General features: G+C 35.8%; 59 protein-coding genes, 2 pseudogenes and 1 riboswitch (2 of these 62 only partly in view). Of the genes and pseudogenes, 51 read left to right on the top strand and 10 right to left on the bottom strand.

The features are described from left to right. Positions 1-728, top strand: the 3' portion of a protein-coding gene (locus MHH44_RS12190) for an S-layer homology domain-containing protein (protein WP_340798723.1). The gene continues 526 nt to the left of window position 1, outside the view; 728 of the gene's 1,254 nt are visible here — the last part of the coding sequence; its start codon lies off the left edge, out of view; its stop codon occupies positions 726-728. Positions 729-771: 43 nt separating this feature from the next. Here MHH44_RS12190 and pdxT read toward each other — a convergent pair whose 3' ends face one another. Further along, positions 772-1,359, bottom strand: coding sequence for a pyridoxal 5'-phosphate synthase glutaminase subunit PdxT (pdxT, locus tag MHH44_RS12185; RefSeq protein WP_340798722.1), 588 nt, complete (start codon positions 1,357-1,359; stop codon positions 772-774). A 1-nt stretch (position 1,360) separates the two neighbouring features. Further along, positions 1,361-2,245 (bottom strand): pyridoxal 5'-phosphate synthase lyase subunit PdxS, encoded by an 885-nt coding sequence (pdxS, locus tag MHH44_RS12180; RefSeq protein WP_008404019.1) that lies wholly within the window; start codon positions 2,243-2,245, stop codon positions 1,361-1,363. 212 nt (positions 2,246-2,457) lie between these two features. Here pdxS and MHH44_RS12175 point away from each other — a divergent pair, with 212 nt between their 5' ends. The 18 genes from MHH44_RS12175 (at position 2,458) to MHH44_RS12090 (ending at position 20,567) form a co-directional block, all read left to right on the top strand. Beyond that, entirely contained in the window at positions 2,458-2,940 is a 483-nt protein-coding gene (locus tag MHH44_RS12175) for a nucleoside deaminase (RefSeq protein ID WP_340798721.1), read from the top strand. Between the two features lie 229 nt (positions 2,941-3,169). Next, positions 3,170-3,463 carry a hypothetical protein gene (locus MHH44_RS12170; RefSeq protein WP_340798720.1) on the top strand — a complete coding sequence of 98 codons (294 nt, stop codon included), beginning with the start codon at positions 3,170-3,172 and terminating at the stop codon, positions 3,461-3,463. Positions 3,464-3,571: 108 nt separating this feature from the next. Next, positions 3,572-4,138, top strand: coding sequence for an RNA 2',3'-cyclic phosphodiesterase (gene thpR / locus MHH44_RS12165; protein WP_340798719.1), 567 nt, complete (start codon positions 3,572-3,574; stop codon positions 4,136-4,138). A gap of 180 nt (positions 4,139-4,318) precedes the next feature. Next, complete coding sequence (locus MHH44_RS12160; protein ID WP_340735201.1) at positions 4,319-4,708, top strand: DUF2500 domain-containing protein; 390 nt, start codon at positions 4,319-4,321, stop codon at positions 4,706-4,708. A gap of 157 nt (positions 4,709-4,865) precedes the next feature. Further along, the gene (locus tag MHH44_RS12155; RefSeq protein ID WP_340798718.1) at positions 4,866-5,636 is read left to right on the top strand and encodes a hypothetical protein; all 771 of its coding nucleotides are present in this window, start codon (positions 4,866-4,868) and stop codon (positions 5,634-5,636) included. Positions 5,637-5,907: 271 nt separating this feature from the next. Continuing rightward, positions 5,908-7,074, top strand: coding sequence for an acyl-CoA dehydrogenase family protein (locus tag MHH44_RS12150; protein ID WP_008404007.1), 1,167 nt, complete (start codon positions 5,908-5,910; stop codon positions 7,072-7,074). A 321-nt stretch (positions 7,075-7,395) separates the two neighbouring features. Beyond that, positions 7,396-8,610, top strand: coding sequence for an MFS transporter (locus MHH44_RS12145; protein ID WP_340798717.1), 1,215 nt, complete (start codon positions 7,396-7,398; stop codon positions 8,608-8,610). 80 nt (positions 8,611-8,690) lie between these two features. Further along, the gene (locus tag MHH44_RS12140) at positions 8,691-10,238 is read left to right on the top strand and encodes a class I adenylate-forming enzyme family protein (RefSeq protein ID WP_340798716.1); all 1,548 of its coding nucleotides are present in this window, start codon (positions 8,691-8,693) and stop codon (positions 10,236-10,238) included. A 37-nt stretch (positions 10,239-10,275) separates the two neighbouring features. Then, positions 10,276-12,315 carry an ABC transporter ATP-binding protein gene (locus MHH44_RS12135; RefSeq protein WP_340798715.1) on the top strand — a complete coding sequence of 680 codons (2,040 nt, stop codon included), beginning with the start codon at positions 10,276-10,278 and terminating at the stop codon, positions 12,313-12,315. Beyond that, on the top strand, positions 12,312-13,259 hold the full coding sequence (locus MHH44_RS12130) for an ABC transporter permease (protein WP_340798714.1): 948 nt from the start codon (positions 12,312-12,314) through the stop codon (positions 13,257-13,259). The genes MHH44_RS12135 and MHH44_RS12130 overlap by 4 nt, the downstream gene beginning before the upstream one ends. A 110-nt stretch (positions 13,260-13,369) precedes the next feature. After that, positions 13,370-14,209: an ABC transporter permease gene (locus tag MHH44_RS12125; RefSeq protein WP_082990822.1), complete on the top strand. Its 840-nt coding sequence runs from the start codon at positions 13,370-13,372 to the stop codon at positions 14,207-14,209. Between the two features lie 37 nt (positions 14,210-14,246). After that, a complete protein-coding gene (locus MHH44_RS12120) occupies positions 14,247-15,866 on the top strand; it encodes an ABC transporter substrate-binding protein (protein WP_340798713.1) in 1,620 nt (539 codons plus the stop codon). Between the two features lie 65 nt (positions 15,867-15,931). Continuing rightward, a complete protein-coding gene (locus MHH44_RS12115) occupies positions 15,932-16,933 on the top strand; it encodes an MBL fold metallo-hydrolase (RefSeq protein WP_340798712.1) in 1,002 nt (333 codons plus the stop codon). 100 nt (positions 16,934-17,033) lie between these two features. Then, positions 17,034-17,798, top strand: coding sequence for a beta-ketoacyl-ACP reductase (locus MHH44_RS12110; protein WP_340798711.1), 765 nt, complete (start codon positions 17,034-17,036; stop codon positions 17,796-17,798). Positions 17,799-17,815: 17 nt separating this feature from the next. Then, positions 17,816-18,265 carry a MaoC family dehydratase N-terminal domain-containing protein gene (locus MHH44_RS12105; protein ID WP_008403997.1) on the top strand — a complete coding sequence of 150 codons (450 nt, stop codon included), beginning with the start codon at positions 17,816-17,818 and terminating at the stop codon, positions 18,263-18,265. Beyond that, positions 18,262-18,660, top strand: a complete 399-nt coding sequence (locus tag MHH44_RS12100) for a MaoC/PaaZ C-terminal domain-containing protein (protein ID WP_340798710.1) — start codon at positions 18,262-18,264, stop codon at positions 18,658-18,660. The genes MHH44_RS12105 and MHH44_RS12100 overlap by 4 nt, the downstream gene beginning before the upstream one ends. A gap of 78 nt (positions 18,661-18,738) precedes the next feature. After that, complete coding sequence (locus MHH44_RS12095) at positions 18,739-19,908, top strand: thiolase family protein (protein ID WP_340798709.1); 1,170 nt, start codon at positions 18,739-18,741, stop codon at positions 19,906-19,908. A gap of 41 nt (positions 19,909-19,949) precedes the next feature. Continuing rightward, entirely contained in the window at positions 19,950-20,567 is a 618-nt protein-coding gene (locus MHH44_RS12090; protein ID WP_339262114.1) for a TetR/AcrR family transcriptional regulator, read from the top strand. A 144-nt stretch (positions 20,568-20,711) separates the two neighbouring features. Here MHH44_RS12090 and MHH44_RS12085 read toward each other — a convergent pair. Continuing rightward, positions 20,712-22,285 (bottom strand): IS3 family transposase gene (locus MHH44_RS12085; protein ID WP_340797534.1). Its coding sequence is split into 2 segments (ribosomal slippage): positions 20,712-21,646 and positions 21,646-22,285, totalling 1,575 coding nucleotides; the frame shifts between segments, so codons are not numbered across the junction. A 275-nt stretch (positions 22,286-22,560) separates the two neighbouring features. Between MHH44_RS12085 and MHH44_RS12080 the strand changes: the two genes are divergently transcribed. Then, the gene (locus tag MHH44_RS12080) at positions 22,561-24,360 is read left to right on the top strand and encodes a S9 family peptidase (RefSeq protein WP_340798708.1); all 1,800 of its coding nucleotides are present in this window, start codon (positions 22,561-22,563) and stop codon (positions 24,358-24,360) included. An 80-nt stretch (positions 24,361-24,440) separates the two neighbouring features. On the opposite strand, the gene MHH44_RS12075 is transcribed toward MHH44_RS12080, so the two are convergent. After that, positions 24,441-24,932 carry a histone acetyltransferase gene (locus MHH44_RS12075; RefSeq protein WP_340798707.1) on the bottom strand — a complete coding sequence of 164 codons (492 nt, stop codon included), beginning with the start codon at positions 24,930-24,932 and terminating at the stop codon, positions 24,441-24,443. After that, positions 24,932-25,336: a nuclear transport factor 2 family protein gene (locus MHH44_RS12070; protein WP_340798706.1), complete on the bottom strand. Its 405-nt coding sequence runs from the start codon at positions 25,334-25,336 to the stop codon at positions 24,932-24,934. Before MHH44_RS12070 ends, MHH44_RS12075 begins: the two co-directional genes overlap by 1 nt. 176 nt (positions 25,337-25,512) lie before the next feature. Between MHH44_RS12070 and MHH44_RS12065 the strand changes: the two genes are divergently transcribed. The 3 genes from MHH44_RS12065 (at position 25,513) to MHH44_RS12055 (ending at position 26,618) form a co-directional block, all read left to right on the top strand. Then, positions 25,513-25,638 (top strand): hypothetical protein, encoded by a 126-nt coding sequence (locus MHH44_RS12065; protein ID WP_340798705.1) that lies wholly within the window; start codon positions 25,513-25,515, stop codon positions 25,636-25,638. Between the two features lie 57 nt (positions 25,639-25,695). Beyond that, positions 25,696-25,896: a hypothetical protein gene (locus MHH44_RS12060; protein WP_014823605.1), complete on the top strand. Its 201-nt coding sequence runs from the start codon at positions 25,696-25,698 to the stop codon at positions 25,894-25,896. Positions 25,897-25,985: 89 nt separating this feature from the next. Beyond that, positions 25,986-26,618, top strand: coding sequence for an aminoglycoside 6-adenylyltransferase (locus tag MHH44_RS12055; RefSeq protein WP_340798704.1), 633 nt, complete (start codon positions 25,986-25,988; stop codon positions 26,616-26,618). A 280-nt stretch (positions 26,619-26,898) separates the two neighbouring features. Here the strand turns inward: MHH44_RS12055 and MHH44_RS12050 are convergent, their stop codons facing one another. Both MHH44_RS12050 and MHH44_RS12045 read right to left on the bottom strand, forming a co-directional pair. Beyond that, positions 26,899-27,171, bottom strand: a complete 273-nt coding sequence (locus MHH44_RS12050; protein ID WP_014823606.1) for a YesK family protein — start codon at positions 27,169-27,171, stop codon at positions 26,899-26,901. A gap of 125 nt (positions 27,172-27,296) precedes the next feature. Next, positions 27,297-27,767, bottom strand: a complete 471-nt coding sequence (locus tag MHH44_RS12045; RefSeq protein WP_008403977.1) for a DinB family protein — start codon at positions 27,765-27,767, stop codon at positions 27,297-27,299. A gap of 100 nt (positions 27,768-27,867) precedes the next feature. On the opposite strand from MHH44_RS12045, the gene MHH44_RS12040 reads away from it, so the two are divergent. The 7 genes from MHH44_RS12040 to MHH44_RS12010 all read left to right on the top strand — a co-directional run bounded on the left by MHH44_RS12040 (position 27,868) and on the right by MHH44_RS12010 (position 32,559). Then, positions 27,868-28,407, top strand: coding sequence for an AAA family ATPase (locus MHH44_RS12040; RefSeq protein ID WP_008403976.1), 540 nt, complete (start codon positions 27,868-27,870; stop codon positions 28,405-28,407). 46 nt (positions 28,408-28,453) lie between these two features. Continuing rightward, complete coding sequence (locus MHH44_RS12035) at positions 28,454-29,008, top strand: GNAT family N-acetyltransferase (RefSeq protein WP_008403975.1); 555 nt, start codon at positions 28,454-28,456, stop codon at positions 29,006-29,008. A 48-nt stretch (positions 29,009-29,056) separates the two neighbouring features. Beyond that, positions 29,057-29,611, top strand: a complete 555-nt coding sequence (locus tag MHH44_RS12030) for a GNAT family N-acetyltransferase (protein WP_008403974.1) — start codon at positions 29,057-29,059, stop codon at positions 29,609-29,611. A 25-nt stretch (positions 29,612-29,636) separates the two neighbouring features. Further along, positions 29,637-30,059 carry a DUF4181 domain-containing protein gene (locus MHH44_RS12025; RefSeq protein WP_008403973.1) on the top strand — a complete coding sequence of 141 codons (423 nt, stop codon included), beginning with the start codon at positions 29,637-29,639 and terminating at the stop codon, positions 30,057-30,059. Between the two features lie 77 nt (positions 30,060-30,136). Then, positions 30,137-30,826 carry a polysaccharide deacetylase family protein gene (locus MHH44_RS12020; RefSeq protein ID WP_340798703.1) on the top strand — a complete coding sequence of 230 codons (690 nt, stop codon included), beginning with the start codon at positions 30,137-30,139 and terminating at the stop codon, positions 30,824-30,826. Positions 30,827-31,016: 190 nt separating this feature from the next. Continuing rightward, positions 31,017-31,544: a sigma-70 family RNA polymerase sigma factor gene (locus MHH44_RS12015; protein WP_340798702.1), complete on the top strand. Its 528-nt coding sequence runs from the start codon at positions 31,017-31,019 to the stop codon at positions 31,542-31,544. Then, complete coding sequence (locus tag MHH44_RS12010; RefSeq protein ID WP_008403970.1) at positions 31,534-32,559, top strand: LCP family protein; 1,026 nt, start codon at positions 31,534-31,536, stop codon at positions 32,557-32,559. The genes MHH44_RS12015 and MHH44_RS12010 overlap by 11 nt, the downstream gene beginning before the upstream one ends. Positions 32,560-32,629: 70 nt before the next feature. Here MHH44_RS12010 and MHH44_RS12005 read toward each other — a convergent pair whose 3' ends face one another. Further along, positions 32,630-33,367 (bottom strand): MerR family transcriptional regulator, encoded by a 738-nt coding sequence (locus MHH44_RS12005; protein ID WP_340798701.1) that lies wholly within the window; start codon positions 33,365-33,367, stop codon positions 32,630-32,632. 86 nt (positions 33,368-33,453) lie between these two features. On the opposite strand from MHH44_RS12005, the gene MHH44_RS12000 reads away from it, so the two are divergent. From MHH44_RS12000 to MHH44_RS11915, 18 genes and pseudogenes are all read left to right on the top strand, one after another. Further along, entirely contained in the window at positions 33,454-34,158 is a 705-nt protein-coding gene (locus MHH44_RS12000; RefSeq protein ID WP_008403968.1) for a CPBP family intramembrane glutamic endopeptidase, read from the top strand. Positions 34,159-34,269: 111 nt separating this feature from the next. Next, a riboswitch (purine riboswitch) is annotated at positions 34,270-34,369 on the top strand. A gap of 110 nt (positions 34,370-34,479) precedes the next feature. Next, the gene (locus tag MHH44_RS11995) at positions 34,480-35,775 is read left to right on the top strand and encodes an NCS2 family permease (RefSeq protein ID WP_340798700.1); all 1,296 of its coding nucleotides are present in this window, start codon (positions 34,480-34,482) and stop codon (positions 35,773-35,775) included. A 247-nt stretch (positions 35,776-36,022) separates the two neighbouring features. Next, positions 36,023-36,583 (top strand): NUDIX hydrolase, encoded by a 561-nt coding sequence (locus MHH44_RS11990; RefSeq protein WP_340798699.1) that lies wholly within the window; start codon positions 36,023-36,025, stop codon positions 36,581-36,583. Positions 36,584-36,610: 27 nt separating this feature from the next. After that, positions 36,611-37,084, top strand: coding sequence for an NUDIX domain-containing protein (locus MHH44_RS11985; protein WP_340798698.1), 474 nt, complete (start codon positions 36,611-36,613; stop codon positions 37,082-37,084). 69 nt (positions 37,085-37,153) lie between these two features. Further along, positions 37,154-37,576, top strand: coding sequence for a DUF4279 domain-containing protein (locus tag MHH44_RS11980; RefSeq protein WP_340799513.1), 423 nt, complete (start codon positions 37,154-37,156; stop codon positions 37,574-37,576). A 121-nt stretch (positions 37,577-37,697) separates the two neighbouring features. Next, positions 37,698-37,901 (top strand): zinc ribbon domain-containing protein, encoded by a 204-nt coding sequence (locus MHH44_RS11975; RefSeq protein WP_008403962.1) that lies wholly within the window; start codon positions 37,698-37,700, stop codon positions 37,899-37,901. 212 nt (positions 37,902-38,113) lie between these two features. Continuing rightward, complete coding sequence (locus MHH44_RS11970) at positions 38,114-39,757, top strand: glycerol-3-phosphate dehydrogenase/oxidase (RefSeq protein ID WP_340798697.1); 1,644 nt, start codon at positions 38,114-38,116, stop codon at positions 39,755-39,757. 113 nt (positions 39,758-39,870) lie between these two features. Beyond that, positions 39,871-40,437 (top strand): glycerol-3-phosphate responsive antiterminator, encoded by a 567-nt coding sequence (locus tag MHH44_RS11965; protein ID WP_014823621.1) that lies wholly within the window; start codon positions 39,871-39,873, stop codon positions 40,435-40,437. Between the two features lie 170 nt (positions 40,438-40,607). Then, the gene (locus MHH44_RS11960; RefSeq protein ID WP_008403959.1) at positions 40,608-41,405 is read left to right on the top strand and encodes an MIP/aquaporin family protein; all 798 of its coding nucleotides are present in this window, start codon (positions 40,608-40,610) and stop codon (positions 41,403-41,405) included. A gap of 12 nt (positions 41,406-41,417) precedes the next feature. Beyond that, entirely contained in the window at positions 41,418-42,911 is a 1,494-nt protein-coding gene (gene glpK / locus MHH44_RS11955) for a glycerol kinase GlpK (protein ID WP_340798696.1), read from the top strand. Between the two features lie 208 nt (positions 42,912-43,119). After that, positions 43,120-43,593 carry an IS200/IS605 family transposase gene (gene tnpA, locus MHH44_RS11950; RefSeq protein WP_340798070.1) on the top strand — a complete coding sequence of 158 codons (474 nt, stop codon included), beginning with the start codon at positions 43,120-43,122 and terminating at the stop codon, positions 43,591-43,593. Positions 43,594-43,904: 311 nt separating this feature from the next. Continuing rightward, positions 43,905-44,501 (top strand): CAP domain-containing protein, encoded by a 597-nt coding sequence (locus tag MHH44_RS11945; protein WP_340798695.1) that lies wholly within the window; start codon positions 43,905-43,907, stop codon positions 44,499-44,501. Between the two features lie 257 nt (positions 44,502-44,758). Next, a pseudogene (locus MHH44_RS11940) lies at positions 44,759-45,484 on the top strand (DNA/RNA non-specific endonuclease); the annotation flags it as partial. A gap of 157 nt (positions 45,485-45,641) precedes the next feature. Beyond that, a complete protein-coding gene (locus tag MHH44_RS11935; protein WP_340798694.1) occupies positions 45,642-46,940 on the top strand; it encodes a site-specific integrase in 1,299 nt (432 codons plus the stop codon). Then, on the top strand, positions 46,937-49,666 hold the full coding sequence (locus MHH44_RS11930) for a hypothetical protein (RefSeq protein WP_340798693.1): 2,730 nt from the start codon (positions 46,937-46,939) through the stop codon (positions 49,664-49,666). Before MHH44_RS11935 ends, MHH44_RS11930 begins: the two co-directional genes overlap by 4 nt. 14 nt (positions 49,667-49,680) lie before the next feature. Then, the gene (locus MHH44_RS11925; RefSeq protein WP_340798692.1) at positions 49,681-51,396 is read left to right on the top strand and encodes a site-specific integrase; all 1,716 of its coding nucleotides are present in this window, start codon (positions 49,681-49,683) and stop codon (positions 51,394-51,396) included. Further along, positions 51,389-52,147: a hypothetical protein gene (locus tag MHH44_RS11920; RefSeq protein WP_340798691.1), complete on the top strand. Its 759-nt coding sequence runs from the start codon at positions 51,389-51,391 to the stop codon at positions 52,145-52,147. Before MHH44_RS11925 ends, MHH44_RS11920 begins: the two co-directional genes overlap by 8 nt. A 270-nt stretch (positions 52,148-52,417) precedes the next feature. Beyond that, entirely contained in the window at positions 52,418-53,371 is a 954-nt protein-coding gene (locus tag MHH44_RS11915) for a calcium/sodium antiporter (protein ID WP_340798690.1), read from the top strand. Between the two features lie 707 nt (positions 53,372-54,078). Here the strand turns inward: MHH44_RS11915 and MHH44_RS11910 are convergent. Both MHH44_RS11910 and MHH44_RS11905 read right to left on the bottom strand, forming a co-directional pair. Beyond that, a complete protein-coding gene (locus MHH44_RS11910; protein ID WP_340798689.1) occupies positions 54,079-54,519 on the bottom strand; it encodes a hypothetical protein in 441 nt (146 codons plus the stop codon). Positions 54,520-54,914: 395 nt separating this feature from the next. Then, entirely contained in the window at positions 54,915-55,682 is a 768-nt protein-coding gene (locus MHH44_RS11905; RefSeq protein WP_340798688.1) for a TerC family protein, read from the bottom strand. A 328-nt stretch (positions 55,683-56,010) separates the two neighbouring features. On the opposite strand from MHH44_RS11905, the gene MHH44_RS11900 reads away from it, so the two are divergent. The 3 genes and pseudogenes from MHH44_RS11900 to MHH44_RS11890 all read left to right on the top strand — a co-directional run. Then, the gene (locus tag MHH44_RS11900) at positions 56,011-56,415 is read left to right on the top strand and encodes a hypothetical protein (RefSeq protein WP_340798687.1); all 405 of its coding nucleotides are present in this window, start codon (positions 56,011-56,013) and stop codon (positions 56,413-56,415) included. Between the two features lie 397 nt (positions 56,416-56,812). Then, positions 56,813-56,947, top strand: a pseudogene (locus tag MHH44_RS11895) (phosphatase PAP2 family protein); the annotation flags it as partial. Between the two features lie 215 nt (positions 56,948-57,162). Next, on the top strand, positions 57,163-57,671 hold the 5' portion of the coding sequence (locus MHH44_RS11890) for a DedA family protein (protein ID WP_340798686.1). The gene runs 109 nt beyond the window's last position; 509 of the gene's 618 nt are visible here — the first part of the coding sequence; the start codon lies at positions 57,163-57,165; its stop codon lies beyond the right edge, outside the window.

Raw genomic sequence — 57,671 nt, 5'->3', positions numbered from 1 at the left:
ACGAAAGGTATCGTTTCGCAAAAACCAATTATGAAGAAAGAATGAAAAAGGGATGGAGTTATGAGCGAGCTTCCAAAGAATATCTATACGATATTGCCAATGCCGGTTATATTCATTTGGGTGGGGAATACTATCGAAATAAAGTAGGCTCCATCATGGACGAATATGATTTATATCAATATGATGATAGGAAATTAAAAGACATAGAAGGTCATTGGGCCGAAGAACAGATTCTTTTCTTAACTGAAAAAGGTTGGATCTCTGGCTATCCTGATGGTACATATAAACCGAATCATTCGATAACAAGAGCTCAAGCAGCTGCTATTATAAGTAACTTTTTAGCATTGACGTCAACAAATAAAAACATCTACTTTAGTGATGTGGTTAAGAGCTTTTGGGCTTCAGAATCTATTCTTTTAGTAGCACAACATAAAATAATTAATGGTATCGGTGATGAACGTTTTTCACCAAATACTTTTTTAACTAGAGCGCAAATGGCTCAAATCTTTTATAACGTCGGATTTTATAGTCAATCTGTAAATAATCGTGTAAATTCATTTAAAGATGTGGAACAAAATTTTTGGGCATATGTTGCGATTGAAACGATGAAACAAGAAGGAATTATGGCCGGCTATAATGCAAGCCGATTTGGTCCGAATAATCCTACAACTAGAGCACAAATGGCAGCTATGATTTATCGAATACATGAAAAAGGCTTAAACAAATAATCCAACATACAAAAGAAGCACTGAATTGTGCTTCTTTTTTGATTTATCTAGGAACGTTTGTAAATTCATTTACCATACCAATAAAATATTGAAGTATTCGAACATCATCCGTCAGTTCGGGATGAAAAGAGCAGCCTAAAAATTGTCCATCTCTAGCTAATACAATCCGTTCTTCATATGTAGCAAGTATTTCGACCTGTTCACCGATGGTTACAATATGCGGAGCTCGAATAAAAACTGCTGTTATGTCATCACCAATTGATGGAATTGCTATTGCAACTTCAAAACTGTCTACTTGACGGCCGAAAGAATTTCTTTCTACCTCAACATCCATTAAACAAAGGTGAGGGGTAATGGAACCCTTAACCTTTTTTGCCAATAGTATGAGACCTGCACATGTCCCGAACATGGGAATCCCTTGCTGTGCCAATGCTTGTATAGGTGCTAATAAGTCATTGCGTTCTATAAGCTTACCGATAGCTGTACTTTCTCCACCAGGCAAAATAAGACCATCAATACCACATAAATCATTGCTTGTTTTTACTTCCACAGCTTCATGATCAAGAAGTTTAATCTGATTCATATGCTCACCTACTGCACCTTGTAATGCAAGTACTCCTATTTTTGACATACTACCAGCCACGCTCCTGCATCCGTTCATTAACATTAAGTGTAGCTATTTCAATTCCTTTCATCGGTGTTCCAAGCTCCTTCGAGATTTCAGCAATCAGTTTGTAGTCTTTATAATGAGTTGTTGCTTCCACAATGGCACGCGCGAATTTTTCAGGATTCTCGGATTTGAAAATACCAGAGCCAACAAATACGCCATCCGCACCAAGTTCCATCATTAACGCGGCATCTGCAGGTGTAGCCACGCCACCCGCAGCAAAGTTCACAACTGGTAAACGTCCTAAACGTTTAATTTCCAACAGTAACTCGAATGGGGCTCCTAAATTTTTTGCCTCTGTCATTAATTCATCCACATTCATTCCTATAACACGACGTACTTGAGCATTGACTTTGCGAAGATGACGAACTGCTTCTACAATGTTGCCTGTCCCTGGTTCACCTTTAGTACGGAGCATAGAAGCCCCTTCGCCAATACGTCGAGCTGCTTCTCCTAAGTCACGGCAACCACAAACGAATGGCACTGTATAATCACTTTTTAGTAAATGGTATTCTTCATCAGCCGGTGTTAAAACTTCACTTTCATCGATATAGTCGACACCCATTGACTCTAAAACCCGTGCTTCTACAATGTGACCAATTCGTGCTTTTGCCATAACAGGGATAGTAACAGCATTCATCACTTCTTCCACAATTCGAGGATCCGCCATACGGGCAACACCGCCAGCTTTCCGAATATCAGAGGGCACACGTTCCAGCGCCATTACAGCTACTGCTCCTGCAGCTTCAGCAATTTTTGCCTGTTCAGCGTTAATGACATCCATAATAACGCCGCCCTTTTGCATTTCTGCCATTCCACGTTTTATTCGATCAGTTCCAACTTGTACCATGTAAATAACCTCCATTCCTGTAATGATACTTAGTATAATGAAAATTGACCGTATTAAAATAGCCAATTATTCATTAATCGATAAGGTCAGTAGAATTTTGTCTGAAAACATAAGGTTCAGAGTACGAATGAATATTCACTTAAGGAGTCGGATAATTCTGTTATAATTATGATTGTAAAAGTTTCTACTTACTGGATAAGGAGGATACGAATATGATAAATAGTCTAGATTTGAAGCACTTACAACGTTGTGTTGAATTAGCAAAAATTGCGCTTGAAAAAGGTGACGAGCCATTTGGTTCAGTACTTGTTTCCGCCGATGGAGAGGTCCTTTTTGAAGACCATAATCACGTGGCAGGTGGTGACCATACCCAACATCCGGAATTTGCAATAGCACGATGGGCAGCAAATAATATGAAACCTGAAGAAAGAATCAAAGCGACAGTATATACTTCCGGGGAACATTGTCCGATGTGCGCTGCAGCACACGGTTGGGTTGGTTTAGGCCGGATTGTTTATGCAAGTTCATCTAAACAATTGGTAGAATGGCTAGCGGAATTGGGCCAAGCTCCTTCACGTGTACGGAATCTTTCCATTCAAGAGGTTATTAACGATATTACTGTCGATGGTCCTGTTCCAGAGCTAGCGGAGGAAGTTCATCAACTCCATCGTCAGTTTCACGAAAAGAGAAGTTGACTATAAATCCATTTTAAAATAGAAATGGATAGGTTGAGATGGTTGAAAGAAAGCGCGATTCTGTAGTAAGGATCAGCGCTTATTTTCATTAAAAGTCTATAAATCTGAAGGAGAAAAATATATAGTAGGAATTTTTTATTTAACAATCAACAGGAGTAGTTCATTAATAAGGAATGCGTCTTCTTTATAAAGACTGACAAAATAGTGAAATATAAAAGGGGTGTATGAAATGTGGCAGCAAAATCATAAAAGTGTAAAAATCTATTTTAAAATATATTTAATATTGGCAGTCTTTTTATTAGTAGGCTGTTCATCTATTCAAAATGTCATATCTGAAGATGAAGCAAAACAAATGGTCTTGGATCATCATTTTAACCATAATAGTAAAACTGAAATACGATCTGTTGAATTGAAAAATAATAAATACTTCATTGCGTGGGAAATAAAAGATAACTGCGAACTTGGGAAAGATAGTGTTAATAAAAAAGGCGAAATCGAGATGATTGAAGCCAGTATTTGTTAGTTAAAATATGCCTTTCAGAAGGAATCTAAGGGAAATACGGTCGATAAGATATTTTTGTATTAGTTTTAATAATAATGTCCATTCTTTTATAGAAAGAGGTGAAAGAATATGGAGAGAGTGGCGCACTATTTTTGGGCGGTTCGGATTCCGGATGGAATTAAACAAACTATTCACGAGGAACTCACACGAAGTAAACCAATATTCCAGTTTAAGCGTTGGGTAGATTTAAATGATTATCATATAACGCTTGCCTTTCTCGGTGCTGTAAATCCGCAGCAACTTTCATCCGTAATTAAATCAGTTGGGAACGCCATACAAAATCAAAAAGCATTTATGTTAGACATTAAAGGCCTGGGTGTGTTTGGGGCTCAAAGTTCACCTCGTATATTTTGGGGAGCGGTGAGTGAAGCAGCCCCTTTGTATAAACTTCAGGAAATTGTGCATCAAACTTGTCTAGATGAAGGGTTTACACTAGAAACACGGCCTTATCATCCACATATTACATTGGCACGAAAATGGGGAGGCAATGAAGATTTCAATGTGGACAACTTAGTCACGCATAACCCATTTAAAGCAAAGCCTTTATCTTTTCAAATCACTGAAATCGTCCTTTATAAATCGAATGTTGAAAACACACCGAAATATGAACCAATTGCGACGTTTTCATTAGTATGATTATCTTCATTTTAATATTGTATAAGTAGGCGGGGGCGATTCTGTAAGGTGAATCAGCGCTCGTTTTTTAATCTGTAGTTATAGGGCTATAGAAGTTATTTGGTAAATATATGTCATCAATCTGAAACTTTCTTCCAGTTTATCCGTATAATTTAGTTATCAGAGCAAGGGGGGAATATCATGTATGACATGCCAGGAAGTGGGGATTGGTTATTTAACTTCGGACCAATATTTATAGCTCTTATTTTTATTATCATAGTTATTTTAATAATAGGCAATATATTCAGTGGATTAAGACAATGGAAGGAAAATGAGAACTCGCCTCGCCTGTCTGTTCCGGCCATCGTAAAAGTTAAACGAACAAGTGTAACGAGACATAATCATCACCATCATGATAACAACCACCACTCACACAGTACCTCTACAAAGTACTTTATAACATTTGAATTCGAGAGTGGTGACCGGTCTGAGTTTCATGTTTCAGGCAAGGAATATGGTATGCTCGCAGAAGGGGATATCGGCACGTTAACTTTCCAAGGAACAAGATATATTGATTTCACTAGAACGTAGCTTACGTAACCCAACTAAGCTCGTTGATATAAAAACCGCGCGATTCTTTTATTAGGATCAGCGCTTTTTTGTACGAGTGAAGTGCTATCCATCATTTGTACATGTATTTTGAAACATGTATGATAATTTATACAAGCCAAACTTGAGGAGTGAGAACTTGAAAAAATATGTCCCATTTGTCTTAAGTGTTCTTCTTCTAACAGCGTGTAACGAGACGAATAATAACACGACAGCCGATCAGGATTCCGGAGCAGATACAAAGTCTAATGAAGTAGAAACAACAAATTCTCCAAATAATGAGGAGACAGTTTCTAATCAACCGGCAGGCAATACTGCTACTGCAGAAGATTTTCAAAGTATTATTCCGAGTAATTGGGATGTCAACATGCCAACTGACTTTCCTGTTTCAAAGGACAGCTATTTAACTGCGATTACAACGACAAATAATAATGTCATAACATTTAATTTCTATGAAACTCCATCTAAACTGGCAATAAATGATAACGCTATAAAGCAAAGCGGCACGTATACAGGTCAATTAACAATTACCAAATATGATTCAAAGGAATTGGCGAGTAAAGAAATTGATCAAACTCTTTACGATAGTGGACAAGCTGTTGATTTAGGGCACGGAATTACAGGCTACCAGGATGGCGGGGCAGGCTCTCTATTTACAAGCTGGAATGAAGGGCGTTGGGCAATTATTGCCCGGTCATTGACGGAAAAGGCTGAGGAAAGCTTGAACACAGCAAAGGAAACAGTCGAATTTTTAGAAACGAACATTCTTCCGATACCAAAAGATTATGGTTCTTTACATGTCGATGCTGAGCAAACTGGAACAATGGCGAAGTGGCAAAAGGAAAATTATTTATACACGATGACTGATTTTGGTGAAGAAACATTACCTTGGATTGTGAAGTTTAAATAAATATTTACACGTATTGAAAGAACAAATTTCCAAAGATTTGAACAAAAATAATTTGATACGAAAGCTGTTAAGAAACCTGAATGTTTTCATTCTTTTGGGTTTCTTTTTTTTATTAAAAGACCATTCTTTATAAAATGAAAGCGCTTCAAAATTTTTCGCATATATAAACTGTTAGATTCATAACGTGTTGTAACTGAGTATTCTATAAAATTGTGAATATTATTTAACAATTTCGTACTCAAATAATTTCATTTACAAGGAGATGTTATTAATGGATTTTACGCTAAATGATGAACAAAAAATGATTCAAAAAACAGTTAGAGATTTTGTGAATAAAGAACTGAAGCCTTTGGAGCAAGAAGTATTAAAAAATGAAAGGGAAGGCAGACCTGGTATCTCTAATGAAAAAATAAAAGAATTAAGAGAAAAGGCAAAGGCAATTGGATTTTGGGGCATTAATACGCCTGAGGAATACGGTGGAGCAAATTTAGGACCAATTATGTCAGTGTTAATTGCAATGGAATTAGGAAGAACTTTTGTACCGTTCAACTTTGGTGGTTCTGCTGATAATATCCTTTATTTAGGTAACGAGGAACAGAAACAGAAATATTTAATCCCTACTATTAATGGTGAAAGACGTTCTTGCTTTGCTTTAACCGAGCCTGATGCGGGATCAGATGCAAGAGGTATTCAAATGAGAGCGGTTAAAGATGGCGACCATTGGGTGTTAAATGGTGAGAAAGTATTTATTACAAATGGAAATGAAGCAGACTTTGCCATGGTATTTGCAGTGACAGATAAAGAAAAAGGCGCGAATGGCGGAGTAACTTGTTTCCTTGTAGATAAAGAAATGGGTTGGAAGTCGGAATATATTTACACAATGGGCGAATGGGGACCAGCAACATTAGTATTTGATAACGTTCGTGTTCCTGAAGAAAATATTTTAGGAGAACTGGGTCAAGGTTTTAATTTAGGCATGCAGTGGATAGGTCAAGGAAGGTATATGATTCCTGCTGGTGCAATCGGTGCTGCAGAACGCTTATTACAAATGGCCATCGACTATTCAAAAACACGAGTTACTTTTGGTAAACCTATAGCAGAACGTCAAGCAATCCAATGGATGATTGCAGATTCAGCAGTTGAAATTGAAGCAGCAAAATGGATCGTATTTAGAGCTGCATGGATGGCTGAAAATGGTATGGATCCACGTCATCAATCGTCTATGGCAAAACTAAATGGCGCAATTATGGCAAATCAAGTGGTCGATCGTGTTCTTCAGATCCATGGTGGAATGGGATATACAAAGGAATTACCGATTGAACGATGGTATAGAGAATTAAGATTATACCGAATTTTCGAAGGAACAGATGAAATTCAGCGCAGAACGATTGCAAGAAATTTATTAAAAGGTCATGCAAAAGTTGGAGAGTTACTTTAATTAAGGCAGCTTCTACTCATTTATTTCTTTAACATACTAACTAGTCAGTTATTATGCGGTAGTAATACTAACCGGTTAGTTAATAAGTGTGGCTCTAGATGAATAGTTAGTTTGCCAAATCAAAAATTTAATCCGAAATAGTGTGGGTAGAACATCAATTATCTTTACTATATTTTCAAATTATAGTAAATGCCAGCACCGCCATGCGCTTAGGCTCTTCCGATGGAGGCAAAACCGCCTCCATGTCAGAGTCTCCAACTTGTGTCAGGGCTAAGCGAGCGTTCCCCGCTTTTCTATTAAATTGAAAGAAGATGAATATAGATGATGGAAAGGAAGGCGTTCTTTCTACTAGGATTCATAATGTTTTTAACGATGACAGGTTATGGAATAGTACTTCCTACATTACCATTCTTAGCAGATGATTTGGGGCTTTCATCAGTTCAAATGTCATCGTTAATCATAATTTGGGCAGTTTCCCAGTTAATTACTGCACCGATATGGGGTCGTTTAGCTGACAAAATAGGGAGAAAACCCGTTCTAATGATTGGCGTATTTGGCTTTGGTGTAGCTTTCCTTTTACTAATTTTGGCTCAAAATTATTGGCAATTGCTTTTAGTTCGATTAATTGGTGCAGCAATATCATCTGGTACTCAAACTGCAGCTTTTTCGATGGTAGCTGATCACACTAGAAAAGAGTTTAGAAATCAAACCATCGCGAAAATGGGGGCAGTGAATGGACTTGGCTTTTTGTGTGGTCCAGCTATTGGAGGGTTATTTTCTCCATTTGGAGTCGTAGTACCTTTTATTATTGCAGGATCTCTAGCATTAATAACTCTACCTTTTGCCCATTTTTACATCCGAGATTCGATAAATAATGATAATAAAGAAACTCAGAATACGTTTGCTGGAAATAATGAAACAGTTTCTTTTTGGAAATCCATTACAATGGTTACGAAAACCGGATATTGGAATCATTATATGATCATACTTGGATTGTCCATTGCAGCTTCGAGTTTCTTCGGTCTACTTGGATATTATCTAATAGCAAAATTTGAAGCTACCCCAATCTTTGTAAGTATGGCCTTTAGCGCACAAGCTGGAACTTCTGTCTTGGTACAATTCTTTTTACTAAAAAAATGTTATGAAGTATGGAATGAAGATACGATTACAAAAATTGGCTTATCCTTTACGGCAATTGGCTATTGTTTAATTAGTTTTGCGCCATTAATATGGGTAGCAATTTTAGGATGTGTTTTTACTGGTTTTGGGCAATCATTGGTTAGGCCGACTACTATAGCGATGTTATCAAAACGCACTGAGATGGGGCGAGGTATTACATTAGGCCTCCAAGAATCAATGGATAGTTTAGGGAGAATACTTGGACCTCTTTGGGGGGGCTGGGTATTCATATATCTCGTATCGGCTCCATTTATAACTTCTGCTGTTATAACAGTAATTCTATTAGGTGTTGCATTTTTAATAACTTACCAACAGAAAATTGAAATATCTCTACACAAAGATACTAGTAACTCATAATCGGAACGATTGGCCTTAAAATGTAAGCGCTTTAATGCAGAAATACTATGAAAATAGTAAATAAAAGTTAGGAGGGTAACATGTTACTAACTGAATTATTGGGTGGAAATATTGAGAATTTTGGTGAGTATAACCTTCTGTATTTCTATGATAAAACTTATACAAATAGTGAAACGGAAATTATTTGTAAGAAAGTTTCTAGTCTTGTCCATTCGCTGGGAGTAGAAAAAGGAGATCGGGTGTTAATTTGTATGCCAAATTGTCCCGAAGTTATTTTCTCTTACCAAGGAGTATTAGGAGTTGGTGGCATCATTGTACCAGCTATGTATCTTTTACATGAAAATGAAATCAACTTTATTTTAAAAAATTCTGAAGCAAAAGTTATTATTACATCATCTGTTCTATTGCAAAAATTAAAAAATGCATCCAGTGATTTATCTGTTAAACCGAAGATTATTTGCATAGATCAACCAAGAGAGGAAGATATACAAGAAGAGTTCGAAATCATTGAATGGGAAAAGGCTCTTTCTAATATATCAATTTATGAAAATGCTCCTTTAGAGTTAAAAGAATCAGATGTAGCCGTCATCCTGTATACATCCGGCACTACGGGTATACCGAAGGGAGTTATGTTAACGCATAAAAATCTTTACTCAAATTCAATGTCAGGATTAAAACTTAGAGCGGAGGACGAAATAAGAAGTACTACTCTAGGTGTTCTTCCTCTAGCTCATATTTATGGTTTTGGCATTATGAACAGTATGTTTTTGCTAGGAAGCTCAGTTGTTATTTTTGATAAATTCGATGCCGAAGAGGTATTTAAGGTTATTGAAAAATTTAAAGTAAAATCCTTTGCTGCTGTCCCGGCTATGGTGCATGCGATGTATTATCATCCGAATGCCTATAAATATGACTTATCTAGTTTAGAAACAGTTGGATCGGGGGCTGCTGCACTAGCGATTAGCTTACGTCATAAGTTTAAAGAAAAATTTGGGGCTGAGGTACGAGATGCGTATGGACTTTCTGAAGCATCGCCAGGAGTAGCTACACAACGTAATGATATGCCGATTAAAGAAGGTTCTGTAGGAGTACCAATGCCAGGTGTAAACATTAAAATTGTGGATGAAGGTGGATATGAGGTACCAGTTGGGGATGTCGGTGAATTATTAGTACAAGGCGATAATGTAACGCCTGGTTATTTTAAAAATGAAGAAGAAACAAAAAAGGCACTACAAAATGGATGGCTTCATACAGGGGATATGGCAAAAGTGGATGATGAAGGCTATCTGTACATTGTAGATCGTAAAAAGGATTTAATTATTCGAGGTGGATTTAATATTTATCCAAGAGATTTAGAGGAATTGCTAGTTAAACATGAAGCTGTTTTGGAAGCTGCGGTGATTGGTGTTCCTTCCGAAAAAATGAGTGAAGAAATTGTTGCTTGTATTGTGAAAAAGCCGGATGCAGAAGTAAGTGCAAGTGAATTAATCGGATACTGCCAACAAAATTTAGCTAAATATAAGACACCTCGTCATATTGAATTCATTCATGAACTTCCGAAAAATGGTGTTGGGAAAATCATGAAAATAAAGCTGAGAGAACAATTTGCTAACCTGATATTAGATTAATATAAGTAGTTTAATATACTTGAAAGGAGGCATTCGAATGACTGGAAAAAATGACACACTACTCCAAGTAGAGGAAATGAAGACGGTTTTTAAGACCAGAAAAGGTAACCTTGAAGCTGTTGATGGTATTTCATTTAGTATTTCTAAAGGTGAAACAGTAGCGATTGTAGGTGAATCAGGTTCTGGTAAAAGCGTATCAGCACTCTCGATTTTACGTTTGTTGGACAGTAATGGAGAAGTCACTTCCGGGAAAATCCTGTTTAATAATTTAAATTTAAAAGATATTAGTAATGAGGAAATCCGAAAAATTCGAGGAAATGAAATTGCCATGATTTTTCAGGATCCGATGACATGCTTAGACCCTGTATACACGATCGGTGATCAGATTACCGAAACGATTAAAATTCACGAAACACTTAGTAAAAATGAACTTCAGGAACGTGCACTAGAATTATTAAGGTTAGTTGGACTTCCGGACCCTGAGAGCCGTATTAATGCCTATCCACATCAATTATCGGGTGGTCAAAGACAAAGAGTAATGATTGCCATAGCACTTGCATGCAGACCTAGTTTAATTATTGCAGATGAACCTACAACAGCTCTTGATGTGACTGTCCAGGCACAGATTCTGCAATTACTGAAAGATTTGCAAACCCAGTTTGGAACAGCGATTATCCTTGTTACACATGATTTAGGTGTTGTAGCGGAAATGGCGGATAAAGTAGTTGTTGTCTATGCGGGGCAGGTTGTAGAACAGTCGAATGTGAAGGATTTGTTTAATAAACCTCAACACCCGTATACAGAAGCATTAATGAAAAGTATTCCAAAAATTGATACAAGTAAAGAACGTAAATTGCTCACGATAAAAGGAAATGTTCCAAGTTTAATAGAAATTCCAGCTGGTTGCCGTTTTCATCCAAGGTGTCCTTTTGCTACTGATAAGTGCATAAGTGAGGAACCACCACTTTTTGAATTAGCAAATGGTCGAGAAAGCAAATGTTGGATTGCAGATCCCAACCTGACAGGAAATTGGGAGGGACCAATTTTAACAGAAGAAAATGAGCATGTCTTTGAGCTCAATCAACATTTAATCAGTAAAAAGAATTTATTGGAAGTAACAGACTTAAAAAAATACTTTCCTATCACAAAAGGAATACTGTCAAGAACAATCGGACACGTTAAGGCAGTGGATGGTGTAACACTGAATATTCACAAAGGCGAAGTTCTTGGTCTTGTAGGTGAATCCGGCTGTGGTAAATCAACTGTTGGAAGATTAATTACAGGTCTTATTGACTCAACGAATGGGGAAGTAAGTTTTGATGGAAAACAATTATCAAATATTAATAGAAAAGAGAAAAAAGTTCTAAGGAAGCGGGTTCAATTTGTTTTTCAAGATCCCTATAGTTCTCTAAATCCGAGGATGACCATTCTCGATATTATTGGTGAACCATTAGAAGTGCACAATCTAGCAAAAGGAAGTTTAAAGCGTCAACGGGTAGGAGAGCTGCTTGAAATCGTAGGGCTATCTAAAAATGATATGCATAAATTTCCTCATCAATTTTCAGGAGGTCAAAGGCAAAGAATTGGTATAGCAAGGGCTTTGGCAACTGAACCAGAGCTTCTGATTTGTGATGAGGCAGTGTCCGCATTAGATGTTTCTGTTCAAGCCCAAATTTTAAATTTATTAAAAGATCTTCAGTTGAAATTAGGGTTATCTTATTTATTTATCTCTCATGATTTAACGGTAGTCAAATATATTTCAGATAGAATAGCTGTCATGTATTTAGGAGAAATCGTAGAAGTGACCGATTCACAAACTTTATTTACAGAACCGCTCCATCCATATTCAAAGGCACTTATTTCCGCTGTGCCAATTCCTAATCCTAATATTCAACCAGACCGAATTATCCTAAGTGGTGAAGTACCAAGTCCATCAAACCCTCCAAGTGGCTGTAAATTTCATACGAGATGTCCTTTTGCAATGGATCTTTGTAAAAAAGAAAAACCTGAACTAATGGAAATTACAGAAGGTCATACTGTTGCCTGTCATTTCTATAAGGAGGTGTCACACATATGATTGACTATATTGTTAGGCGCTTAATTTTTGGGATATTCGTACTATTAATTATGACAACCTTCATTTTTATCGTTATGAGAGCGGTACCTGGTGACGTTGTGACCCTTCAGTTGGCTAACTCTGGTGCAACACCTGAACAAATGGCTGCATTGAAAGCTGAAATGGGTCTAGATAAAAGTGTTTTCGGTCAACTAATAGATTGGGGTAAAAATGCGCTTCAAGGAGATTTAGGTATTTCTCTTTGGTCAGGTAAGGAAGTATCCCAGATTATATTAGACAGACTTCCCGTAACGATACAACTAGCACTAATGGCAATTGTTTTAGCCATCATTATCGGTATTCCGATAGGAGTTATTTCCGCTGTTAAACAAAATACATTTATAGATCATTTTTTAAAAGTAATTTCAATTGGAGGATTATCTATTCCAAGCTTCTGGCTGGGACTAATCTTATTAACTGTATTATCACTGTCTTTCAATTGGATTCCACCACTTGGTTATCAATCATTCGCAGAAAATCCTATTGTTAATCTACAGCAAATGTTCTTACCCGCAATTTGTCTAGCAATTACACTAAGTGCCAGTATTGTTCGTATGACAAGATCGGCTGTCCTTGAAGTACTTCATTCGGAGTTTATCAGAACGGTACGGGCAAAAGGTGCGAAAGAAGCGGTTGTAATATTCAAACATGCCCTTAGAAACTCGTTGATTTCAGTTATTACATTAATTGGTTTACAAATTGGATATCTGCTTGGAGGAACTGTAGTACTTGAATCAATTTTTGCACTCCCAGGATTAGGAAGTTTGATTTTTGAAACTGTATTAGTGAGAGATTATCCAGTTGTTCAGTCAACCGTACTGGTCTTTGGAGCGATGTTTTTATTAGTAAATTTGATGGTGGATGTGATGTACGGTTGGGTAGATCCACGAATTAGAACAAAATAAAAAATGCCTCAATATTCTTGTTTCAAGAAAAGGAAGTGATTCATTTGTCTCAAATACAACTAGACTCTGAGTTGCCAAAAGAGAGTATAAAGGCGAGCAGGAACATACACTTGAAAAAATTTAAAGAGGATTGTAAACGCTTTATTCAAACACAAAAAATTGGCTTTATATCTCTTTTAATTATTCTTTTAGTTTTCGCCGTCGCTGTATTTGCACCCTTCATTGCACCGTTTGACCCAATTAGTCAAGATCGTACAGCATTTTTGGCAGCACCAAACTCACAACATGTGATGGGCACTGATGATTTAGGACGTGATGTGTTTAGTCGTCTAATTTTTGGTTCACAAATATCGTTACTTGTTGGAATTGTAACAGTCGTTATTTCAATTGTATTAGGAACATTAATTGGAATGATTTCTGGATATTTTGGTGGGGTAATCGATTTAGTAATTCAAAGAATAATGGATGCAATTATGTCAATTCCAGCTTTAATTCTTGCTTTATTTATTGCAGCTTTGTTGGGACCTGCCATCCAAAATGTAATTATAGCATTGGTGATTATCGAGATACCTCGTTTTGCTAGGATTGTTCGAGGGGAAATGATGAGAATCCGTGAATCTAATTATGTTGAAGCATCTCGCTCGGTCGGTGCAGGTTCATTTCGAATCATTATGAGACATGGATTGCCAAATATGATGGCACCAATCATTGTCATGGCAAGTCTTGCTTTTGGTCAAACAATTATTGCTGAAGCATCACTTAGTTTTCTTGGAATAGGAACTCCACCACCGAATCCATCCTGGGGGTTAATGTTGAGTGATGCGAGTAGATACATGGAAAGTGCACCATGGCTTGTGCTTTTCCCTGGTTTAGCCTTATGTATACTAGTTTTGGCATTTAACTTATTTGGGGATGCACTTCGGGATTTCCTTGATCCCAAAATGTCTTAGGCAGTTAATAACAATTTTCCCTTAGGAGGAAATACTTATGGATAAAAAACTGAGATCCATAATCTATGTGTTCGTTTTAGGATTATTAGTACTAGTAATTAGTGCTTGCTCCGCTGGCGAATCATCAGATGAAGGGCCAGACGATAAGGATGGAGGAACTACTGCACCGAAAAGTGGTGGAACCTATACCATCCTTACTCCTGCAGATCCCGATATGCTCGATCCTCATCGTCAGTCATCAATTTATACACATATGCTTGCAGGATTAGTTTATAACAAGCTAGTTACTTATGAAACAGGACCGGATGCTGCTTATACAGATTATAATGTTGTGCCGGATCTTGCAGAGCGTTGGGAAGTATCTGATGATGGAAAGACCTATACATTCCATCTTCGAGAGGCATATTGGCATGATGTAGAGCCGGTAAATGGCAGACAGTTAACGGCACAGGACGTTGTATCGACAATGGAAAGAATCATCAATTTGCCTGGTCATCAAGCAGCATTATTATCTGTAGTAGAAAGTATCGTAGCGCAAGATGATCAAACGGTAGTCTTTACATTAAAACAGCCATTTGCTCCGTTTTTAAATTTCATGGCCAACCATTTCATGTGGATTTTACCTAAGGAAGCGATTGATGGGAAAGTTGATTTAGCAACTGACGCAATTGGAACAGGTCCATTTGTGTTAGAAAAATGGGAAGATAATGTGCAGGCTACTTACAAAAAAAATCCGAATTATTATGAAGAAGGCAAACCGTATTTAGATGAAATTATTTATAAAGTCGTACCGGAACAGGGATCTCGTATAGCAGCATTTCGTACAGGTCAGGCAGATTCTATAGGTGGGCTATCCCCTGAAGAAATAACACAATTACAAAAAACAAATCCAAATATCAAAATTTTTGAAGCCCTATTTGCTACGCAGGAACAGTTGTATATGAATATGGAAAGAGAACCTTTTACGGATTTACGGGTACGGAAAGCCATTAGTATGGCTGTTGACCGAAAATCAATGGTTAAGGCTATCTACGGCGGCGGTGAAACGAGTGGACCAGTCAATCCTTCATTAGGTGATTGGGCCTTACCTTTAGAAGAGAGAGAAAAATTATTATCATATAACCCAGAAGAGGCAAAAAAGCTACTGGCAGAGGCTGGGTATCCAAATGGTTTTGATACGACGATGATGGTAACGAATGGCTACGGAGAACAACTTGTGCGTGTTGCACAATGGGTTGCGGAAGATTTAAGAAACGTGGGCATTAATGTCGAAATAGAGGTGGTTGAATATGCTGCATACTTCTCGGAAAAATGGCCGAATGTCGATTATGACATGGGTGTAGGCTACCAAACTTATTTCCAGGAGCCTGATGAATGGCTTCGTACGCAATTACACACGAATGGTTCCAGAAACTGGTATAACATCAGTGACCCGGAATTAGACAAATTACTAGATGAACAGAGAACAATACTGGATGTTGAAAAAAGAAAACAATATATCTATGAAATTCAACGTTATGTTTTAGAAAATGTAGTCAATCCGATTCCAATCACAACTTATTATACGAAGACTCCGATACAGCCTTATGTAAGAGATTCATATCCACATGCTTCATACGGATACGGATATTTAAAAGATGTTTGGTACGATAAATAAAAAATTCATTATTATAGAGTGTTGGATACTATTTGTGTAAAAAAATATCGTCACATGGAAGGTATGTGAGAAAAATTCCGACAAAAAAAGGATTGAGTACTTTGCAAAGGATAGAAAAAATAGAGTTAACAACCAACTTCCCGATTGGTCCGGTAAATTCATATGTTGTGTTTGGAGAGAAGTTAACCCTTATTGATGCCGGTCTAAAAAATAAACAGGGTTGGGATGATCTCAATAATGGCCTGCATCGTCTAGGCGTTGAAATAACCGATCTTGAACAAATTGTATTAACACATCACCATAATGATCATACAGGTCTTGTGGACTGGATTTTAGAGAAGAATCCTACTATTAAGATTTTTGCTCATAAAGATACTGAAATGATTTTAAAGGATGAAAGCTATATAGAATGGAGCGCTGAATTTTTTCACAACTTATTCATTGAATTTGGTTTAACAGAAGATATGGCTATCAAGTCAGCGTTTCGAAAGGGACACCGGGATTATTTCCAAACTGCATCTGTTGATGAGGTCCTAGAGGAGGGAGATATGGTACCGGGTTTACCTTCATTTCAAGTAATAGAAACGTTAGGTCATTCACAGGATCATATTTCTTTTTATTCCGCGGATGAGCAGCTGTTCATTTGTGGAGATCACATTATCAAAGGGGTCCATGGAGGGATGTGGATGGATGCACCTAAACCCGGAAATACGCGTGCAAAACCCTTAATCCAATATCTAAAGAATTTAGAAAAGTGCAGAAAACTTTCTGCTAACTTTACTTTTTCAGGACATGGCTCCATTATATCCGATTTAAATGGAGCAATTGACGGACATATAAGCAATATAGAACATCGTGTAAGTCGTGTGATCAATACACTAAAAAAAGCAAATGGTGCTGCAACCGGATTTGAAATTATACAAGACATGTACCGGGGAAGGTATGAGAAAGCTGTAATTACATTTTTGTTTGAAATTATAAGTGTACTGGATTTATTAGAAGAACGGAATATTGTCATTTCAGAAAAACAAAATGGAGTATTTAAGTACCGATTAGTAAATAATTAGTGAAAAAATCATAATGTTTCGTTTGACTGAATAATTCTTTAAAACTACTAATAAAATGTTAAGACACAAAATTTTAGTAGATAAGGCAGGAGGAATTTATTTGACTGGAAGATTTGAAAATAGAGTTGCATTTATAACTGGCGGTAGTCGCGGTATAGGGAAAAGCATTGCAGAAACTTTTACTGAAGAAGGAGCAAAAATAGCCATAATTGATATTGATACGGAAGCATTACAAAATGTACAGTCTGAATTTAAAGAAAAAGGATTCGACATTTTAGCTCTACAGGCAAATGTTGTGAATTCACATGAAGTTGAGGCCGCGATGGAACAGGTTATGAAAGAATATGGATCAATTGATATTTTGGTTAACAATGCAGGCATTATCCGCGATAACTTACTATTTAAAATGACAGATAATGACTGGGATCAGGTAATCGATGTTCACTTGAAAGGTGCCTTTAATACAACGCGTGCAGCACAAAAATACATGGTTCAGCAGAAGTATGGAAGAATTATTAATATTTCTTCAACTTCAGCATTAGGGAACCCCGGGCAAGCAAATTATTCAACGGTTAAAGCCGGGTTGCAAGGTCTGACAAAAACACTGGCGAGAGAATTCGGGAAATTTGGCATTACTACAAATGCAGTTGCACCTGGTTTTATCGAGACAGATATGACGAAAGCTACTGCAGAGCGAATCGGCGTACCTTTTGAAGATTTCCTAAAGGCAGGTGCCAGTAAAATACCTGTTGGCAGAGTTGGAAAGCCTAGAGATATCGCAAATGCAGTTGTTTTCTTTGCCGATGAAAATTCCTCATTTGTAAACGGGCAAGTACTCTATGTAGCTGGCGGACCGACAAATTAAAGAGGAGGGATGAAGTTTTGTATACAGAGTATATTGGACTAACTTCTAATAAAGTAAGAAATGTAATTGAAAGAGAGCTTGTAAGAAGATTTGCTGAATCCATTGGAGATAATCATCCAATCTATACTGATGAAGAGATTGGTAAACAATCACGATATGGCACAAATATTGCTCCCCCTACATTTCCAAGGGTGCTAAGATCTGGCTATATCGATGGACTCAAATTACCGTTAAAAGGATTAATACATGGTGAACAAATATATCATTATGAACGACCTCTTTTGGTTGGAGAGGAAGTCTATTGCTACTCGAAAATAGAAGATTACTATGAAAAAGAAGGCAGCACCGGAAAAATGGGCTTCCTGAAGATGACACGGTATGGTGAAGACAGAGATGGAAGATTAATTTTCACTGAAGAGTCGATCACAATCATCACGGAAACGGTAAGGAGGTCCTTAAACGTATGACAGTTTTAGCAGATATAAGAAAAGGTGAATCTCTTGAAACGATACTAGAACCAGTATCGAGAATGGATTTAATCAAGTACTCAGGTTCTTCCGGTGATTTTAATCCGATTCATACAATTGATGAAGAAGCTAAAAAAGCTGGTCTACCAGGAATTATTGCTCATGGTATGTGGACGATGGGCAATCTTTCCAAGCTGTTTACGGCTTATTATGAAGAGGGCTATATAAAAGATTATAATATTCGATTTTCAGGAATGGTGTTTTTAAATGATGTTCTTACTTTAAAGGCTGACTTAGTTGACATAGTGGATCAATCACTAATCTTTGATGTGAAAGCTATAAACCAGCATCAAAAAGCTGTGGTTAAGGGAAAATTAATATTTGAACGTTATTAATTAAAAAGGGTTTGTCTCGATTTCAAATAGGATAGGGGCAAATCCTTTAAATATAAACTGATAATGAGGAGACCATATATGAAAAGAGATGCTGTTATTGTATCAGCTGTTCGTACGGCGATTGGAAAACAAGGTGGGGCATTAGCAAGTCTTCCTGCTCATCTGTATGGAGGGGAAGTTATTAAAGAAGCAATCAAGAGAGTGAATCTTAATCCTGAAATGATAGATGATGTAATTTTAGGAAATGTTTTAAGTGGTGGCGGCAATATTGCAAGATTGACAGCTTTACAGGGCGGTTTATCTGTCAACATACCGGGGTTAACAATAGACAGGCAATGTGGTTCAGGTATTAATGCAGCTGCATTAGCTGCCCAAGCGATACAATCTGGTGCAGGTGATATATATGTTGCCGGGGGGATTGAAAGCATGAGCCGTGCACCATATCAATATGAGCGTCCAGAACAAGCATACAGTTCAATCCCGCCAAGGTCTCGTAAAACATTACTTGCTCCTGAAGAAATCGGAAACCCGGGCATGGGAACTACTGCAGAAAACCTTGCCAAAAAATACGATATTACGAGAAAGGAACAAGATGAGTATTCTTTAAGAAGTCAACTAAGAATGGCAACTGCAATTCATGAAGGGCGTTTTGATGAACAAATTGTTCCAATTAGTATCCCTGTTCGTAAAGGTGAGCCGATTCTTTTTAACAAAGATGAGCATCCACGTCCGAATACAACGTTAGCTGCATTAGCAAAGCTATCTCCGGCTTTCCAAAGAGATGGAACTGTCACAGCAGGCAGTAGTTCCGGACTTAATGATGCGGCATCTGCAATGGTCATTATGTCTCGAGAGAAGGCTGAAGAATTAGGAATTCAACCATTAGCCGCGATTAAAGGATCAACCGTTGCAGGAGTAGACCCTAATATCATGGGAATTGGTCCCGTACCGGCAACGAAAAAATTATTAGAGAAGTTGAATCTTTCTTTATCCGATATGGACATTATCGAATTGAACGAGGCGTTTGCTGCACAGGTAATCGCCTGTGCCCGGGAATTGGGAATCGATCCGGAAAAACTAAATGTTAATGGCGGAGCAATTGCACATGGGCATCCATTAGGTGCAACAGGCGCAATTTTAATAACAAAAGCTGTGTATGAATTGAAACGATCGGCTGGGAAATTCGCCCTCATTACAGCTTGTATCGGTGGAGGCCAAGGAATCTCTTTAGTAATCGAAAGGGAGTGAACTAAAATTGTAAAAAAATAATGACTTGAGGAGTAAATTAAATGCGCGGAAGAATTCTAAAAGAAAGTATAGACCTCTTTGATAAAAAGGGATTCAGCAAAACTTCCATTCAAGATATTATTGATACGATTGGTGTGACGAAGGGTACCTTTTATTATTACTTTAAAAGTAAACAAGAATTATTAATGGATATTCACTTAAATTATATTAAAGAGTTATTAGCTGAACAAGAAGTGATATTTAATGATGAATATCTTAGTAATAAAGAAAAAATGAATAATTTAATCTCTTTAATTATAAAAAATATTAAAATACATGGGAAGAGTGCAAGAGTATTTAATCGTGAATTTCGGCATCTCGATGATAATCAATTAAAGTTAATCAATGATTATCGTAAAGAGTTTCGAATTAAGCTTCAAAAACTCTTAGGTGAAGGAATAGAAAAAGGGGAATTCAGGGATGATCTTAGATGTGATATTGTCATTTTTGGAATTCTAGGCATGGTTAACCGTTCGTATAATTGGTATGATCCGGATGGGGAAGTGTCAGAAGAAGAGTTAGTGAATACCTACATGGATATAATATTAAATGGAATAAAAAAAGAGGAAAAAACTGCACTCATTAATGAAAAAATTATAGAAAATCATTTTACAGGCTAAATGGTAGTTATGAATAAAAATAATGGTATATGTGCGGTTGAAGGATTCAAATATACCTTTGTAAAGATTTATATGAGCAAAAGAGTAAACAGGTGGTGTTGAACTGCTCCCTGTCAAGTAGACAGTGGAAATAATAAAAATGCTTTAAGCGGCTTGAGACCTGAACTCTTTAGGACTCAAGCCGTTTAATGTTTCTTGATATCGTTCGTTGTTATAGAATTTTATATATGTATCAATCGCATGTTTTAACTCTTCGTACGTCTCAAACTTATGTAAATAATACTTCTCTACTTTTAGAGTCCCCCAAAACGCTTCTATCGGTCCATTATCAATACAGCGGCCGACTCTCGACATACTGTGTGTCAGATTTGCTTTCTCTATGATTCGCTTGAATTCTTTTGATGTATATTGATATCCTCGATCACTATGTAGGATAGGAAACTCCTTTTGATTTAACTGGCGTATAGCTGGTTTAACGGTCTTGAAAACTAAATCATTATTATTTAAATGTCCTAATTTGTAACTGACAATAGACTTGTCATATAGATCAATAATCGCACTTAAATAAGCCTTTTTACCATTTCCATACTGGAATTCAGTTACGTCTGTACACCATTTTTGATTTGGCTTTTTGGCCGTAAATTCGCGTGCTAATACGTTCTCAGCTGTGTAATCTGGTGTTACCTTACGGTACTTTTTTGGACGACATCGAATAACTGCCTGTAAATCGGAAATCTGCATCAGTCGATAAATACGTTTTTTATTTACTTTATTTAAGCCTTCTTTTTCGCGCTGACGATTGATTGTCATAGTGATTCTACGATAGCCGTAAATACCATTTACTTGTTTATATAAATGATTAATGGATGCTACTAACTGTCTGTTTTCCAATTCTTGCGATGTTGGCTGGCGGTTTAACCATTTATAATAAGCTGCTCGTGATACGTTAGCTAATTTACAAAGTAATAGAATCGGAAATTTTTCTTTTTCTGCTAATTCTTGAATAGCTAAATAATGACTCTGCGTACGAATTTTACTTAACGAAGCCTCCTTTCGATTTCCTCTAACTTTTTTAAAAGTAAATTTTCAGCACGTAATCTTTCATTTTCACGTTCTATTTGTTGGATTTTTAACCGTAATTTATCTTCTGGTGTACGTTCATCCGCTGATTTCATTCGCCCACGGCGATCTTCAAGAGATTCTTCGCCACCAACTTCAAACTTCCGTACCCACTGGTAAACTTGTTGGTAAGTCACATTATGTTGAGTTGCCGTTGTTTTATAATCCTTTTGATTCTTTATACAAGTTTTCGCAATTTCAATTCGTTCTTCTAGAGTAGTGTTTCTTCCCTTAGTCATAGTTTGGCTCACCCTTTTATTCGAGTCTTTTAAATCACTATGACTATTATATTTTTTTAACCACCTGTTGAATACATTTTGACCACTGATTCCATATTTGGCCATAATCTCGTGCTTTGAATACTTACCTGTTAAGTAATCTTCAATGGCATTTCTTTTCAACTCTTGAGGGTAAATTTTATTTTTCGCAGGACGAAGTAATGCGCTTGTGCCCCCAAATTGATATTTAGCTCGCCATTCGTATAATCTAGCTACATTCACATTAAACATGCGACAAATTTCTCTTACCGAGTAACGACCTTCCTCTAAATATTTAAGAGCCAAAATCTTAGTATCTATTGAAAATGTTTTATTAGACAAAAAAATGCCCCCATTCGACAAACAGATTTTATTTTTTATCTGTCTACCTAATGGGGAGCATATCAGTGTTCTGTATTACTCTTTTTTTGTTTTTTATAATCTATAAATGAATATATGTGAATTCAGTTAATTTGTAATACTATTTTACGAATGGTTTAATAATTGTATACAATTTTTCGTATATTCAATTATTTTATTTCAATTAAAAGTATATTTATGGTAATTTAGTAATAATACAGTTTTTACAATTTAAACATTAAGGAGGAGTATTCAATATGGTTTCATTTCCTAAACCAGGGGCAGAGCAGTTTTTAAGGACATTTTCAATTAGAGATTTTGCGGTGAGTCCGGATGAAAATCAACTTGTTTTCAGTACAAATTTAAGCGGAAAGTATAATTTATGGGCAATGAATCTGCCAAGTACATTCCAGACACAGCTGACATTCAATAATCAGAGCTGTCATGGGCTTCTGTATGATAAACAAGGACGATTCATCTTGGCAGGTTTTGATGAAGATGGCAATGAAAATACACAATTTTATGGTTTACCTCTTCATGGGGGTACATTAAAACCGATTATTAATGAAGAAGGAACGCGCAATACAGGAATGATTCTTTCGGAAGACGGGAAAAAGCTTTATTACACTTCATCAAAAGGAAATCCCTCTTTTTTGAATACGTATAAATATGACCTGGAGACAGGGGCGGAAGAATTGATTTTAGAAGGAAAAACTACTCCTACATTATCAATTGGTTTAAGCCCTAATGAAGAAACCCTTCTTTATATGATGGGGTATTCAAATACGCATTCGCTGTTGTATGCAAAACGGGGGAACGAAAATACTTTGTTAACACCGTCTACCGATTGTCAGCACACAGTTAGTGACGCTTGTTTCGCAACAAATGATCTAATTTATTTTTTAACGGACTACGACGCAGATTTTACATACTTGGCCTCGTATAATTTAGAGACAAATGAATTTACTAAAGTGAAAGATATTGAGAATGAAAGCTTCACTACCCTGAAATATGACCAACACAAGCAGCACCTATATATAGTTAGTGAAAAGGGTGTAGAAGATACTGTATACATGTATGATTTGGGCTCAGATGAATGGGTGAAAATACAAACGCCATGTAGTACTATCGATAAGTTAGTTGTGACAAAGTCAGGGAATTTATATATGTTAGGCGGAACTGCTACTAAACCGGATAATATTTACCGATTTACAAATAATGAATGGACTTCTCTTACACAATATACAGTACCGGGTGTCGACCATAGCGAATTAGTGGAGCCGGATGTCATTTCGTATGCTTCTTTTGATGGGCTGGAAATTGAATCTTTATTCTTCAAAGCTAATAAGGAAAATGATAATGGGGAGATCATCTTTTGGCCACACGGTGGTCCGCAAGCTGCAGAGCGAAAATTCTTTAGAGCTTCATTCCAATTCTTTTTAAATAATGGCTATAGCATTTTTGCACCCAATTTCCGTGGGTCAACGGGTTATGGATTAGCTTTCATGAAAATGGTGGACGGAGATTGGGGGTACGGTCCGCGTCTTGATAATGTCGCAGGTCTCGATTGGCTTATTGACAACGGATATGCAGAGAAGGGGAATATTTTATTGATGGGTGGAAGCTATGGTGGCTATATGGCATTGTTGCTTCACGGACGACATGCGGATTATTTCAAAGCTGTAGTCGATATCTTTGGGCCGTCTGATTTGTTTTCTTTTGTCAATTCGGTTCCGGAAGACTGGAAACCGATGATGGATCAGTGGGTAGGAAATCCTGAAAGAGACAAAGAAAAGTTTATCGAATATTCTCCGATTACGTATTTAGAGACGATGACAAAACCAATGCTTGTTATTCAAGGAGCAAATGATCCACGAGTTGTGAAGGAAGAATCGGATCAAATTGTGAAGGCGTTAAAAGATAAAGGCCGTGAAGTCGAATATATGCTTCTTGAAGATGAGGGTCATGGATTCTCTAAAAAAGAAAATGAAATTGCGGTTTACCAAAAAATCCTTTCATTCTTCAGCCAATTTGTTGAATCTAAAGTAAAGGCATAAAAAAACATCAATTATAATTAATGATACTATACAAAATACAAACAGCGACAATAATAATTATACGAGATTGTCGCTGTTTTTTACTTAGAAGTAATGATATCCATTAGCGTTTTTAAGCCGTCATTCACTTTTACTAGCTGATCATTGCCTTTCACTACAAAAAGATACACTTTATCGTTATCTTCTATAGAATACATGTACCTGTCTTCCAAATGCTGTGCTAGTGCTGGCTTACTATTAAATTGATGGACCCTCACTACATACTTGACTTCGTTTTCTTGTAAGTATTCGATTTCGAACAGTGGCTCTTCTTTAAATATCTTATTATCTGTCCGTTCCAACTGTACATAGGGGAACCTGTAGATTTCAACCATAGGAGTAAAAGCAGAATCCGAATCCGTAAATACTAAAATTTCTTCATTTGTTTTGCTATCTCTTACTGAAATAGTATCAATATTACTACTCAAAGCTGTTCCAATTATGGCATCTCTGCTAGACTCTTGCCACATATCAAAAATAAACCAGCCCAAAACAATGACACCGATAGAGATTACCCATAGCCATCTTCTCATTATTTGGATACATTCAAATTCACTGTTGATGAACTGCTAGTAAAACTAGTTAATTGAAGTGGCGTGATCGTACCTTGGTGGAAATAGAGCTGCCAATGCCCGTCAATCAATTTCCATATCGAACTACGCAGTGTATTTCTTTCTCTCGTTGTATCGACTAAAAAATAAGTAGCTAAGACAATGTCATGAGCGAGCGGGTAGATTTCGTAGTTGTGCAGCTTCATTTTTGTCAAAACAACACCAGTTTCAAGACACTCTTTTTTATCGTAAATATAACCGGAGCTGCCAATCTCAAAGAAGTCATCTGCTAAAATTGCATCAAGCTTTTCTTTACTCCTTCTAACTTCTAAACCAGTATGACTTTCCTCTAACTGCTGTAAATGCTCTTTTAAATTCTCTATCATCACAATTACCACCTAACTTTTTTAATACATCTAAACTTTTATTTCTAGATTATCCAATGAAATCCTTTAATTCGACAGGAGGACGTCATACTTTGAACGTTGACATTGCTTATGAATACAAAAAGTTGAAACATTTACCATATATATTCGTATAGATACATAAAGGAGGAATTTATATGACTCTAAATAATAAGTTACAAAACGAGGGAAAGAAAAAATCCAGCTACATTATTCCTGTTTTTATTGGTGGGGCAATAGGGGCAGTTTTAGGTGTAGTTGCATACGTGAAGGACTGTCTCTGATATTTTTTATGAAAGCTAATTTCAAATCTTTAACAAAGGGAGATTGGAGGTAACTTTATGGATGCATTATCAATTCTCGCAATTGTACTCATCGTCACCGGAATGGTTGTATGTGCAATTAAAATGAGGAGCTTGAAAGATAAAATTCACGATAGTTCAGCTACTCCAATAATCCTTAGGTGGATAATAGCAACTGCAGCGTGGGGAGTATTGAGCATTTATATTGTAGCATGGTGGCTAATGCCTCGATTGCTTTAAAAACTACAATATATAAAAAGAGGATTAATGAATTCCATTTTCGAATTTTAATAAAAGGACGTAGAAACGAAGGAGCTGTTTTAGAATGTGTGGGATTAGAAACTAAAATAAGAAAACGAGATGTTGGTCTTCCAAAGCATCGTCAGGAATTACTGGAAGCAATTGAACTTGATTTAATCAATGATGAGAATGTTTTGGCTGTTTTTTACGGAGGGTCCATCGGAAATGAGGAAACGGATCTATATTCTGATATCGATCTCCGTATAGTTGTGAAAGAAGAAGTATATGAAGAGTATAGGTTGAACAAAAAGCAACGGGCCAGTAATTGGGGAAATGTTCTTTACTTTGAAGACTTTCATTGGGCAAATTACAGTACGGCACATTACAGGTCATTTATAAAAGTGGACAGTTTTTATTATAAAAAGGTGGATATGAAGCCATCTATATGGACTCAGAAATTAAAAATTGTCCATGATCCAACAGGTTTGATCCATGATGTAGTAACAGAATCAGCGGATTTAACGTATAGACCATCTGTTCAAGAAATAGAACATTGGAGAACAAAATTTTTTGCTTATCTACATGAAGCGTACAGAAGAGTAATGAGAAATGAAATCTATTATGCACTTCACAATATAGATAATTTAAGGTTATCCATGATAACTGGTTGGTATATGGAAGCAGGCATACAACCGAATGCCTTTGGGGATTGGGCAAACTAAATGAACGACAATTATCACTGTTAATTCAGTGGCAATGCAATAGAGAACAAGAAGAAATTTTTAATGTAATGAAAAATATCATTCCGGAATTTATTCAAATTCACAAGAAATTATGTGAGCAATACGGAGTTGATGAGAACATCGAGTGGGTAAAAGAAATTATAGATTTGGTAATGTAAATTCATATATAAGTCAGCTGTAATATGGCAGTAGAGAATATAAAAAACGCTCAGTTTTTAAATATCCCTGAGCGTTTAATATGCTTATTCAACTAAAGCCCTTACTTCGTGTTTTGATAAATAATACCAAAAATAGTACCTATCCAAACGCCTATAAAAATAGTAAAAGCAAAGAAGCCTAGACCCATGCCTTCCCAACCACCAACAACAAATATGCTGAAAAGTATTAATCCGATACAAAGTAGGCTCATTATAGCAGAAGTTAAAAGTAAAACATTTTTTGAAACTTTACGGGCAATAAAAAACATCATAAATGCAAAGAATAATCCTAACAATAATAAAGGAGTCCATCCGTCTAACATCAAAGCATCCACTTAATTACCCCCTGTTATGTTTTCCACGAACTGACATGACTGTTATATACCCTAAAGTACATCCTGTTAAAATTTTAACATAAATTTTCCATTTATTTAAGGGCAAAGGGACAATGCTTAATGGATTACTCAAAAATTCTAATGATTAAATCCGAAGAAATCGGCTTTCGCTGTATTTCTCTAGCCCAAACGGATAGCTGCCCAATGTGATGTATCTCATGCGTTATCATATGAGCGAAAATCTTTTTTTGCGTAAATTCTAATATTGAACCGTCTCGTCGCTGTACTTCTATAATATTATTTTCATAGTCTGAAGGAAGTTGTTCAATGAACTGTTCAGTAAACGATTGGACAAAAGTCGAATATTCTTTGATCTCATTCAATTGTGTAAGTAGTTGTCGCCTTTCAAAAACTACTTTTTCATCAACTAATGAATTCAACCAGAGCAACTCACAATCTAATATGTGGGTAAGTGTTTCTCGTATACTTTTCATACCACCAACCCGTTCTATATGAAATTCTTCTTCCGGTAATGATTCACACCAAGTGAACCAATCTTCACGTACTTGCCAATTGTATTTAAATAAAGATAACATTTTGCACCTCATTCTAGTAGAATAGTAAGAAAACTATAACTTAAATGGATTTATTAGGAAACATTATTGGGTATTACTTCTAATTTAAGGAGTTGAACGAATGAGTAAAATAGCAGCACATAAGGTCTACATCATTTCAGGACCGGCCGGGGTAGGGAAATCAACAACTTCAAAAGAACTGACTAAAACATTTAAGAACAGTGCCTATATTTCTGGTGATTATATTAGCCATATGCACATTAACGGGAGAAAAAAGCCGTGGGAAAGCTCGGAAGAAATGTCGTTGATTTGGGATAACATATTAAGTCTCACAAAGAATTTTATTAAGTATGGCAATGACGTTATCGTTGATTATGTAACCTTCCCTAAAGAAGCAGAATGGATTAGCGAGAATCTTAAAAGTTTAAATGTGGAAGTAATTTACGTAGTTTTATGGACTGATAAGAAGACTTTATTGACTAGGGATAATATGAGGGTACCAAGCGCCAGAATGGGTGAGCGATGTGTGATTTTAGTAGATGAGTTCATAGAAGCAGGATTAAATGAAAAACACATTTTTGATACAAGCAATACTTCGCTTGATGAAATTTCATATGCGATTAGTGAAATAACAAACAACCCAAAATATAAATTAAATTAGAAGCTTATAAGAATGTAAATAAAGATTGAGAAGTTGAGGTGTTTTTTTGAGGGAATTTAATGTCTCTATAGAAACGGATAGACTATTGATAAGACCGCTTGAAAAAGAAGATTACACGTTATGGTTATCCGCGTTTGAAAATAGGTTGCCTTCACAGCATCAATACGATGAAGGTAAAATCGATATGAGCATTTGTACAAAGGATTGGTTTGTAGATTTGGTGGATCGTCATCAAAAGCTTGCTTCAGAAGATAAAGTTTATGTATTCGGGGTTTTCCGAAAAGAGGATCTTGCGCATATTGGTTCAGTTGATTTTTCCACAATGTTAAGGGATGAATTTCAATGGGCAAGATTTGGTTATACCATCCACAACCAATTTTGGTTACAAGGATATGGAAAGGAAGCTGTAAAAGCTGCGATTACACTAGCTTTTAATAAACTGAATTATCATCGGATCGAAGCACACATAAATTTGGATAACTTTCCTTCCATTAAGTTAGCAGAAAGTGTTTGCCTGCAATTTGAATGTATAAGAAAAGGATTTATTTACGAATTTGACGAGTGGAAAGATCATCTTATTTACTATATAAATTCGAAGTAAGGGATAAATCTAATATAACATCTAGCAAAATATAAAGAGAAGGTAGGGATGTTGGTGCACAAATTGGAAACTGAAAGATTACTATTAAGACCAATAACATTTGATGATTCAGACAGAATTGAAGAATTGGCAGGAGAGTATGATGTAGCAAAGTCTACACTAAATATACCACATCCATATCCTAAAGGTTCTGCCTCTCAATTTATAGAAAGTACCCAAACTGCAGAACAAAATAATAAAATTGTCATGTTTGCGATTATTAACAAAGAAACAAAACTGTTAATTGGACTGATTAATTTAAATTTGTCCATTTCGTATCAAAGAGGTGAATTAGCATATTGGATTGGAAAAGAGTATTGGGGAAATGGTTATGGAACCGAGGCAGCAAAAGCATTGTTGGAATATGGTTTTAACCAGCTTAAATTAAATAAAATATTTGCAGCTTCATTTACATCAAACACTGGTTCATGGAAGGTAATGGAGAAAATCGGTTTGAAATATGAAGGCACATTAAAGCAACATGTATCACGCTTTGGACAGTTTTATGATTTGACCTACTATGGGTTGTTAAAAGATGAATTCGAAAACATTGCGCAATTGTGAAGTGAAAATTAGGTGGTAAAAGATCGTGGATAATGTTTTAACAAATTTGATTTTAATATCGTCAATTTTTGGACTTGTACTATTTTTTATTAATAAGTTTTTAAGAAAACGACTTAACGTTGAAAAGAAAGAATTCTTCTCCTATAACCATGTAAATGAACAACATAAAAAAATAGATTGGGCCATCAGAATTATATTTATTGTTTTTGTGTTATTCGGTTTTTTCATTAATGTTAACCGCGATCCGTCAAAGCACATTTGGTTTTTACAAACGCATATTCTAATGTTTGGTTTTATTGTGGTAACTGAACTTGTCAGAATTGTTATGGAGAAGAGATATGCAAAAAACAAAAATGATTACATTTTTACGGCTGTACAATTAGGGGTTATTTCGTTGTTTTTACTCGCAGTGTTTTCGACAGACTTTTTTGGCTTATTGGCTTGGTAGTAAGTGCTTGTTTTACTAAAGTAGCATATATTTCTACAGTAGTTTTGCTTAAAGGTTATTAAAGAAAGGAACCGAAGATGAAAAAGAAATTAATAATTGCAGTTATATTAATGGCTCTTTTATTTGCAGGGATGTTCAAAGTTACTAAATTAAGAACGTTTCAAATTTTTGGAGGGTTGACCTACCAAGCGGAAACAAAAGACAAGGTTATTGCTTTAACATTTGATGACGGTCCGACAAAGAATGTGGATCAGCTTTTGCCATTGTTGGATGAATACAAGGTAAAAGCTACGTTTTTCCTTATCGGAAATGAAATTGAAAAGCATCCTGAAGAAGCAAAAAAATTAGTTGAAGCAGGTCATCAAATTGGGAATCACACGTATTCACATAAAAGAATGGTTTTAAAATCGCCTTCTTTTATTGAAGAGGAAATAGAAAAAACAGATGAACTAATTCGAAGCATTGGGTATGCGGGGGAAATTGACTTTCGCCCACCTTACGGGAAAAAATTCGTAGGGTTACCGTATTATTTAAATAAGACCAACAGGGAAACGATTATGTGGTCGTTGGATCCGGAAACGTATTACACAAGCGTTGATGATAAAGTAGATTATGTACTGGAAAACATTAAACCGGGCTCAATTATTTTGCTTCATCCAATGTATGATCAAACCGGTGGGACAATACAAGTAGTTGAAGCGATTTTAAAGGAACTTACGAGCGAAGGGTATGAATTTGTAACAGTGAATGAACTTCAAGAACGATGATTTTTTAGTGTTACGGTGGGAAATAAAAACATTAAATACTTCAGGCCTGTATCTTTGATTAGTCCATAATCTTAGATACGGGTTTTTTAAGTTTTTTATAATTATATATATTTTTTGGAATTTGAACCTGTATTGAATTGACAGTCGTCTAATAGCAGAATTGAAATTTAATTGTAAGGGGGACAGTATATTGGACAGTGAAGAAAAGGATTATTTATTAGAAAAAATAATGATTGAATACGGAAATGAACTGGTGAGGCTTGCATTTTCCTATGTGAGGGATAAAGAAATTGCGAAGGATCTTGTTCAAAATACGTTTATTAAATGCTATAACAATCTGGATTCCTATCGATTTGAAGCGCAAATCAAAACATGGCTTTATCGTATAACCATCAATGAATGCAAAGATTATTTAAAAAGTTGGCACTACAAAATGGTACAGGTTAAAAGTTTTATTAATGAAACAACTAAGGCTGTACGACCATCAATAGAAAAAACTGTAATTGATAAATATCAAGATGAAGAAATAAAAGAAATCATTCTATCTCTTCCAAAAATTTATCGGGAAGTTGTTTATCTATACTACTATAACTCATTAAAAACAGAAGAAATTGCCGGTGTTTTGGATATTTCTGCGAATACTGTGAAAACTCGATTAAGAAGAGCGAAACAACGGTTAGAGCCGATGATAAAGGAGGCGGAACTTAATGGAAGATAATCGATTCAGAGGTAAATTCAATGATAGGTCAGATCAGGAATTGAATTTTACGAAAGAGGACCGGACTGAAGTAATCGAAAAAATCCATAGCTTACAGAAAAGTAAAATACAAAAAAAATCTTTGATTCTACCAATCAAAATAATCCCAGTTACAACGGCTTTATTAATTGTAGGTCTATGTTTATTTTTATTTCTTCCGTCAATGCTTCCTGCAACAATTAATAAAGAAATAAGCAGCATTAGTGTAAATAAAGAAACGAATCCAACAGTTGCAGGCACCACAGGAATAGAAGAGGCAAAAGTGTTAACAACTTTAATTACGGTTAAGTCTGAAGAAATGGATGATCGAATTTACCTCAATCTTTTACTTTCATACAGTACAGACAAAAAAATGGTGAAAGTAGTATCGATTCCTTATGATACATATGTACCTGTCGCTGAAAAAGATGAAGGGACCGTTTTAAACGACAAATTGTTATTTGCGTATAATCATGGGGGCGCTAAAAATGTGAGAACCATTGTCTCCAATCTTTTTGATATACCGATTGATTATCATGCAGTGATTGAACTGAGGAGTTTTTCTTCGCTCATTGATTCGATAGGTGGGGTAGAGTATGGTTTGCAGGATGATATTACAGTAAGAGGGATAACTCAAGCTGTATTGGAATTTAAGAAAGGCGCCAATCATTTGAATGGAGAAGGAATCGTAGCATTAATGATGGCTGCTACAGAGCCGAACAACCTTGATGAAGGGAACCTTTTAAAGCTGATGGAAGCAGTAATAGATAAAGCGGAAAATCAAACTTCATCAAATAAGTTAAAAGAATCATTAGCAAATTCACTAAGCGATATACAGTTGTTAGATAAGGATATTAGAGCTATCAAACAAATATCTTTAAGAGGCGGAATGATCGATGATGCAATCACAATTAGTAATACAGAAGGCAAACACATTTACAGGTTTGATGATGAGTTTTTAAATGCAGTATCAAAAGAGTTAACTACCTTCAAATAATAATTAGAGGCTCGATTTCAACAAGTGGAATCGAGCCTTTCTATGGATTGACAATGCCGTCCACAAAGAATTATTCAAACGGATTAGCTGTCGCATATTCAATGCACCGTTCGACAAACTCCAATACATCTTTGGAAATCGGATATAGACCGGTTTCTTCATCGGGCAGTTTTCTTACTTCCCAGAACTTTTCTATTAAATGATCGTCCCCTTGAAACGTCTCATCAGAGAGCTTAATTAGCTTCTTGGCAATTTCAATACCTTGCTTCGACTCTGCCTGAATACCTTGCTTTATATAGGATTCAATTTCATTTAACAACACAATATACTGGTGTGTTATTACATCATTATGACTTAGGCTAGGGATTATTTTTTGCAAAAGAACCTTTTCGTCATATTGAAAATAATCGATCCAATTTTTTGCCGTGGTTTGTGAGCGATGAACAAGTTTCGAAACATGTTCCCATGATAAATCATGTTCCACGTCTATCATGTTAATTAATGATGTCGTGTTCGCTATACTCGTTTGAAGTTTTGATAACTGTTCTTGCAAATGGTTGTAATGTGAAATAAGAATCTGTTTATACGTTAATTTATCCAACAAAATTCTAATTTCCTCTAAAGGAAGAGAAAGAGACTTTAAAATAATAATTTTCTCTAATGTGAATAAGTCTTCTTCGGAATAATATCGTTTTCCATGCTCATCTTTAAAGCTGGGTGTAAGGAGACCAATCTGATCGTAATAGCGAAGTGTTCGCATAGATATATTCCGTTGTTTACTGACTTCACCTGTCGTCCATCGTTTCATGTTATTCCCCCTAAAAAAAGCTTGCAGGTTACGTTACGTAATCCAATATAGTGGCATTATACCATTTAAAGGAAGTGGGTAAAGGGATGGATAAAAACGATAATCGATGGAAGGCAAGGGATCCTTGGGGAAGAAAAGAATTTATTTTATTATTGTTACTGGAATTTATATTCGTTATAGGCTTTTTAAAAGGTGTTGTTTCACCGATGTATTCACAATGGCTGAATAATGATTTATATGCAGGAACAATTATGGGGTTAACGATAGCGATAATTTTAATAACAGGAGTTTATATAGTTGCGCTCCGTCCACGAGCGCTTTCTTGGAGTGAAATTGGAATTAAGCGTTTTAAAATGAGTGACTGGAAAATTATCATTGGATATTCTGTCATTTTACTCGTTGGCGCGGTGATCATCGTCATACTGACTAGTTTTATAGGGAACACTTGGGAGAATAGCAAAACGGAATCATTACAGCAGAATGTAACGTTTCTTACCGTTCTAATTGCTTTTGTTTCAGCTGCTGTAATATCACCGATTTATGAAGAACTTTTTTACCGTGGATTTTTATATCGGTGGTTGCGTACGCGGATCGGGTTTTACGGAGCAATTGCAATCAGTTCAACAATTTTTACAGTTGTACATATCCCTGCTTATAATGTAATGCCGGTAAACTTCTTTAGCGGAGTTATTTTTGCACTTGCATATGAGCGTACGAATTCGATATGGCCATCTGTGCTGATTCATGGTATTACGAATGGAATTATGGTTTTACTGACAAGTTTGGGGTGAGTACTGATTTTTTGCTCTCTTTTGAATATTTATATATTATTAAAACAAAAAAATATTGTTGTTTATTCTATTGACGATTTAAATTTAACTTGATATTATTCTACTATTGTTTTTAGAAAATATTATATACCTTGTATAAATTCAAGAAGATGGCTTGAAAGTTTCTACCAGCTACCGATAATAGCTGACTACAAGGAATGGGAATTAAATTCTATTTTTATTCCATTTTGTAGAGAAGCTTTGGCCATTCGTGGTCAAAGTTTTTTTTATTCTAGGATAATAAATTAATTGCTAACATTACAGCAACTAGGAGATTACAACATGAAAAACTTTTTCAAATTTGCAGAACGGGGTACTTCGTATAAAACGGAAACACTTGCTGGGATTACGACCTTCTTATCAATTGCTTACATTTTGATCGTCAATCCCATTATCCTTAGTCAATCTGGCATGGATCATGGAGCTGTATTTACTGCAACTGCACTTACTGCAATTATCGGTACATTGCTAATGGGCATACTTGCGAACTTCCCGATCGCAATTGCACCGAGTATGGGATTAAACTCATTCTTTACTTTTACAGTTTGTATTGGAATGGGGATTGATTGGCAAGTTACTTTAACAGGTGTTTTTGTTGCCGGCATCATCTTTTTGATTTTAAGTTTATTTAAAATTCGCGAAAAAATTATTAACATTATTCCAAGTGATTTAAAGTTCGCGATTGCTTCAGGGATTGGATTTTTCATCACGTTTGTCGGATTAAAAAACGGTGGCATTATTGTTGGTAATCCAGATACATTTGTGGCGATTGGCGATTTAACTTCACCGATGACGTTATTAGCAATTCTAGGTATTTTCCTTACAATCATTATGTTAGTAAAAGGTATTAACGGCGGTATTTTCTACGCTATGGTCATTACAACAATTGTAGGTATGCTGTTTGGTAAAATTGAAGTACCATCTTCAATCGTTGGTAGTATTCCTAGCCTTGAACCAACATTTGGTGTTGTGTTTGGTCATTTAGATGAAATTTTTACAGCGGAAATCCTGACAGTTATTTTCACGTTCCTTATTGTCGCTTTCTTTGACACAGCAGGTGCATTAATTGGACTAACAAGCCAAGCAGGCATGATGAAAGACAATAAAATTCCGAATATCGGAAAAGGGTTACTTGCCGATTCAGCTGCCGGTGTAATTGGAGCTGTATTAGGTACATCAACACCTGCAACAAGCGTTGAGTCTTCTGCTGGTATTGCTGTTGGAGGAAAAACCGGCTTTACGTCAGTAGTTATTGCAGCATGTTTCGTCATTGCATTATTCTTCTCACCACTTGTTAGCGTTATTTCTGTGGAAGTAACATCCGCGGCATTAATTATTGTCGGTGCATTGATGGCTATGGAAATCCGTCGAATTAACTGGACAAAGTTAGAAATCGTTATTCCGGCATTTTTAACAATTATTATGATGCCACTAACTTCTAGTGTAGTTATTGGGATTGGGTTAGGCTTTGTACTTTATCCAATTTGCCTAATCGCACAAAAGCGTGCTAAAGAAGTGCATCCGATTATGTATGTGCTTTGCCTGTTATTCCTTTTATACTTTGCTTTTATCGTATAAAGTGCTCCATTTTCTATAAATAGTTAAATTAAATAAATTAGAAAAGACATAGGTTAGTTCAGGCTAACCTATGTCTTTTTACTCTATTGAAAAAGAAAGCTTTTCTTACGCAAATTTCACTTGTTTCTATACCTGTTTTTTCATTTTTAGACATTAAATATTAGTGCTAATAAACAAGTAACATTTGGATAATTATGTTAATCTTTAATTGTTGATTAAAATATGGCGAGAAAGGTTGGAGGTAATTATGGATAAATGGAAAACTATAAAATCAGAGTATATACATAAAAGTCCTTTCGGCAATATTCGAAAAGACGAATGCGAGCTTCCTAACGGTATTGTGATAGACGATTATTATGTAAACGAATATTCTGATTGGGTAAACGCCGTCGTTATAACTAAGGAAAACGAGATGGTCCTTGTTGAACAGTACCGTTATGCTGGCAATGAATTTTACCTTGAAGTCCCTGCTGGGAAAATAGAAGAAAATGAAACATACGAGGAAGCAATAATCCGGGAAGTAAGGGAAGAGACCGGTTTTATTTCAGAAAGCAAGCCTATTCTTTTGGGGGAATTCATGGTTAACCCGGCAACGCAAAATAACAAGGTAATTACTTTTCTCTTGCTAGATGCTTTTAAGGAATTTGAACAAGATTTAGACGATACTGAAATTCTTACTATTAAAATAATGGATTTTAATGAAATGACCAGTTTAATTAGGTCAAAGGAGATTAACACACAACTGTTTACAGCGCATGCTTACACAATGGCTAAAATGTACCTTATGGAAAAACAAGTGACTATCTAAATATATAGAAGAAAATGAGGTGGGGAAATGTCACATGTAAGAATAAGATGTACAGCATTAATCATCGAAAATAATTCGGTACTTTTAGTGGAGTATGATGATAATGGGATACATTACAATTTACCGGGTGGGGGACTTGAACCCGGGGAGACAATAATAGAGGGTGTCGCAAGAGAAGTGTTTGAAGAAACTACTGCAGATGTTGAAGTTGGACCGATAGCATTGATTTATGAGTTTCCCCCACATAAGCAATCCGGTGATTATGATGAGAATGCCAAACATGGACTACACGTTATTTTTGAATGTACTTTAAAGAATGGTTCGATCCCCAAATTACCCGAATATCCAGATCCTAATCAAACGGCGGTGAAATGGATTCCTATAGAAAAATTGGATTCAATCTTGCTGCTGCCTAATATAATACAGCAAATAAAGAACTATATTGATAATAGAAGAAATATTGAATTGATTGAGGATTATCAGTTGGAGAAGCTTTTTTAAAAGTAAAAGTAAGTCAATAAAAAAAGTCCTTTGAAATTTATAAGAGTATAAAATTGAGGTGTTTTATTTATAATAGAAGATTATTGTTCAGAAACGAGGGCATACTTCACTTTATTTGGAGAGGATTTCCCTTTGGAGGAATTCACTAGAGAAATAGGAATCATTCCAACAGAAGCTTACAGAAAAGGTGAGGAATGTATTCGAGGTAAAACAAAACATATAAGATTTGAAACTGCATGGGAGTATGGGCTAGATTATAAAATGACAAGCCATCCAGAGGAACAAATTCATACCATTATAAATACACTATATAACTCAATAGAGATTATTAAAAAGTATAAAGATAATTACAATTTGAAATGTAAATTAGTTACGGTTATTTGTTTTAATCGTCAGCAGACTCGTGAGCTTGTTATGAATAATAAAGTAATTGAATTTGCCAATCAAGTAAATGGAGAATTTGAATTCGATATTTATCATGACCACGATTAGAAAGGCGTTTAAAGGATAGCGTGGATTCCATTTATTGTGCTGAATCGTAATTACTGAAACTTTTTCAACTCGATTCCGTATAAAAGTATAACTAATCGTTTATTTGGAGAGGGGAACATATATGTCTGAAAAAGGCTGTATAAAATGTGGAAGTAAGGATGCAAGCAAGAAAGAAGTGGCGATGACTGGTACAGGGTTATCCAAAATGTTTGATGTTCAGCACAATCAGTTTATAGTCGTTTACTGCAATAACTGTGGATATTCAGAGTTCTATAATAAAAAATCATCTTCAGCCTCAAATATTTTTGATCTGTTTTTTGGTTAATAAGAATAAATGTAGTTTTATTTTTAGACTTACCGAATTCGAAATCAGAACTAATGATGTAAATGTCTTGCATTTTTTCTTGTGTGGCGTTAAGATAAGGTCAAGTTAATAGACCGGTTTGAGTTAAAGAGAGACCTTAAAGAACGCACAAAGCGATATTTGTGTGATGCTTTAAGGTCTCTCTTTTTTGTCTACATTAAGGAGGAATCATTATGTCAACAGCATCAGCTTTACAACGATCAGTCATCATGAATGATTTACAGAGCAAAGAATATGACGTTTTAGTTATCGGAGGCGGTATTACAGGTGTGGGAATCGCACTTGATGCCATTACACGCGGTTTATCCGTGGCATTAGTTGAAATGCAGGATTTTGCGGCAGGTACGTCAAGTCGCTCAACAAAATTAGTGCATGGCGGTTTACGCTATTTAAAACAATTTGAAATTAAAGAAGTAGCCGAATTGGGAAAAGAACGGGCAATCGTTTATGAAAATGGACCGCATGTAACGACACCGGTATGGATGTTATTACCGTTCCATAAAGGTGGTACATTCGGTAAATTTTCTACATCTATTGGGTTACGTGTATACGATTTCTTGGCGGGTGTTAAAAAATCAGAGCGCCGCTACATGCTAACGAGTGCGCAAACATTAGAAAAAGAACCTTTAGTGAAGCAAGCCGATTTATTAGGGGGCGGGGTTTACGTTGAATACCGTACTGATGATGCACGTTTAACAATTGAAGTGGCAAAATCTGCGATTGAAAAAGGTGCCGTTTTAGCAAACTATACAAAAGCTTCAGGTTTTTTATATAATGATGCGAAAAAAATTATCGGCATTGAAGCGACAGATTTACTCTCTAATGAGACAATTCAAATTCATGCGAAAAAAGTCGTGAACGCAGCAGGTCCATGGGTGGATGATGTACGTAGCATTGAAGGGAAAACAAGCGGTAAACACTTAATTTTATCAAAAGGTGTGCATATCGTATTTGATCAATCGAAGTTCCCGTTAAAGCAGGCAGTTTATTTTGATACACCAGATGGCCGCATGGTTTTTGCGATTCCGCGTAACGGTAAAACGTATGTTGGTACGACAGATACGTTTTATGAAGGTGATCCTCGTAATATGGATATTGAACAATCCGATCGTGATTACATTATGAACGCTATTCACTATATGTTCCCTAATGTAAAAGTAACGGATACAGATATTGAATCAAGTTGGGCTGGTGTACGTCCCTTAATTCATGAAGAAGGGAAAGGACCGTCTGAAATTTCCCGCCACGATGAAGTGTGGGAATCCGCTTCAGGCCTAGTTACAATAGCGGGTGGTAAATTAACAGGCTACCGTAAGATGGCGGAAGCTGTTGTAGATAAAATTGCAGCTAGCTTAAATACAGAATTTGGTGTAGCAAGCAAGCCATGTATAACAAAAGACATCCCGATTTCTGGTGGTGAGGTAGGCGGGTCGAAGCATATCCAAACGTTTATTTCGAAAAAGATCGAGTCAGGTGTAAAAGCTGGCTTAACGCATGAAGAAGCGGATTATTTAGCCCAGCATTACGGTTCGAATGTTGAAAAAGTATTTAGCTATGTGGCTAACGCAAACGATACGATGCCAAAAGCATTATTTGCACAGCTGCAATATGGCATTGAGCATGAACTTGTGACGACGCCTGTCGATTTCTTTGTGCGCCGTACTGGTAATATGTTCTTTAATATCGCATCGGTATTGGCACATAAAGAGGCAGTCATTACCCATATGGCTCAACAATTGAATTGGACGGATGCCCAATTATCGGAGTTTACAGAACTGTTAAACATTGAAATTAAGCGTGCAACAACCGCAAAATAATGTAAAATAATATTGTGATATAATTTCGGCTCATCGAATGCGTGGGAGATTTGAATTAACGCAGCCGATGAGCCATATTAATATAAACAGATTTCTAATTATAGGAGGATGTTATGCCGTTTAATGACCAAAAAATCATACCTGCTGCCCGAACAATTAAACAGTTTGATAAAGTAGTAAAAAGTGAATTTGAATATATCGTATTGCTTGAAGTGCATTTGAGTCATTTGCGTGCACTTAAACAAGAGGCCGAACGTCATGGGAAAAAATTAATTATTCATGCGGATTTAATTCACGGCTTGAAGACGGATAATTTTGCCGCGGATTACTTGTGTAACGATATACGTCCAGCAGGCATAATTTCTACACGCTCCAATATGATTTTAAAAGCGAAATCTCGCGGTATTTTAGCGATTCAACGTGTCTTTTTAATCGATACAATTGCGCTGGAAAAAAGCTATTCGCTTCTTGAGCAAACGGCGCCGGACTTTATTGAATTACTCCCAGGTGTTATCCCGGAAATGATTAAGGAAGTATATACTCATACAGGCATCCCTGTTATTACAGGGGGCTTAATTCGGACGGATGATCAAATTAAGCAGGCATTTGATGCAGGTGCGATTGCCATTACTACATCCAATAAAGAATTGTGGAAACGTTTCCAAAAAGTTGTTGACTAATGAATAATTTCAAACTATTATGATTACTAAGTCAATAAATACGTGGTTGAGTGAAGGAGTCCGCATGTAGCTTTGTTTTACGTGATAACGTAAAACAATTGTTACTTGCGGACTTTTTTTCTTCTAAGTATTTTATGATCGGAATATACATGAGCTAAGGAGGTTATGGAATGTCAACATTTACAGCCGAGTTAGTCGGCACGATGCTTCTAATATTATTCGGTGGAGGCGTTGTAGCGGGAGTTTCATTGCACAAATCAAAAGGTCAAGGTGGCGGTTGGGTCGTTATCACATTTGCATGGGGCTTTGCCGTAGCGATGGCAGCTTATGCAGTAGGAGGTATTAGCGGAGCGCACTTAAATCCGGCATTAACAATCGCTCTCGCAACAATTGGCAACTTTGCATGGGCAGATGTACCATTGTTTATCGTTGCACAACTTCTCGGAGCGTTTTTAGGGGCTGTGTTAGTGTACTTTGTTTATTTACCGCACTGGAAAGGCACAAAAGACAAAGGCGCAAAACTTGGCGTATTCTCTACAACACCGGCAGTAAAGCATATTCCTTCCAACATGATTGCCGAAATGGTCGGCACATTTGCATTAGTGCTGGGGATTTTAGCGTTAGGGACAAATGAAATAACAGCAGGATTAAATCCATTTTTAGTTGGTATTTTAATTGTTGTAATTGGTATGGCATTGGGTGGTCCAACTGGTTATGCGATTAACCCTGCCCGTGACTTAGGTCCACGTATTGCACACGCGATTTTACCGATTCCAGGTAAAGGAGATTCAGCTTGGTGGTATGCATGGGTACCTGTAGTTGCCCCAATTATCGGCGGTGTATACGGTGCAGTATTCTTTAGCTTCATCTGGAATGGGGCAGATGCAACATTATTCTGGATTTTCAGTGTAGTGGTAGCGGCGATTTTCGTAGCTGCACAAATGACAGTATCAACAGTAGAAGAGTAGGGGGATTTGAGGATGACAGAAAAATTTATGATGGCGCTAGACCAAGGTACAACAAGTTCTCGTGCAATTTTATTTGATAAAAATGGCACGGTATTTCATACAGCACAGCAGGAGTTCCCGCAATATTTCCCGGAATCAGGTTGGGTTGAGCATAACCCGGAACAAATTTGGTCTTCTGTGCTTTCATGTATCGCGGCTGTGTTATCGGAGAAAAATATACTCGCAAGTCAAATTGCAGGGATTGGTATTACAAACCAGCGCGAAACGACGGTTGTATGGGATAAACATACAGGTCATCCGATTTACAATGCAATTGTCTGGCAATCGCGACAAACAGCTGAAATTTGTGAAGATTTAAAAGCGCGAGGCTTAAATGATATGTTCCGAGATAAAACAGGCTTGCTTATTGATGCGTACTTCTCGGGTACAAAGGTGAAATGGATTTTAGACAATGTAGAAGGCGCTCGCGAAAAAGCGGAAAATGGGGATCTTTTATTCGGTACAATCGATACTTGGATCATTTGGAAATTAACGAACGGTAAAGTGCACGTAACAGATTATTCAAACGCATCCCGAACATTAATGTTCAATATTTACGATTTGAAGTGGGATGAAGAGCTTCTTGATATTTTAACAGTTCCAGCTTCGATGCTTCCAGAAGTGCGTTCTTCTTCAGAAGTTTACGGTCATACAGATGCGGATAATCTTTTCGGTCAAGAAATTCCAATCGCAGGTATCGCGGGCGACCAACAAGCAGCATTATTCGGGCAAGCTTGCTTTGAGCAAGGAATGGTGAAAAATACATATGGCACTGGTTGCTTTATGTTAATGAACACAGGTGAAAAGGCAGTAAAATCTGATCATGGTTTATTAACGACAATTGCATGGGGACTAGACGGCAAAGTAACGTATGCCCTCGAGGGAAGTATTTTCGTAGCCGGCTCTGCTATCCAGTGGCTTCGTGATGGCTTACGTATGTTCCGTAAAGCTGAGGAAAGTGAAGCATATGCAGCTCGTGTAACATCTTCAGAAGGTGTGTATGTTGTGCCGGCATTCGTTGGATTAGGTACTCCTTACTGGGATTCAGATGTGCGCGGTGCAGTATTTGGCTTAACACGTGGTACGGAAAAAGAGCATTTCGTACGGGCAACTCTTGAGTCACTGGCCTATCAAACACGCGATGTATTAGGTGCAATGGAAGCGGATTCAGGAATTCCGTTAAGCACATTACGTGTAGACGGCGGAGCAGTGAAAAATAATTTCTTAATGCAATTCCAGTCAGATCTTTTAAATGTGCCAGTAGATCGCCCGGTTGTAAATGAAACAACAGCATTAGGTGCTGCTTATTTGGCAGGTTTAGCAGTAGGATATTGGGAGACATTAAATGACATCTCTCACTACTGGAATTTAGACCACAAATTCGAACCTGAGATGGACGAAAAAGAGCGCGAAGCTTTATATACAGGCTGGGGCAAAGCGGTAAAGGCGGCACAGGCGTTTAAATAATAAAATTAGTTTCTTGATAAAAAAGAGACCAACAGAAAAACTGTAAGAAAAGCGATTAAGCTTTCTTACAGTTTTTTATTATGGAAACGAAAACCCCCTGCTATGCGGGGGGTTCTAAAGAGCTTTTAGCTATGGACAAAAAAAATACTCCAGTCGTACAATAAAATCAGGTCTGGTCAACCGATTACGTACGAAAGGAGCTCCAATAATGGATAATAAAAGTTTAGCACATACAACATGGAATTGTAAGTATCACATCGTGTTTGCGCCAAAATACAGAAGAAGAATGATCTATGGAAAAATAAAAGCGGATATTGGTAAAATATTACGTCAACTGTGTGAAAGAAAAGGCGTAGAAATCATTGAAGCCACGGCGTGTCCTGATCATATACATATGTTAGTAAGTATTCCGCCGAAACTTAGTGTATCTGCGTTTGTTGGGTATCTCAAAGGGAAAAGTAGCCTAATGATATTCGATCGACATGCAAATTTGAAATATAAATATGGAAACAGGAAATTCTGGTGTCGAGGATATTATGTAGACACAGTAGGACGAAACAGAAAAGTAATTCAGGAATATATAAAAAATCAATTGCAGGAAGATCTCCTGGAGGATCAAATGACGATGAAAGAATTCATTGACCCATTCACAGGTGAAGAAATAAATCGAAGAAAAAAATAAGTACACCGCTTTAGCGGTAGTCGGAAACGTAGTGCGGTTGGCAGACCTTTCAGAGCGTCTTTAGACGTGGGCCAGTAACCCAGCGTTTCACGCGCAGAGAAAACCACCAGTTCAACTGGTGGTTTTTATTTGAATCATCACTATAACCACTAAATAAATGAAGGTTTAGATTCTTTGTCTTTTAACAAACGATTGTTACAATTGTAATGTTTGTTATCCTTTTGCAAAAGAAGCGCCATTCATTCCCTAATGATTTTACAGTCCCTCTCTAGTAAGCTTGTAATAGACAACTAGAAAGGAATGATTCAAAAATGTTGAAAAAAAGTATCGTGTTGTTGTTTAGTATGATGCTATTTGCTCTACCAGCTACTGCATCTGCAGCTACATATACAGTAAAAAGTGGGGACACGCTTTGGAAGATTGCCTCTAAAAATCAAATCGGCCTAAGCGAATTAATTTCTTTAAACCCTACATTAAAAAATCCGGATATGATCTATGTCGGAGAAAAAATTAATATTTCTGAAAATGAACAGCAAGCAGTAGAAGAGCAAGTAGTTAGCCTAGTAAATAAGGAACGCGTGCAACAAGGATTAGCACCATTAAAAATTGATTGGGAATTAGCACGTGTTGCAAAATATAAGTCACAAGATATGCATGACAAAAATTATTTCAGCCATACAAGCCCAACTTACGGCTCACCATTTGATATGATGAAACAATTCGGTATCAGCTATAAAGCAGCAGGTGAAAATATTGCAAAAGGTCAAAAATCCGCTGCGCAAGTAATGGATGGATGGATGAATAGTTCAGGCCACCGAGCAAACATTATGGATTCGAAATTTACGCATATTGGTGTAGGATACGTTAAAGATGGTAATTACTGGACACAAATGTTTATAAAAAAATAACGTCATAAAAGGCAGTTCAAATTTTTGCATAAAGTAAAAATTTGAATTGCCTTTTTTATATCTACTTATTTTGGTATAGCGATATATGAATCGTTTGTTAATAATAAACTTCTCAGCCATCAACAAGTGAAAACGATGATCATTATTATTGTAATATATTTTACTGTTATCGAAAGGTTAACAATGTTAAACTATGTTGGCATCATTCCAGATTATTAGAATGAACAATACGAACGATTATAGGAGAGTCCTAAAGAATGAAAAAGAAAGTAAACGTATTAATCTTATTATTAATGACCATCTTTATGGTTGGTTGTACTGATGAAGAAAAAGTGTCCATTACTGATGGAGATATAAAAACACAAGAGGTAACAACCGATAATACAACTGAAAACAGTGAACGTGAAAAAAATACTCCGGTTGTTGATGAATCCCTAGTAGAGGAAACACCAACTCAATCAAATAATGATCAGTTTTCAGGATATAAACTTATTGAAGTGGATGGCGGTAATTTGTCTGGGTATCGTGAGTCTAACGTGGTAGTTAACATTGGTTTTGGTGACCGTGAATATTGGGCATTTACGAATGAATACGGGCAATTAGTACGTGTCATTGCGGACAAAATCATACTACAAGATGACGAAAATGAACCTGTATTATCGTCTGGTAGGTACTATGCTGATGAGGCAAAGGTTCCTGGTGTCGAAAGTTCCGTTTTAGATGAAGGACATATTATTGCCGATTCTCTCGGCGGGGTATCGAACGCTTACAACATTACCCCGCAAAATAGTACGCTTAACCGACATGGTGATCAAGCATATATGGAAGACGCGATCCGTAAAGCTGACGGAGCCATTATGTTTGAAGCGATCATCACATATCCTAATACAAAAACGCAGATTCCTTCAAATTATCAGTATACCTATACTTTGTACACCACAACTTGGGAGGTAAATGATTCTTTCCCTAATAAATCTCCAAACCCTTGATATAATAACTATATCAAGGGTTTTATATTTATCTCATTTAATATAAAATTGAGATAAATATAATAATGGTGATAAAGGAATTATTTTACTCACTTAATGGAGGACAAAGCATCGGGAGAAATAATTATACGAAAAGAAGGTGTAAAAATTAATGAGCTTAGAAAAATATAGATTTGTAGCAAAAGAAGTCCTCATAGAAGATTTACTAGGCAACAACAAGTTGGAAGAAAAAAGAGTGGTTGTTATTGGGGTTGAGGATAAAGTCACTGGTATTATAGTTCCCCACCCTATTACACATTTTATTAGACAAAAATATCAATTCAAAGGTAAAAGCTTGAGTGGTCAAATGAATCCAGCTAGAGAAATAGTAAAATTCTTAAATTTTATCTACGAACAAATAATCCTCGGAAAACCTGAATTTGAAATGTTACGAGAGAAAGGACTTAAAGGATTACAACTCATTCACGGTTCCCGTTATATTACCCACTTATCAGAAAAAAAGATGGCATACAAATATGTTAAATATCAAATAGAAAAATATCTTATACGTTTCTATGAATACTTAACAGATATGGAATTAATTGAACGAGAAATTGAATTTGATACATATGTAAATAGAAATGGAGAGGAAGTAATTATAACCCCTTTTGATCATCCGAGTTTTGATACAAAATATCCTTCTACTGATAATCCAGTCAGAAACAAACTTAAAGATTTTGGTAACGAACCTGAAGAGAAAGACAAGTTAATTTGGGAATTCATAGAAGAGGCTCGGAGAGTATCTCCTGACATTGCTTTTGGAATTGCTCTTCAAATTTTTGGAGGATTACGAAGAGGAGAGGTTGTGAACCTAACTCCGGCAAATATTCCAACAGACTTTTTAAGTGGTTCTAATTATATTGCTGTTCTTGATAACCAATACCGTTTATTTAATCATCTCAAAGATACAAAAAAGGAACAAGTAAAAAGACCACGGCTCCAACCTGTATTACCAAGCGTCTACTTAAAAGAATTATACGATGATCATATGTTAATGAATTCGAAGGTTAAAAAAATAAATCCGTACGCTTTCTTCGTTGATGAAAAAGGAAGGACTATTTCCGGAGGAACTTACGAAAGGAAATTTGCAAAAGTCAAGTATACCTATATAGACAGATTAGCAGCAACTCCTGGCCGTTATTCACACTTTAAAATGCTTGCAGATTCTACCTGGGGTACTCATATTGGAAGAGGAATTTTTACTAACTATTTATTTAGTATGGACCTTAATGAAAAACAACTAGCCATTATCAGAGGAGATAAAAGCACTCAATCATCAAAAGACTATATTGATTACAGGAATGCGATATCCAATTTTGAAACGGCAATGGAGGTTTTCTCGACTCAAGAAACGTTGGATGTAGGGAATTATTTGTCTGAAAAATGGAATCCGGGGGTTTTTACGAAGTGACATTAATGATTAAGATAGGATTGGCCTTTAAGCATCTAGAAGAATACAAGAACCTTCCCTATACAGACCAGAAGGCAAGATTAGCAGCAAGGCATAGAATTACGGGTAAAATAAAAAGTTTGATTAATCTTAGATTAATAAATGGGGATGCTAATGCTAACGAAGTTGATATTGAATCGCTAAAAGAATATATAGCATATGAATCTAATATCATAGAAAATTATATGTCCCATAGAGAATTTGCGGCTGTACTAGGGATTAAAATTACAGATGATAGTATGAGAGGCCTTAGAAAAAGTATGAATAAGTTAGGAAGCAACTCTCCTTTTGAATGTATTGAATTGGGCTTCCCGATTAATCGTCAAACCCATTTTATTAGTAAATCATCAGTAGAGAGATTCTTCAAAGACTATATCCCAGTAGAAGAATTGAAAAGTAGGTATGCAGTATATCATAGGAGGTTTCAACAATTCAGCATTCATCCTTTATTCTTAGCAAAAAACAAGCAATTTATCACCAAGAGTGAATTTGAAACACTTGTTAATGATTGTGCATCAAGAACAGTTATCGACGACCGAGAATTAAAATTGCTTTCGGGTGAAGAGGACTTAGGTATTAAACGGTCTGATTATTATACCATAGAAGAGAGCAAACAAATATTATCAATAAAAAGCCAACGCCATTTTCCTTTGATTGTAAAAGATTATAATCTTGACTTTAAAGTTACAAGAAATCGTAGGAAATACTTCAAAAAGGAAGATATTGATAGATTAAAAACTCTCCAAAGTCAATTAAGAGAAAAATATATTTCTACTAAAGAAGCTGAGGAAATTGCAACTACTAATGGTTTGGTTTTTCAATCGAGATTTATTAAATGTGAACCAATAGCTAATTTGCTCCGCCCTATTTTTGATGGGGATAGAGGGAATGTTGTTATGGTCCCAAAAGAAGCTTTCAATAACTGGTTGGAAAAACCAAAAAAATCAGTTCATCTTGTAGTAGAAATGGAATCAAATTTTGAAACGTTTAAATATCGATTGGGCATCAAGGAAATAGACATTAATAAATTAGGGCCATTTACAACTCAAACTTGGTTGCAATACGTTGCAAGTAAATTAAATAGAACTAAGGCTAACAGAAAGACTCAAGAAAACTATATCAATCAGTTGGTTTATTCTACAGTAGATTTGATTAATCTAGTAAGTTCGAAAAAGAAACAAGAAATTTATTCGGTGTCTTCAAATGATGTTAATACTCTATTTAATGAAATTGCTGTTTTTCACTCTAGGATAATCTATTCCTATTTAAAAGAAGTGTATTATCAATTGAAAAGCGAAAAAATAGAATCCTTTAATTTCAATTATATTAATAATCCCTACAAGTTTGATCAAGAGTCCCGAGATAAATCAATATACGAGTATGAAGAGTATAAAAATATATATAACTACACAAAAGATATCTCTTTACATAAAGAAAGGACTATAAAAGATACTTTGCAGGAGATTAATATGGGGGGAAAACCAAAATATTTGGCATCAAGTTGGTTATATGTTCTTTTGCATTTGAATAATGCCTGGAGGCATTCAGATGTCGTTACATTTCCACGAGTGAATTTAAGTGGCACTCAAATTACTGATTTATACTGGATGCTTGAAAATGAGCTGAGTGATGAAGATGCTGATTATATAGTAAAACAAGTGTATCGAACAGAATTCATCATCTCTAAAACTCAGGTTAAAAATTATTTCTTCTGTTCTGAAGAATTGAAAAAACCCTTTGCTACAGCAATTGCCATATGTGAGCTAAGAATCAATGGACTTTTTCCTCTGAATAAATCGCTTATTAATTTTGGTAATAAGGATGAAGATTTTTCGAAGACTCGACGTAAATGGTTTTTTAAATTATATGAAGATGAAGAATTTCATTTTTCATCAAGAAAGATGAACAGATCCTTGCTGTCTTATATTTATGTGATATTGAGTAAAATCAAAAAAGGTTCTGCAGGATTGAAAGCTATCCAGAAAATGAGAGGTCACTTAAAACAAGAAACGACTAATATCTATGTGGATATTCCGGAAAAGGAGCTGAATTTCCTTACTAGGCAATTATTTGCTCGAGGTTCATTTGGCTTTATATACGATACATTTCTGGATGTTTTGCAAGGGGTTGAAATTGACAGAGAAAAAAGAACTACCGAAATTCAATTCTTAACAAACTATTTTGGCGATATCTATAAAATTGAAGAAATTGCAGGTTTTTTAAATGTCATTCAGAGTGATAGAAAATCAATCTTAGACCGTATTCTTTCAATGGGCTTAGAAGAAGCTTTGGAATTTGTGAATAAAATTGAAACTCATCAATTACCGAGCAAACAAGATAACGTTCAATGTATGGTTGCGGAAAGTGGCTGTGTAAAAAAAGGACAAGGTATTTCTTGTTTTGACTGTGCTTTTGCTATCCCGAACTATTATGCCCTCTCAGCCCTTGGAACAAGTCTTCAGGATAGGTTGAACAGCTATATAGACACTCAAAAGCCAGACACGAAAGAACCATACTATGAACAGAGAAAAAAGGCGAGATTATTTTATATACAATTAGACTTGTTTGCCCAAGCAATTCAAAGGTTTGGATTTGATGCATATGAGTTTATATCTGATTCTCGTGAAGAATTTATAATGCATCTTGACGAGATAGGCTCTTTAAGAGAGCAATATCAGCTAACTTAGGAGGGTTAATTAGTATGTTGGTAGAGAACTTGAGAGAATATATAGATTTAGATGCATTGTCGGAAGAAAAATTTTCGATTGATTTAAGTGTTAAAAGAGCGAAGGAAATCCTTGAAATTTTTCGAGAAGAAGATGAAATCTTTAGTGGTTTTTTTGAAGATGATATATGGACTTTTGAGAGGCATTTATACAAAGGACAAAGGCATTATTTAGATTTTTCTACAATAAATAATGCGGTTAGATTTCGTAATGATTGGGATTCCACATCTGTTGTTATTATTAAATGTTGGGCTGCTGAACTTTTGAGAGAGTATCATACGTCCTTAGTGCAAAAGAGATTATCGCTGCTAATTAAGGTTATCAAACAAACCGATTTTTTTAGTGCAAATAAGGTAAATGATTTTGCTGAATACTTACGGAACTTCACTCCAGCAGTTAAAAATTATTCTGAACCGATGGAGCCGAAAAAGAATCGGTATAGGATAGACACTGTTAGAGATATGGTAATCACAACTTTAAACTTTTTGACTTTTGCCGAATTGGATTCCTTTGACACTTACCATAAACCTTTGATGGATATTAAGAAAGGAGTGCCGAGTGGCGTATTCGTAAGAGAGCTACCTAAAGGTAAGGACGTTTTTAAATTCGATTATTGTATTAATCGATACTTTGAAAGAGGTTTCAGTTCTCCTTCCAGACTGTTTTTCTCCCCTCTTTTATTATGGTGGAAGATAACAACTATAATCCCAATACGTATAAGCGAGTTTTGTACGATTAAAAGAGAGTGTATTTCGCAGAATAACGGAAGTTATTATATTACTCTCCCCCGTGAGAAAAAACCTGCTAGTCAACGGAGAGTACAAGTGGTTGATACATTGGAAATTACTAAAGAGATATATGATATGATCGATAAATATATCCGACTTACAAACCCATATGGGAATAGTAAAACACTGGTTTCCTATAAAACACTCATAGCAGTCGATAAAAGAGTGACCAATAGAACTTATCAGAAAATAGATTACGAATATTTTAATCGTAATAATTTTGACTCATTATTAAAACGTTTTTACAAAGATATTGTCTATGGAGAATACAAAAAGTCGGTAGAACGAGAGATAAGGCCCAACGATACTAGACATTTTGCATTTTGTGCTTTATTGATGCAAGGGATATCCCCAATTGAAATAGCTAGATTAGGTGGACACTCAACAATTGAAGCTCAGTATCATTATTCAAACCATACTGAATATTTTATTGATATCGAAGTGGATAAGCTAATCAAAAGTTTTAAAAGAAAAGATAAAGAGCTAAAAGGAACCACTTTTGAAGGTAATGAGGTTTCGTATAAGGATATCGAAAAAAGAAGCTATCAATTTCCCTCTAATAATACGAGATTACCAATGAAGATTGGTTTTTGCACTGATGAATTGCAGCGATGTGAAAGTGAAGAATGTATGTTATGCAAACATTGGTGGATTCACCCTGAAAAGTTAGTGGAAGTAAAACCGTTAATTGAAGCAAAGATTCGTGAAAGAAAACAAAAAATAGTCGAGATAGGAAACTTTTTGAAAAACTTAAACGAGAGTTTCACCACAGAAATGTTAAAACAAAACGAAGTACATCCCAATGCCTTTACTAAAATGGGTACCGAGGCTATATCTATTCAGGAGCATTTGGAAGAAATAGCTCGTTTGGAAATGTTGAAGGGAGTTGATGTAGATGAGTAAGGAGAAAAAAAGAAGAGGAAGACCGGCAACGATTTATGACGAGCCGGAACTTTATGCAATCATAAATCATTATAGAGAAAATGTTAAGCCCCACGGGGATATTGAATATGTAAAGTTGTACCGATATCATTTAGAACTACATAAAGAGCGTCCAGACATTTGTAGCAGAACTTATTCAGAAGACTTTTGGAGAAAGAAAGAACAGCCCGGACGAAAGGCTATTGATACGGCCAATGAAATTAGAACCGTAACTCTAGTGGATGGAAACAATAATAAAAAGGACATTCCGAATGTGGTAGATGTAGTTAACAAGTATTTAAAGAATCCAGAAATGTTAATAAAACATTTACAGCCTCTTGAAAATGAAGTAAGAAGAAGTGTCCAAAAAGAAAGAGAATTAAAACAGAAAAATTCCGAGTTGAAACAACAATTAGAGCAAGAAAAAGCAAAGCGAATAGATTTAAACGATAAAGTTAAAGAGTATCAGACTCTTCTTTTAAAATTGTTTTGTTATAGTGATAAAGAAGGAACACCCTTAGAAAACCTACTTGATCTGAATAATAAAAACAAACGGATTAAAAGAGCTTTAGATGAGGTGTTTGATACTCCTCAAGATTTTTATATGGAACTTACAAGCTTCCAACAACAAACAACTAATGATGAAATTAATAATGATAATATCGTATTTTTAACCGATGGTAAAAATAAAAAGGAAAGAACTTTAGCAGATGATTTTCAGGGAAGGTTTTAAATTGAAGCTTTCTAAAATATAGAAGATAAATGCAGTTTTATTATTCCACAATCGGGCCATTATATGTAGTATGATTCCGTATTCAATGTTAACAGGCATAGGACTTTACTTGGAGTGGTGGGTATAAGCCAACCAACATAATTGAATTAGTGTGCGTCCTTCTAGAAGTAGTTTTACGTTATCTTTTTTAATTCCGTAATAATGGGGTATGTATTTATGGTAATTAGAAAAAATAGAAAAAACGCTGAATGAGATAGGGAGAATAAACTAATGGCTTATATTTTATTAATTGTAGGCTTTGTATTGTTGGTAAAAGGAGCTGACCTCTTTGTTGACGGATCTTCCAATATTGCTAAACTGCTCCGGGTTCCGACTATTTTAATTGGGTTAACTATTGTGGCCTTTGGAACAAGTTCACCGGAAGCAACTGTCAGTATTATTGCAGCACTGGAAGGAAGTGCAGATGTTTCACTGGGTAACGTAGTTGGAAGCAATATTTTTAACATTACCCTTGTTGTAGGTGTGGCAGCTTTTTTATATCCTTTGAGAGTTGAAAGGGAGACCATTAGAAAAGAAATGCCATTTACATTACTCGCAAGTGTGGCATTGCTAATTCTTATGAGTGATATTGCATTGCAAGGATCAAATAGCAACCTGCTTACACGCAGTGATGGATTCATCTTTATATTGTTCTTATCCATCTTTATGTACTATGTAATTGAGATTGGACTAAAAAGCCGGGAAGATACAGCAGACGAACCAGTTCCTGAGGACCTCAGATGGGGAAAAAATATATTGATTACAATATTAGGATTGGCTGCAATTATATTTGGAGGGAATCTGGTAGTAGATAACGGTACAGAAATTGCTTACTCTCTTGGTATGAGTGAAACATTGGTGGGGTTAACGATTATTGCAATTGGAACATCCCTTCCTGAACTCGTCACTTCCATCTCTGCTGCACTGAAAAAAGAAAGTGAAATCGCGCTTGGAAATATTGTCGGGAGTAATATTTTTAACATCTTATTTGTACTTGGTGCCTCGGCTTCTATTTCCCCATTAGCAGCAAATGATAAAATATTTATTGATGTCATTCTTATGATTGTACTGACTATTGTGTTATTGGTTTTCTCAAGAACCAGCTTCATGGTCGGAAAGTGGGAAGGCTTAGTGCTTATCGCCACCTACATTATTTACTTAGCGTATATTATATTACGGAATTAATGGAATTTCCGTTCTATCTTTATAGGCAGAGACCTGGAATGTGCAAGATTGTTGGTTTACTGGAAAAATATGGATATATTAAAAACTACGTATAAGGGCTGAGATAGGAAAAACAGTTGGAAAGGCATTAAATAGATCATTGGAAGAAAATATTATATTAAACAAACAGGCACGTTGTCTTAAGAGCCTTGATTTGATTATTAATACAACGGGCGGGGTTTTAATCCCCCCCGACCTAATAAGCACTGAATATTAACTAAAGTTTAAATTGTCGAACGATGTCGAATAGACTTAAAAGCAGTAAGAGGGAACAGGAAAAGTTTATTCATTTATTAGAAGAAGTAGCCGAACTTCGTATAAAGAATTAGTAGAATAGTTTATTCAGCAATCGGGCCATATTGTGGAGCAACATTTTTTTCTTGGGGAGTGTTAGAAAATATGCAGAATTAACGATAAAAGAATGGCTATAAAAGTTTTTATGCAAATTGAAGATTATACCCAGCTGTATAAAATCCTTAATATCAAGGGTTTCAGCTGCCTGTATAAAATATCGTATAAATAATATGATACAAAAAGGTCGAGAACGCTGTAAAATTAACGTTTTCGACTTTTGCAACCTGCCCAAACTTTGATTTAGGACCGTTATTAGGTTTAGTTATGTGTACGTTATAAATACTTGTTACTAAAATACTCATGAAAGAAAAGACTTATTTAACTTCAATTACAAAGACATAACCCGAACTTCCCTTTTCCCAATTTGCAGAAACACTATAAATATAAACACCCTTTTCTTTTGGCACTACTAATACATTGTCATTTAATGGGGCATTTTCCGTTTCACCGTTACTAAGCCATAAAGATGCAGTCAACGTATTTTCTAGAGGTTTACGATTAAAATCTATTTTTAATTCAGCTTCAGGTGATACAATAACAGGTTTAAGTTCGTGATGTTTAATAATATCTGGTGGCGAAATCATATCAACACATTGTGCGTTAATAAGCCCACGCCAACAATAAGAACCTTGTGCCACTTTTACAGTATTATTTTCAATAGTTATGGTTGGTTTAGGTGGTTTAAGGTTAGATCCAAAATAAATCCCACCTACTAACACAACTACAGCTAATAAAGAAATTAATATCTTTTTCATACATTTCCCCCCTTGTAAACATAGACGTGTAGAATTCCCCTAATGTTACACATATCGCTTTGGGATGTTATTGTAAGCTGATCATAACCTTATAATGGCATTCATTATTCCACAGGCGCTTTTCTGAATTAGAAAAGTGCTTTATTCAATTATAGGGCCATATTGTGGAGCAACATTTTTTCTTGGGGGAGTGATGCAGATTTATTGCTTGTTGTACAAAAGTATATCTAAGGAGTGAATCAAATATAATTAGCACTTATTAATTTAAATAAATAAGAGCCCGTTACTAAATAGTAGCGGGCTCTTTTTGTCAACTTGCAACGTTTTCTTATGTCGAGTGAATCTTTGGTATCTTTTAGGACAAATTCAAAGTATTTTATAATTTGTGCATTAATTTATTGTTTAGGTGATTTTATTGTACTATTTTTAGATAAAAACCAACCTGCTAGTGCAATTGCAATTAACACGCCATAGAAAATTAGCTTCCATTCAAGGGAATGGGCAAACCCATAAGAAATGACACCAACGTCAGGGTGACTTAAAGTTAATACGGCAAGTTTAACACCAACCCATCCAACGATTACAAATGCTGCAATTTCCAGTCCTGGTTTGGATTCAAGGAGTTTCACGAAAAAGTTTGCTGCAAACCGCATGATAATTAATCCGATTAACCCGCCTGCAAATATTACAAGAAACTTACCGCCATCCATGCCACCAATCTGCGGTAAATCCGTATTAGGTAGCGTCATTGCAAGAGCTACTGCCGCTAAGATTGAATCAACAGCGAATGCAATATCCGCCAATTCGACCTTTATAACCGTACCCCAAAAACCAGATTTTTTCTGTTCTTTTTCCTTTTTTGGTCCTTTATTTTTAAAGTATAGTTTCCTTACAATATGATTGATTGCAATGAACAGTAAATAGAGAGCCCCAATAGCCTGAACCTGCCAGACGTCTACTAGGAAAGTGATGATAAATAATGAAGCAAAACGGAAAATGAAAGCACCTGCGAGACCATAAAATAGTGCCCGTCGTCTTTCCTTTTCAGGTAAATGTTTAACCATGATTGCTAAAACGAGGGCATTGTCTGCTGCAAGCAATCCTTCTAAGCCGATTAACAATAATAATACCCAACCATATTCCAATAATAAAGAGATATCCAATTACATTCCTCCCAGCTGCATTTAAGATTAATATTAAATAAGAATAATATTCTGATCTACGTCTAGTATACCCTTATTTAGTATAGTCCGTATCCATGAAAGTATAATTTTATATTTAATAAATTAAAGCCTTTTTCTGTAAAAGGTAGAGGGCATACCAACCGTAACAACTTCTTCAACAATCGGGCGCTTTCCTTGAATTAGGAAGGGGTCCTTTTCAGTTAAGGGCCATATTGTTGAGTAAAGTAATCACCTAGTCTTTTATAAAGTAGTTCAGGTTGGTATTATTGATTAATAGAAAAATCTAATACGTTTAGGAGATACCCATATGAAAATATCAAAAGTAATTATTCCTTTAGTAGTCACAACAGTTTTAGGATTTGTTGCAGCAAATAAAAAAAGTTTCGGAAGAAACTCAAAAATACTATCTGATAAAGAAAAATTCACTTCTGAATCAACCGTTAATAGATCTGAAAAAACATTTGGCGGACTCAAACAAGCTGCGATAGATGAGATAGTTTCTAATACAGCTAGAGCTGTGAAAGCCATGATTAATGGTGACAAATTGGACCTATGGTATACATCTGCTTCAGGTAAAAGTAAGTCTATTACAAGCTACACCCTGGACTCAACGGGGAAATTAATAGGTCAAATTGTAGAAGGTTATAGTAATGCTAATACACCACATATTTTTGCTGAGAATTTAAAAGAAGCAATGAAGCAAGCCAAGTAGTAATGATATTATAGAAGCACCTACAAGGCTCTTTAATCACATTTTTTACATGAATCGGAAGGGGGTTATAATTAGTACTGCTTTAAAGATTTATTTAACAAATAGAATCTATAGCAGCTATTTGTGAGATAGCTGAGTTTTATAATTTATTAGAGAAAATTTTTAGAATAAATTACTTACTTGTTATCCATTCGATAAAATACCTTATAAAATGCTGGTTTTTACTTATTCTACAATCGGACCATATTGTGGAATAAAATCACTTTATGCAATGTTACCAAACGACCATTTGGGGAAGTTAAGTTTGATGGCACTGTCAATATTGGACTTATGAATGATTTATTGTGAGTTTCTTTGTGTGAAAATTGGATGAGGGGGATTTTAGTGATTAACGAACTCTAGCATTTATCTGGGGGTACATTATCCGAGCGATATTATCGGAGGATACTTTGCTAGTGCAATATGGCTAACTGTTGCCATTTGGTTCTTCCAAATGTATAAAGAGAAACAATATGAAAAAAATTCTCTATAAGAACAAGTATTTTTGTTGATTTATTTATAAAAGGATAGCAAAGGAAGTTAAAGTGCATGATTCCAAATTTGTGGTTAAATATAAACTAGACATTAAAAATTTTGAATCATTGTACCAGTAAAGTTTTCTTCCTTATTTGGTACTTTAATAGTGGCTTTTAAGATTTTGCTTTTTACTACTACAAACTTAGATCTTACCAAAGTAAAGGAGAGTTTATGGAAAATTGGATTACAGAAATAATGAATAGTTATGGCTACATGGGGATATTTCTCTTAATTATGTTAGAAAATATATTTCCACCTATCCCATCAGAGGTCATACTAACTTTTGGCGGTTTTATGACCACAACAACAAATATGAGTGTTCTAGGTGTAGTTGTTGCCTCGACTGCAGGTTCAGTGGCAGGTGCTGTTGTACTATATGCTATTGGAATGTTAATTAATGTAAATCGACTCGAAAAAATTGTGGACAAATGGGGGCACCTTTTACGCCTTACCAGAAAAGATATTTATAAGGCACAGTCATGGTTTGATCGGTATGGAGTCTGGACTGTTTTCTTTTGTAGATTTATTCCCTTAATCAGAAGTTTAATATCCATCCCAGCAGGTATGGCACGTATGAATTTTTGGTTGTTTTTCCTTCTTACTACAGTGGGAACTATGATTTGGAATGTTGTCTTGACTAAAGTTGGTGCTGCAGTTGGCGCATCATGGCATGATATTGT

The sequence above is a fragment of the Solibacillus sp. FSL K6-1126 genome (genome assembly GCF_038003445.1).
Lineage (GTDB): Bacteria > Bacillota > Bacilli > Bacillales_A > Planococcaceae > Solibacillus > Solibacillus silvestris.
Note: the sequence above shows the minus strand (reverse complement) of the source record. Positions and strands in the feature narration are given on the sequence as shown.

Coding starts and splice junctions, on each gene's coding strand:
- pdxT (WP_340798722.1), bottom strand. CDS start 1,359: ATGTCAAAAATAGGAGTACTTGCATTACAAGGTGCAGTAGGTGAGCAT.
- pdxS (WP_008404019.1), bottom strand. CDS start 2,245: ATGGTACAAGTTGGAACTGATCGAATAAAACGTGGAATGGCAGAAATG.
- MHH44_RS12175 (WP_340798721.1), top strand. CDS start 2,458: ATGATAAATAGTCTAGATTTGAAGCACTTACAACGTTGTGTTGAATTA.
- MHH44_RS12170 (WP_340798720.1), top strand. CDS start 3,170: ATGTGGCAGCAAAATCATAAAAGTGTAAAAATCTATTTTAAAATATAT.
- thpR (WP_340798719.1), top strand. CDS start 3,572: ATGGAGAGAGTGGCGCACTATTTTTGGGCGGTTCGGATTCCGGATGGA.
- MHH44_RS12160 (WP_340735201.1), top strand. CDS start 4,319: ATGTATGACATGCCAGGAAGTGGGGATTGGTTATTTAACTTCGGACCA.
- MHH44_RS12150 (WP_008404007.1), top strand. CDS start 5,908: ATGGATTTTACGCTAAATGATGAACAAAAAATGATTCAAAAAACAGTT.
- MHH44_RS12145 (WP_340798717.1), top strand. CDS start 7,396: ATGATGGAAAGGAAGGCGTTCTTTCTACTAGGATTCATAATGTTTTTA.
- MHH44_RS12140 (WP_340798716.1), top strand. CDS start 8,691: ATGTTACTAACTGAATTATTGGGTGGAAATATTGAGAATTTTGGTGAG.
- MHH44_RS12135 (WP_340798715.1), top strand. CDS start 10,276: ATGACTGGAAAAAATGACACACTACTCCAAGTAGAGGAAATGAAGACG.
- MHH44_RS12130 (WP_340798714.1), top strand. CDS start 12,312: ATGATTGACTATATTGTTAGGCGCTTAATTTTTGGGATATTCGTACTA.
- MHH44_RS12120 (WP_340798713.1), top strand. CDS start 14,247: ATGGATAAAAAACTGAGATCCATAATCTATGTGTTCGTTTTAGGATTA.
- MHH44_RS12100 (WP_340798710.1), top strand. CDS start 18,262: ATGACAGTTTTAGCAGATATAAGAAAAGGTGAATCTCTTGAAACGATA.
- MHH44_RS12095 (WP_340798709.1), top strand. CDS start 18,739: ATGAAAAGAGATGCTGTTATTGTATCAGCTGTTCGTACGGCGATTGGA.
- MHH44_RS12090 (WP_339262114.1), top strand. CDS start 19,950: ATGCGCGGAAGAATTCTAAAAGAAAGTATAGACCTCTTTGATAAAAAG.
- MHH44_RS12080 (WP_340798708.1), top strand. CDS start 22,561: ATGGTTTCATTTCCTAAACCAGGGGCAGAGCAGTTTTTAAGGACATTT.
- MHH44_RS12075 (WP_340798707.1), bottom strand. CDS start 24,932: ATGAGAAGATGGCTATGGGTAATCTCTATCGGTGTCATTGTTTTGGGC.
- MHH44_RS12070 (WP_340798706.1), bottom strand. CDS start 25,336: ATGATAGAGAATTTAAAAGAGCATTTACAGCAGTTAGAGGAAAGTCAT.
- MHH44_RS12065 (WP_340798705.1), top strand. CDS start 25,513: ATGACTCTAAATAATAAGTTACAAAACGAGGGAAAGAAAAAATCCAGC.
- MHH44_RS12060 (WP_014823605.1), top strand. CDS start 25,696: ATGGATGCATTATCAATTCTCGCAATTGTACTCATCGTCACCGGAATG.
- MHH44_RS12045 (WP_008403977.1), bottom strand. CDS start 27,767: ATGTTATCTTTATTTAAATACAATTGGCAAGTACGTGAAGATTGGTTC.
- MHH44_RS12040 (WP_008403976.1), top strand. CDS start 27,868: ATGAGTAAAATAGCAGCACATAAGGTCTACATCATTTCAGGACCGGCC.
- MHH44_RS12030 (WP_008403974.1), top strand. CDS start 29,057: ATGTTGGTGCACAAATTGGAAACTGAAAGATTACTATTAAGACCAATA.
- MHH44_RS12020 (WP_340798703.1), top strand. CDS start 30,137: ATGAAAAAGAAATTAATAATTGCAGTTATATTAATGGCTCTTTTATTT.
- MHH44_RS12010 (WP_008403970.1), top strand. CDS start 31,534: ATGGAAGATAATCGATTCAGAGGTAAATTCAATGATAGGTCAGATCAG.
- MHH44_RS12005 (WP_340798701.1), bottom strand. CDS start 33,367: ATGAAACGATGGACGACAGGTGAAGTCAGTAAACAACGGAATATATCT.
- MHH44_RS12000 (WP_008403968.1), top strand. CDS start 33,454: ATGGATAAAAACGATAATCGATGGAAGGCAAGGGATCCTTGGGGAAGA.
- MHH44_RS11995 (WP_340798700.1), top strand. CDS start 34,480: ATGAAAAACTTTTTCAAATTTGCAGAACGGGGTACTTCGTATAAAACG.
- MHH44_RS11990 (WP_340798699.1), top strand. CDS start 36,023: ATGGATAAATGGAAAACTATAAAATCAGAGTATATACATAAAAGTCCT.
- MHH44_RS11985 (WP_340798698.1), top strand. CDS start 36,611: ATGTCACATGTAAGAATAAGATGTACAGCATTAATCATCGAAAATAAT.
- MHH44_RS11975 (WP_008403962.1), top strand. CDS start 37,698: ATGTCTGAAAAAGGCTGTATAAAATGTGGAAGTAAGGATGCAAGCAAG.
- MHH44_RS11970 (WP_340798697.1), top strand. CDS start 38,114: ATGTCAACAGCATCAGCTTTACAACGATCAGTCATCATGAATGATTTA.
- MHH44_RS11965 (WP_014823621.1), top strand. CDS start 39,871: ATGCCGTTTAATGACCAAAAAATCATACCTGCTGCCCGAACAATTAAA.
- MHH44_RS11960 (WP_008403959.1), top strand. CDS start 40,608: ATGTCAACATTTACAGCCGAGTTAGTCGGCACGATGCTTCTAATATTA.
- glpK (WP_340798696.1), top strand. CDS start 41,418: ATGACAGAAAAATTTATGATGGCGCTAGACCAAGGTACAACAAGTTCT.
- tnpA (WP_340798070.1), top strand. CDS start 43,120: ATGGATAATAAAAGTTTAGCACATACAACATGGAATTGTAAGTATCAC.
- MHH44_RS11945 (WP_340798695.1), top strand. CDS start 43,905: ATGTTGAAAAAAAGTATCGTGTTGTTGTTTAGTATGATGCTATTTGCT.
- MHH44_RS11935 (WP_340798694.1), top strand. CDS start 45,642: ATGAGCTTAGAAAAATATAGATTTGTAGCAAAAGAAGTCCTCATAGAA.
- MHH44_RS11925 (WP_340798692.1), top strand. CDS start 49,681: ATGTTGGTAGAGAACTTGAGAGAATATATAGATTTAGATGCATTGTCG.
- MHH44_RS11920 (WP_340798691.1), top strand. CDS start 51,389: ATGAGTAAGGAGAAAAAAAGAAGAGGAAGACCGGCAACGATTTATGAC.
- MHH44_RS11915 (WP_340798690.1), top strand. CDS start 52,418: ATGGCTTATATTTTATTAATTGTAGGCTTTGTATTGTTGGTAAAAGGA.
- MHH44_RS11910 (WP_340798689.1), bottom strand. CDS start 54,519: ATGAAAAAGATATTAATTTCTTTATTAGCTGTAGTTGTGTTAGTAGGT.
- MHH44_RS11900 (WP_340798687.1), top strand. CDS start 56,011: ATGAAAATATCAAAAGTAATTATTCCTTTAGTAGTCACAACAGTTTTA.